Raw genomic sequence first — 57671 nt, 5'->3', positions numbered from 1 at the left:
AAGCAAAAGATGAGGCGATAAACTCATCAAATCGCCCTTGAGATTCTAAGGTAAAAAAATCATCAAAAAGCCCAAGTTGTGTATTTTTATGCCTCTGCTTATAGACTCTTGCACTCTGCTTTGGCTGAAACATTCCTTTGATACAATCCCCCTCTCCTAACACAGAGAGTGCCTCATAAATATCCTTTGCAATCGCTTCGCCTATGCCTTTTCCATAGCTTAGAGTGTGGATATATGCCATCATATCACGCGGATTATGCACAATAGAGCAAATATCGAGCAAGAGACTTACTTCCTTAGTATCAAAAAAACTCATACTTCCTTTGCGCTTTGAAGGGATATTGAGCTCTCTCAAGCTTGCCTCGAGCCCATCTGCACTTGAATTATTACGAAAAATAATCGCTGTATCCTCATAGGGGCGATTGCTTAGTGCGATATATTTTGCGATGCCCTGATACTGCAAAAAAAGCTCATCATACACCAAAAGCTTTGGCGGGGCGAAATCCCCCTGTTTAATCACTTCTAAATGCTTTGGATAAATGCGCTCATTCTTTTCAATCACCCGATTTGCAAGATCAAGTATATGCTTACTTGAGCGATAATTTTTACTCAATGTTAAAACCCGTGCATCTGCATACTTTTGTCTAAATCCGCTAATAATACTAATATCCGCACCATTAAAGGCATAAATACTTTGGTCATAGTCCCCCACGCAAAAAAGGCTGGGAGGGGAGAGCGCATCAAGTATGCAATCCTGCAGGGGGTTTGTATCTTGGTATTCATCACAGAGCACCTCTTGGAAAAGTGGCTCTTTAAGTTGGAGCAAAGATTTTCTATAAAGTATAAGCAAATCGTTATAATCCGCATAGTGATGAGTTTTTTTGAGTTCGCTAAATTCCGCAAAAATATCCTCATAAATCTCCACATAAGATTCTTGCTGGGGATTCTTTTCAGTAAGCCACACGCTGAAAGTTTGTTTTGGGGCGGAGTTTATAAAAAGCGAGTAGCACTCATACAAATAACGCGCGGCATAGGGTTTAGAATCCTCTTGCATAAAAACGCGCTTATCATAAATACTTTTAAAAAGCGTAAGAAGTTCTTTTGGTTGCTTAAGGTGGATATGATAATTCTCTCGCAAATAGCGATATGCCACAGCGTGAAATGTGCCAGATTCTATATTTTTTGCTATTTTCTCGCCAAAAATTTTCGCCACACGCGCAATCATCTCGCTACTCGCCTTGTTTGTAAAAGTGAGAAGCAAAATATCGCTAGGATCATAGCCGCTTTGTAAAAGATAAGCTATGCGCCCGACAATCGTAGCCGTCTTACCTGTCCCTGCCGAAGCGATGATGAGATTATGTCCACTGGGTGCTTTTGCTGCCTCTGCTTGTTCTGCATTGAGTGAGGAGAGTGGCATAAGGCAGGCAAAAACTATTTGCTAAGAGTTTGCAGAATCTCTGTTGATAAAAACTCTTTTAAAGGTTGCACCTTGCTAAATTGAGGATATTCCGCCACCGGCAAAGTCGTAACTTGCAAACAAGAGGCATTTGCTGGATTAAACACAAAAGGTGCCATAAGATTCACAATAGAATTTTCGATAGGATTTTGCACGACAACAACGCAATACACCTCTACTTTATCGCCCCTCTTTTCGTCCAAATCAAGTAGCTTTTCATCAGCAGTGGGGATAGTGAAACTATAATCACACAAAGAAAAAGGATTCACAAGTGTGATTTCAAAGGGCTTATCTCCGTCTAATGCGCGGATTTTGCTAAAAGTATCATCAATCTTTTCAAGCTCCACTTTCTTAGTGCCCTCAAAGCCCAAAATATCCATCTTTAGCTCATAAGTCATAATTAACCTCCATTTTGTTTTTAGCATTGTGGTATTATAACAAAAGCAAATTAAATACCAAAAGGCGTTTTATGAATCCTGCAGGACAAAACACACAAGAAACAAAAAAAGGTTATCAGCCAAAAGAGATAGAATCTCATTTTTATAAACTATGCGAGGAGCGAGGATACTTCGAGGTTGAGGGGAATAAATCTCTTTGGCAAGATGCACAGCAGCATTTTTGTATTATGATGCCTCCGCCAAATGTTACAGGCACACTGCACATAGGGCACGCGCTCACTTTCACATTGCAAGATATTATCACGCGCTTTAAACGAATGGACGGCTTTAAGACGCTCTATCAGCCCGGACTCGACCACGCAGGAATTGCTACGCAAAATGTCGTGCAAAGGCAACTTGCAACACAAGGTTTGACAAAGGAGAGTCTAGGCAGGGAAGCATTTATTGCTAAAGTGTGGGAATGGAAAGAACAAAGCGGGGGAATGATTTTAAACCAAATGCGCCATTTAGGCATTACCCCTGCGTGGTCGCGTCTGCGCTTTACTATGGATAAAGGCTTACAAAATGCGGTAAAAAAGGCATTTGTGCAGTGGTATAATCAAGGACTCATCGTGCAGGACTACTATATGGTAAATTGGTGTGTGCAAGACGGCGCACTCTCTGATATTGAAGTAGAGTATGAGGAAAATCAAGGCAAGCTCTACTACCTGCGCTACCCTATCTTAGAAGATTCTACAAATGTGGATTCTATAAACGCACAGAGAGCTTTAGAATCTAGGCAATACATCATTGTCGCTACCACGCGACCAGAGACTTTCTTTGGCGATAGCGCGGTTATGGTAAATCCAAACGATGAGCGATACAAGCACTTTATCGGCAAAAGTGTGATTTTACCACTTCTTAATCGCCCTATTACTATTATTGCGGATTCACACGTGGATATGGAGTTTGGAACTGGCTGTGTAAAAGTAACTCCCGCGCACGATGTGAATGACTACGAGGTAGGCAAGAGGCACAATCTCCAATCAATCGTGATTTTCAACCAAAAAGGCATTTTAAACGCAGAGGCTGGGGAATTTGAAGGGCAAGATAGGCTGGTAGCGCGTCCTCTGATCGTGCAAAAGCTAGAGGAACTTGGCTTTATCGAAAAAATCGAGGATTATACAAATCAAGTCGGCAAATGCTACCGCTGCGGTAATGTCGTAGAACCCTATGTTTCAAAGCAATGGTTTGTCAAAAAAGAAGTTGCAACAAATGCTATAAAAAAAGTAAATGATAAAGAGCTACATTTTTTTCCACCGCAATGGCTGAATAACTACAACGCGTGGATGAGGGAGCTTAAGGATTGGTGTATTTCTCGGCAGCTGTGGTGGGGACATAGAATCCCCATGTGGTATTGCGAATGTGGGCAAAAAGTTGCCTCAATAAATGACAATCCTACCTGCCCCAAATGCCATAAAAATATCACAAAGCAAGATGATGATGTGCTAGATACTTGGTTTAGCGCTGGCTTATGGGCGTTTAGCACATTGGGTTGGGGAAATGAAAAGCAGCAAGATACAAATACTCCTCAATCTTTTAAAGATTCTATAAGCAACGCGCAAGATTCACAAAAAGCCCTCTATGCGGATTCTGATTTGAGCGAGTTTTATCCAAATACTTTGCTTATCACAGGCTTTGATATTTTGTTTTTCTGGGTGGCGCGTATGCTTTTAAGCGGGGAATCGCTGCTGGGCAAACTCCCCTTTAAAAATGTCTATCTCCACGCGCTAGTGCGTGATGAGTTTGGGCAAAAAATGAGTAAATCTAAGGGAAATGTGATTGACCCACTAGAGATGATAGAAACCTATGGTGCTGATGTTTTACGCTTTAGCCTCGCTATACTTTGCGCACAGGGGCGCGATGTGAAGCTCTCCACCCAAACACTAGATAACACAAAAAACTTCACAAACAAGCTTTATAACGCCACGCAGTTTTTAAATATGTATTTGGAGCAACTCGGTGGCGAGGAGGCAAAACAAAAGGGCTTTGCAAATTTGAGCGAGATTCAGATTCAAAGTGCGCTCGGTGCTTATATGCTAATGCGCTTTAATGTCGCAACAAACGAGGTAAGAAACGCCCTAGAAGAGTATCGATTTGAGCAGGGGGCGAGTATTTTATATCGCTTTTTGTGGGGAGAATTTTGCGATTGGGGGATTGAACTTGCAAAGGCAAGTAAGGATTCTATTTATGAGCTAGGAGCAATATTTAAGAGCGCACTTCTACTTTTACACCCCTATATGCCTTTTATTACAGACTTTCTATGGCATAGTCTTAGTAAGAGCGAAATTGATTCTGCAGATTCTATTATGATTGCGCCCTATCCCAAGGCACAAGCACAAAATGCGAAAGATGAGGCATTGCAGAGGCAGTTTTACATCATACAAGATGTAATTGTCTCCATTCGCCGCCTTAGGGCTATGCTTGAGCTTGGCTTAGCACCCATTGAACAGGTGTTTATCAAAATAAAAGATTCTATTGATAATGCACTTTTAGAACAATTTGTATGCAAACTCGCAAAAGTCGGCACACTCACACTTATAGATAGCAAACCTGAATCAAGCGTGGGCGATGTAGGGGAATTTTGCGAGTGCTTTATCCAGTTACGAGGTATTGATTTGAGCGGCATTATCTCGCGTCTTACAAACCAAAAGGGCAAGTGCGAGAAAGAATTACAAAAACTACAATCTATGCTTAGTAATGAAAAATTTGTCCAAAACGCCCCAAAAGCCGTGCTAGAACAAAATCGCGCGAACTTACAGAACACACAAGAAAAATATGATAAAATTTGCGCCGAACTTGATGCGCTTTTACACCCATAAAATTAAGGAGAAAAAATGAAAAAAATGCTTATGTTTGCACTATGCCTAATGTTTTGGGGCTGTGCAGATTCAAAAGATGAAAAGAATACTAGTGCTAAGTTTGTCGATATTTATCCGCAGGTAGTGGCACTCACAGAGAAAAGGGCGGCTGGTGATGAGGCGGGCGCAAAAATGATACAGGATTCACTCCTGCAAAGTGGCATAGCGCACAATCTCATCGAGGATACCGCTTCGCTCATTTCTCGTGCCGCAACGAGTGGCTATACACTCATCACACCAAATGAGCTAAACGCGCATAATGGTGAATTTGTGATTATCTCTACCCTGCCTCGCGGTATTTATAATCTAGGGCTAATCCCTAATGCAAAGCATTTTGAATTTGCCATTAGCCCAACGCTTAATGACAATGGGAGCGAGTGGAATTGGGAAGCTGATGCGCTTTCGCGCCCACAAGAAGAATTTATCCATCTACTTGGAGAAAATAAAGACGCAAAAATCGTCTTTTATGACAGCGGGGAGCATATCTATGCGCCTATGGGAAGTGCGCACATAGGCATTATGTGGGCTAAACATCTTGGCTACACGCAGCTTTATCGTCTCGTGGGAGGATTTAATGCGTGGAAAGATTTAGGATTGCCTATCACCACAGAAAAACCTCACTGCTGCGAGATGTAGGATAAAAGGGTTTATTCAATCCATAATGCTTAAAAATGAGGGTGCAAAGGTTGTGAAGTGAATCTTGCCTTTGAGTTTAAAGAGGTTGTTTTTCTAAATTTTTACACACTTGATACGAGAGGGAGATATGCTGAAGCATTCGCGCAGATTCGAAAATGACCCTATCGTATATCCTACTCAAACGCTTAAGCCTGTTGGTGCTAAGGAGCAGCACATTATAGAATCTTACAGCCATTATGAAGATTCTATAATGCGATTTTTATTTAAATCTTTTCTCCCCCATAAGCATATTACCATACCGAGCATAAAAAGCAATCTTTACAATATGCCCGCACAGGATAGTTTTGTGTGGTTTGGGCATTCCTCTTATATGCTGTGGCTTGATAGTAAAAGCATACTTTTTGACCCATTAATCGGGGATAATGCCTCACCCCTGCCATATATGTTTCGCGCATTTAATGGAGCTGATATTTTTAGTGCAAGTGATTTTAGCAGTATTGATTATCTTATTATCACACATAATCACTATGACCATTTGAGCAAGGCAAGTATTCTTGCCCTCAAGGATAAAATAAAATGTGCTATTGTTCCGCTTGGCATAGGGAAAATATTGCACAAATGGGGGATAAAATCCATTATTGAGTTAGAATGGGGGCAAAATATTGAAATTGAGAATCTCACAATTCACGCCCTGCCTACAAGGCATTATTCTACACGTTCGTTGTTTGATAAAAATATGAGTTTATGGGCGTGTTTTGTGCTACAAAGCAGGGGTAAAAATATCTTTTGCAGTGGCGATAGTGGCTATGGCGAACATTTTAGGGTATTTGGTGAGCGTTTTGGAGGCTTTGATTTTGCCTTTATCGAAAATGGGCAATACAATATGCGCTGGGCGCAAAATCATCTCTTCCCACACGAAACCTTACAGGCGGCTATTGACATCAAATGCAAAAGGCTTATGCCTATTCATAATAGCAAGTTTGCCCTTGCTCCTCATCATTTTACACAACCTTTAGAATCTCTTTGCGCACTCTATGATTTAGGAAACAAAGATTACCCATTCTTGCTTTTGACGCCTCGTATTGGTGAAATTTTGCCGCTTTGGGAAAATATAAACACTATGCGTTGGTGGGGACAACTTACTTAGATTCTATGGTTATGAATCTTAAGTGAAATCGCGTGAAATACTTGCGCCAACGACACAAGGAGCGAGAATATCGGGCTTTTTGATACAAAGTGTGAGATGTGTGATACACACAAAATGCTTTTTAAGCTCATTTGCTATGTCTGTAAGGGCGGATTCTAAAAGTTCGTATGCGCCATTTTGTAGGCATTGGGTAATAGATTCACAAATATGCACATAATTGAGATATTCACCGCTATATTCATAGGTAATATGCGCCTCTATAAGAAGCCTTTGAGCTGCGATGCGCTCCTTAGGCAACACGCCAATAATCGTCTCAAGGGAGAGATTCTCAATATGAAGCGTGATAGATTCCGTATTCATAGAATCTCACACCTTTATTGCGATATGCTTTCACTAGAACGCAAACTCACAGCACCTTACCTTCTTGTCCGCTAAAAAGTCGCTTGATGTTAGGAATATGCGTATAAAGGATAAATAGCCCGATAAGCACCACAGGCGTGTGCGTGTGAATCTGTGCGACAATAGAAATACTATCTGGCAGGGGCAAAATATAAGGGATAACAAAAGTAAGCACGATACCGCTTAGAACGCCAATGAGCGAGGAGAGCGAGGAGATTTTAAACACTTTGCCCACAATCCCCCACACAATCAACCCACAAATCCCCTCCACAGGAATAAGCAACAGCACCGAACCAATAGCGGTAGCCACGCCCTTGCCTCCTTTAAATCCAAGATAAGGGCTATAACAATGTCCTATAATAGCTAAGAGCGCGATTGCCCATTGTGTTTCATAGCTTAGTCCTACTGCCTTTGCGAGTGCGACCATTATCAAACCCTTGCTCGCATCAAGCACAATAGTGAGGATAGAGAGGGGCTTTGCCTTTTTTTCATCTCGTTCTTTGAGGGTGCGATAGACATTTGTCGCGCCGATACTGCCCGAGCCAATTTGGCGAATATCAGTCTTATAAAGCACCTTAAGCAATAGCCACCCGAATGGAATCCCACCCACAATAAAGGCAAGGACATAAAAAATCACATTGATATTTGAAAAGACATAGAGCAGACTTGATAAGACACTCATTTATAATCCTTTGTTAATGTAATGTGCGATTATAGCATTATTTGCTGATGAGTTGAATATGCGCGTTTGCAAGTGTGCTAAACTCATCATCATAATAATAAATATTCTCTAAGCCCTCCTCCACAAGCTCACTGCCTAAAATACTCGCGGTATGTCCCGAGTAGCACACAAGGGCGTATTTTTGGTTTGGATTTTTTTTGATATGTGCATACACATCATAAGGATTATTCAGCTGCAGAGAATCTTTAATATGGCAAAGCGCGTAATCCTCGGGGTAGCGAATATCAATAATACAAAAGCTCTCGTCCAAATCCTCGGCATAAAGTGGATTGGCAAGGCTTGGGTTATTCTTTCCTTTAAATTCCATAAGATTCCTTAAAAAACATTTGTGTGTATTGTAACATAAGAATCTTTATTAAAAATATACAAAAGATTGCAGAGTGCTTATATCGTAATATGAAAGAATGAAACAAAATAAAGTTTTTATTTGTTTTTTTGTTATAGCGGAGGCTTAAATTTTGCTTTTATCATAAGGAGAAAAAATGAAAAAGAGTGTAGTTGGAGTAATTGCATTGAGTGTTTTACTTACAGGAGTAAGTGCTTTTGACTTAGGAGGTGTTACAAAAGGACTAGGAAAGACTTTAGAAGCAGGAAAAAAGGTAGGAGTAGTAAAGTCTCCAGATGATATTGTTAAAGATAATGTCAATGATAAGAAAAACATAGAAGCGTGTAAGCAATATTATCATAAAAATAAGATTGCTTATTATGGTAGTAATGATATACTCGACCCAAGTAGCACAAGAGACGAATCTAACAAAATCAATTACGATAGAAAAGAGATTGGTGCTTTGGTAGAATTATATAAAAAGGCTGTTAAAAAGCTTGAAAAGCAAGATTTTGATATATCTAAACATTCAAAAAAAGTGTTGATAATCACGCACTATGTAAATTTATTTTTAGCAAATCAAAAACATTTACAACAAATGATTCTTCTAAGTTTGCAGAAGAAACAAAAAATACGATAAGAAATAACTTTTTAACTCACGCTTAGGCATTACATCTCTATAATGTAATGCCTAAGCTGATTTACTTCCTTTACTTAACTTCTTAAATCTTTTACGCTATAATCATAAGCGACATTAAAAGAGATAACTCATCTTTACTCTTATATTCTAAGGAGAAAAGATGAAAGCACCACGACTAAGACTACTTAAGATTGTTTTTTGCTTAAGCATAGGCTTTAGCTGCACTCAAGCAAACTTTCCTGTGATTGATGTAAGATCAATCGCTCAAAGCATAATGCAATATACGCAATGAACCCTATCAATTCCAAATTCCCTATAAAGTTGCTTAAAATTTTCAAAGGTATTGTTATTTATTTTCTCTCTAAAATTGCTTCAAAAGCTTGATATTACAGAATATCCTGTTTCATTTCGAAAATGGATAAAGGAGGTTTTAGAGGGCTTTGGGTTAAGCCCTCTTTTGGTTTAAGGAGGATTAAAAGAGAAATTTATGATTTTGTGGGCGTAGTATCAGCTTTAGCAGATTCTGCTTTGGTAGCACTTTTAGCTTTGGGCTCATTTTTGGGTTTGCTTTCAGCCTTAACTTCCTTTTCCTTGTTGGCTTCTTGCTTAGTCTTTTGCTTCTCCTCTTTTGTCCTTTCTTTCTCGGCTTTTTCCACCTTTTCTGCTAGTGCTTTTTGTGCTTTTCTTTCCTTTTTTTCCGCCTCTTTTATTTCTTTAAGCTCTTTGAGCTGCTTTTGAACCTCTTTTGTCGGATCAAGATGTGCGGTTTGATATTGAGAATACACCCACACAATGCTAGGATCAGGTAGTAAGCACACGGCAGTTTGATCTTTGCCCTCATAGTCAATTTTACTCAAAATATCACGTGCAATATTGAGTCTCGCGCGCTTTTTATCATTGGTATTAACAATCGTCCAAGGGCATATGTGCGTATGTGTGCGTGCAAACATTTTTTCAAACGCTTCGGTGTATTCATTCCACAAATCAAGTGACTTGCCATCAATGGGGCTTAGTTTCCACATTCTAAGTGGATCAGTTTTGCGGCGTAAGATTCTACGCTTTTGCTCCTCTCTGCCCACATCAAGAAAATATTTGAAAATCATTGTGCCGCTTGAAATCAGCATTTGCTCAAGATTTGAAACTTGAGTAATAAACTCTCTATATTGATCTTGAGAGCAAAACTCCATTACTTTTTCTACTCCTGCTCTGTTATACCAGCTGCGATCATAAAAGACAATCTCCCCTCCGCTTGGCAATGTGCTAATGTAGCGTTTGAAATACCATTCTGTTTTTTCTGTTTCAGTAGGTTTATTTAGTGCCACTACACGGCAACCTCGTGGATTCATATGGCTTGTAAGAGCTTTAATTGTGCCACCCTTACCTGCTGCATCGCGTCCCTCCATAATGATGACGATTTTTTGATTGGTTTTTTTCACCCAATTTTGCAGTTTTAAAAGTTCAATTTGCAGTTTTGTAAGCTCCTCAAGGTAAAAATCCTCTTTCATACGCCCGTTTTTAGACTTATAAATCTCCCGAATATTGCCCTCATTCTCTGGTCTAATGACAATTTGTCTTTCTTGCTTTCCCATCTTTTCCTCCTTTTTAGGCAAAATTTATGCTCTAAATTGTATTATTTTTGAACAAAAAGCAAGCTTAAACTATAGTAAAGGGGTTGCAAAATGAAGCCGAATAACGATTTTGTCATATTACATAGTGATTTGGCACAGAGAGTAAGCGAGATTTTAGCTCAAAGGGGAATGAAAGTCGGCATAGCTGAAAGCTGCACTGGTGGGCTTTTAAGCTATCATTTTACAATGCTTAGTGGTGCGAGTGAGATTCTTGATGGGGCGATGATAAGTTATGCCAATGCGATTAAAGCTTCTTGGCTCAATGTAAGCGAGGAGAATCTTACTCGTTTTGGTGCAGTGAGTGAACCTGTGGTTAGGGCAATGTGTGAGGGGATTCTCAAGCAAAGTGGCGCAGATGTGGCACTAGCCACAAGTGGAATCGCTGGTCCCACTGGAGGAAGTGAGAGTAAGCCCGTGGGGAGCGTATATATTGGTGTGCAGCACAAAGGAGAGCGTGCGCATATAGAACTTTGTCATTTTGACGGAGGGCGCATAGAGGTGCAGTCCCAAACTTGCGCTAAAGCACTTGAAATGCTCCTTGCGCTTTTAGATTCATAAAATTTAGATCCACATAAAGCTTGAGATAAGGCAGCGAGCTAAAATCTGTGGTATCAGCTTACAAGTTTAAGCAGCGCAAAGTGTTTATATGCTTTGAGATTCTATGGTTTTATTTCTTAAGTTGCTTATGGACGCACTCTTGACAAATTAGGCTAAACTCACTATAATTCCGCTCTTTTGTGTCCTAGGGTTCATTATGAGATAGGCTGTTTTGAGGCAGTTTGGTTATGGGCAGCGGGACAAAAGATACTAAAGATGTAAGGGCAATGATGACCCGTTAGCTCAGTTGGTAGAGCAATTCCCTTTTAAGGAATGGGCCGTTGGTTCGAATCCAACACGGGTCACCACCAAAGTTAAAGTGGCCCCTTCATCTAACGGTTAGGATACCACCCTTTCACGGTGGCTACAGGGGTTCGAATCCCCTAGGGGTCACCACTTTACTTGGTTCTTTCATTATTTTGGTCGCTTAGCTCAGTTGGTAGAGCGCCACCCTTACAAGGTGGATGTCACAAGTTCGAGCCTTGTAGCGACCACCATTTTTGCATTTTTGTGGATTGTATGAGACTTTTATACAAGTTCTTTCTTTGGAGCGGTAGTTCAGCTGGTTAGAATACCTGCCTGTCACGCAGGGGGTCGCGGGTTCGAGCCCCGTCCGCTCCGCCACCTAATTTTTTAAGCTCAATATAAAATCTTTAAGAATTGGCTCATACATTGTTTGGTATCTTTTGTGTATCTAATGAAGATTCTTCAAGCTTAACACCCCTCTAAATATTGTCTTTACTTATATTTTTTCAATAATATGATTGAGTTCTAATGTCTTTTGTTTATGGCTAAGAAGTGTTTTTTCAAGTGTTTCAAGGGATTTTGGGGAGATATATTCTAGCAGTTCTACAATGTGGCTATATTTAGCAAGATTTGGGTCTTGTAAACAGAATCTTTGAAGCACTTTGTGCGGTGAGCTTTGGGAGAAAAGCTCCTGCTCATACACGCTCAAAGCATCAGCAATAAATGGAATCATATCGGCTTTGAGTTCAATATTGCCATTAAGATAGGCATAAATGCTAGAGATTGTGGGTGTCTCACCCGTTTTATTTGCACGCAAGCCTAAGTCTATAAGGCGATTAGCAAGCTCTTTTTTGCTTAGATTTTTTGCTTTTAGAATCTCATTTATTTTGTCAATAACTTTCATTCCGCTTTCTTTTGTAAGGGTTTATTAAAGATGTAAATTTTAGTCAGTAAATTATAGAAAAAGTATAATTTAAGTATTGTTTAATGATAATATACCTATAATCACCGCCAAACAATAAAGTAAAGGAGTGCAAAATGGCTTATATTGTTAAAGTAGAGAATAATAAGGCAAAATTGTATGAAAATGCTTCTTTCAAGCGCAGTGTAGGAAGTAAAGTTTCTAATGCGATTTGTGATGATGAATGGACGATTTGTATAGAAGATGGTAAGGCGAAGCAATATGCGACAAAGACAGGAAGCTTCAAACGCTCAATAGGAGAATCAAATGCGGTGTCAGCACAAATTAATGGAGATTCTATAGTTATTTCCTATGCTAATGGCAAAGCTAAAGAATATAAGGCTTCTAGTGGCAGCTTTGTTAGGAGTTGTTAGGAATTTTGCGTAATGAGACTTAGAGGTTTTGCAGAATCTTCATTATTTCAAAACTTTGTTTTAGGAATCGTTTGTTTAAATGCTTTTGTGCTTGGTTTGCTTAGTCTGCCATATTTTTTTGACAATACATTCCTTAAACAAGTTGATGAAATTTGTCTCTATTTTTTCATTTTTGAGGTGTGTGTGAAAATTATCATACTTCGCAAAGAGTTCTTTAAAGAAAATTGGAATATTTTTGATTTAATCATAATTACTCTATCGGCATTACCTTTATTGGGTAATATTTCAGTCTTAAGATTGTTTAGAATCCTAAAGATGTTTCGTCTTTTTTCTATCTTTCCACAGCTGCGATTTGTTATTGCTGTTATCTCAAAAAGTATTCCTAGTGTAGTATGTATTGGATTTTTGCTTTTGCTTGTGTATTACATTTATGCTGTGCTTGGCACACAGCTTTTTGCAGAAGTAATACCTGATTATTTTGGCGATTTGGGTAAAAGTTTTTTTACTCTTTTTCAAATAATGACAGGAGATAGCTGGAGTGAGGGGGTTGCTCGTCCTACAATGGCAGTATATCCATATTCGTGGATATATTTTGTGAGCTTTATTGTTATTGTAACCTTTATTGTGCTTAATCTAGTTATTGGTATTATTGTTGATAGTATCAATGAGATAAAGCAAAGTAATGACAAAGCTACATCAAAGGGGTAAAATGAAATACACTTATGACATTGACAAACGATTTAATGGCAAGAAGCTTTATGATTATTGGCTTGAGGATTCGTGCTATAAAAGTGATAGGCTGATGAAAGAGGGTGGCAGGACATTTAAGAGATTCTATAATACCCTTGCACAGCATATTTTTGACATTAACCTTGAGATTAGAAAAAAAGCAAATGAGTTTTACCCTATTGTGAGAAACGAGCGTAGCAATTCAGCGGCTATCGCTATGGCACTCTCTTTACAGACACCTTATGTCATTAGTGAGTATGGAATTGGCTGTAAAGATGAGAATTGGCACGATGATACCGATGACACACGAGAACAGCAGAGACGCTTTATTGACTTTTGGTGTGCGACAGAGGATTTCAAGCTTGAAATGTGGATAGAATCCAAGCATTGTTGGTTTAATGTCGGCAAAGGGGCTAAATGGGAATTTGATACAGGGAGCAAAAAGCGCATACAAGGTGCGTTAAAGCAGATTCGCGACATTGAGGGTTTAATAAAAAATGGCAAGGCTACTTATGGCGTGAAAGTCGCACTTATGAGTATCAATGTCTTTTGCAAAAGGGAGCAGACTGTAGATGATTTGAGCGAGTTAGATTTTATCCCACGAGATGTGACTAAAATGCTAGAATATGAGGCGAGAGAATATCTCAAACAAGATGTGGGCGTGCTTGTAGGCGCACTTGATTTACGCCCAAGCATTAAGACAGATAAGCAAGACACTTATCATATTTATGGTGCGGAATATCTCCCCTATGTGCTGCTTGGCGCAATCGTGCTACCCTAAGATTCTATACGTAGAATTTCATACGAAAAGGAGAGATAATGAAAATAGCATATAAGAGCAAAACAATAAACGCGTGGCTTATCATACTATGAGCGTTATGTGCGTTTGTAGCTGTGGTGGGGGCGGAAAGCAACTATGACTTTAGCAGCAAAGCACCTTATGATGACAACAGCATAATGTGTAAGAATGGGGATAATAAATATCCATTTAAGAGTCTTAATACTGAAATCAGCTGTGAAGCAGATGTGTCTTTTTATAATAATGAATGGAGCATTCACGCACCTTATGGTATTCTTGGTGAGGGTGGAATCAAGGTTACTTCTCAAGAGGAAGTAGATGCTTGGGTTGCTACTATTCGTGAAGCCTGTGCGCTCAAAGTAGCACAAAGAGACAAAATGCTTGAAGCCTTTTTTAAACATAAATTTTGCAAGAAAGTGAGCTTTGACTAAAACGCTTGTTACATTATAGCTTTTTGGTATCTCTTGGAATGCTCTTTAATGCCCTTTGTCGCTATTGTTTCGCACGAGGGGCTTAGATTCTTAGAATCTAAGCTATTTTTCTATAAACACTTTCAATCCCTATTTTTAATCGCTTTTTTGTTGCAAAGATTCTTGCTTAAACAGAGTATAAAAAGCGACACAAAACTTGCTTGTAGCCTTGTAGCTTTAGAATCCCCTCCTTGCAAAGTATTCAAAACCTTTGTAGTCTCTACCTCGCCCTACTCTCTTTTGTTATCTTGCAAGTAGGGCATACCCCGATAAGCACCGCTGAAATATCATACACATCATAGCCGGTTTTTGTGCCGCAGTCATTTTCTAAATAGCCTGTTTCTAACTTAATATCCTCGAGTTTTCCGCAGGATTCACAATACACGTGCAGATGCTTATCGCTACTTAGCTCATATCTCTGCTTGTCCTTAGGGGCTTTAATCTCACGCAGGATATTTGCCTCACAAAGTGCATTGACATTCTTATAAATTGTTGCAAGTGAGATTGAAGGATAAATAGATTTGATTTGTTCATAAATTTCCTCTACATTCATATGCCCATTATCGTGGATTTTATTCAGCATAGCTATGCGTTGAGGCGTGATTTTTAAATGTTTCTCTCTCAAATGTTGTTCAAAACTCATCATAGGTCAATCCTTGTTTTGCCAAAGATAAAAATTGTCAATAAAAAAAGAATCTTATAGGCTTGAAGCAAATAAAAGCATAATGAAAGTGATTTTTGCATACAATGCAACTTTAAATCATTCAAAGTTTTTCAATAATGGAGCGTGTATTATGTTTGATACCTTGACAAGTTCATTTAAAGGGATTATGAATAAAATTCGCTTTAGCGATGATGAAAAAGCGTTACAAAGGGCGTGTGATGAGCTAAAAAAGACATTGCTTAAAAATGATGTGTATCACAAAGCGACAAAACACATCGTGCAAATCGTGCAGGAGCGCACAAAACAAGAGGGTATAGGCAAACAAAGCTTCAGTTCTTCCCTACAATACGCCTTAGCAGAGATTCTTCACTCATCAAAGGGCTATGGCATTAGCTTTTCGCCAACACCACCTAGTGTTATTTTAATGATGGGCTTGCAAGGAAGCGGAAAGACAACTTCTAGTGCTAAACTCGCGCTATATCTCAAACAAAAGGGCAAAAAAATACTCCTTGTTGCGTGTGATTTGCACCGCCTAGCAGCCATAGATCAGCTACGCACACTCGCCCAAAGCATTGAGGTGGATATTTTCACACCAGAGCTTGCGAGTAAGCCAGAGGACGCCATAATCGTTGCCAAAGAAGCAAAGCAAAAGGCGAGTGCGGAGCATTATGATGTGATGATTATCGATAGTGCAGGACGACTAAGTATAGATGAATCTCTGATGAATGAACTTAAACAGATTAAAAAAACCATAAATACCACGGAATGTATCTATGTGGCAGATTCTCTTAGTGGGCAAGATGGTATCCGTTCCGCTGAAAGTTTCAATGAAAAAATTGGCATTGATGGCGTGATACTCTCTAAGTTTGATAGCGATAGTAAAGGCGGCATAGCCTTATCAATTGCCTACCAAATTGGTATTCCGCTCAAATTCATAGGGAGTGGGGAAAAGGTAGCTGATTTTGATATTTTTCTCCCTGATAGAATCATCTCGCGTCTTATGGGAGCAGGAGACATCGCCACTCTAGCGGAAAAAAGCGCAAATGTGATAAGCCAAGATGAAGCAAAAAATATCGCAAAAAAAATTAAGAAGGGGCAGTTTGGATTTGAGGATTTTATCAATCAAATCGAAAATGTGAAAAAACTCGGCTCTCTAGGGCAAATCGCCTCTATGATACCCGGACTTGGCAATATGGCAAGTGCGCTTAAAGATGTGGATTTAGATAAATCAAGCGAGGTAAAAAATATCCGCGCAATGGTAAATTCTATGACAAAAAAGGAGCGTGAAGACCCATCGCTTCTTAATGGCTCAAGGCGCAAACGCATAGCACAGGGAAGTGGGCTGGAAGTGAGCGATATAAATCGCATTATCAAGCAATTTGACCAAGCGGCAAAATTAGCCAAAAAAATGTCGCAAAAAGGCGGTATGCAGGAGCTTCTAAGCCTTATGGGTAATATGCGAATGCCAAAATAATAAGGATTTAAGCAAAAAACACTATAATGTAGCACTTAAAAAAATGTTAAACTTCAAGGAGAAGCAATGGCAACAGTAATTAGACTAACAAAAATGGGACGCAAGAAAAAACCTTTTTATCGTATTGTAGTAACAGACTCTCGAAAGAAGCGCGATGGTGGCTGGATAGAATCTTTAGGATATTATAATCCTTTGGTAGAACCAGCACTTATAAAATACGATGCACAAAGACTAGAATACTGGAAAAGCGTAGGCGCAAAAATGAGCGAAAGAGTAAGTAAGCTTACCTCAAAATAGTCCAAAATCATTTTCAAAGAAGCAATTATGGTTGAAGATTTCATTAAGGAATATGCAAAAAAAATTGTCAATAAACCTGAAGCGATAGATATACAAGTTCAAGATACCGAGGATAATACCCGCGAGATTCTCATACTTGCAGATTCACAAGATGTGGGGCGTCTCATAGGGCGTGATGGCAAAATGGTCGGCTCACTTAAAACTTTTATCTCTGGCACAAAAGCAAAAGACGGCAAAAATTACAGAATCGCCGTGCAAGCGCATTAATCGCCAAAGCCGAGATTATAGAATTTTAAACTAATAGAATCTAAAATGAAGCACAACTCCCCACTTCTTTTAGTCGCTAAAATCGGTCGATGTATCGGTGTGCGTGGGGATTTAAAGCTCCACATCATTAGCGATTTTCCTTCTATATTTATTCCTAAAGCCATTTTTCACACCCGCTCATTTGGTGAACTTTGTATTGAATCTTTTGATTCTAAATATAATCTTGTGCGCTTTAAAGAGCATACCTCACGCGAGAGTGCCGCTAGGCTGGTAAATTGTGAGCTTTACTCTACACTTGACGAGAGCAAGGCAATGTGTGATCTTAAAGAAGGGGAATTTTTGTGGGAGGAGATAATAGGGGCTAAAGTCATAGAAAAATGTGAAAATACAGAATTGGAGCTTGGCTTAGTAACGGATATTGAACGTATTGGCACACTTGATTATCTATTTGTGCGTACAGACACCGCACTTGTCAAGCAAGGATTCAAAAAACAATTTCTTGTTCCAAATATTGAGCAATTCATCTCTTGCCTCTCACCACAGGGCATTTTCACACATAATGCCCTTGCTATATTAGAGCAAAGCTAAGACAATGAAATTCTCCTTTCTTACGCTTTTCCCCGCACTTATTGAATCTTATTTCACAGATTCTATACTCAAACGTGCGATAGATAATCACCTTATTAATGTAGAGACAATCAACATTCGCGATTACGCCCTTGATAAATATAAAAAAGTCGATGAGCCACCTATAAGTGGCGGTGCCGGACAAGTAATAAAAGCCGATGTGCTCTCTCGCGCCCTAGAATCTGTGCAAGATTCACACATTATTTTTCTAAGCCCTTGCGGCAAAAGCTTTGAAAGCAATGATGCTTTAAGACTAAGTAAAAAATCCCATATAAGCTTTGTGTGTGGGCGATATGAGGGTTTTGATGAACGTGTTATTGAGGCATTTGCCGATGAGATTTTTAGCGTGGGAGATTTTATCCTCACTGGCGGTGAGTTACCTGCGCTTATGTTGTGCGATAGCATTTCGCGCTTTATTGATGGCGTGCTTGGCAATGCAGATTCTCTACGCGAAGAGAGTTTTGAATCTCATCTGCTCGAAGCACCGCAATTTGCTAAAATTTCTCATAATGCTTTATATTCTGCTGTGCCTTCAGTATATTTAAAGGGAAATCATAGTAGAATCGCCGACTTAAAAAAACGCTTGGCGATATGTAAGACAAAGTATTTTAGACCGGATTTGTATCAAACATATCATAATACATCAAGGCGCGAGATTAGGCGAGACCAAACAGAAAGGAAAGACTATGAGAAATCGTTATATACAAAGCTTTAATGACGCACAAATTGGCGACAAGAAAGTTCCGCAATTCAAGGCGGGTGATACCCTTAGACTTGGTATTAAGATTCAAGAAGGCGACAAAAGTAGGACGCAATATTTTGAAGGCGTGTGCATCGCAATCCGCGGAAATGGTGTAGATAGGACATTTACAACAAGAAAAATGGGTGCGAACAATGTCGGTGTAGAAAAAACATTCCCTCTTTATAGTGCGAGTTTGGAAAGTATTGAGGTGCTACGCGTTGGACGTGTGAGACGAGCTAAGCTCTACTACCTACGCAACAGAAGAGGTAAAGCAGCTCGTATCAAAGAGCTACGCAAGTAATCCATTTTGTCCTCTAAGTTTAGAGGTTTATGCTTCTTTAGACCTCTATAATTACTCACAAGATTATAAAACTAGGTTCTGCCCCTGCAATCTCTCTAATATCCGTATAATGCGCTTTCACGCGCTGTGGATACAGATTCAGTTATTTACCCTTAAAACACAACTTAGAATCTACATAATGTTTCAAATAATTCATATTTATCATTTCACTATGTCGCCCCCTTTGTTTAAATAGCTCAACTTGTGCTTTTTGCCACATATTTTACACACTCAATTTTTTACAGAATCTCCTCTTAAATTACCAAAAATTATCCGTTTCATCAATATACCTCTTTTGCTCAGATTTTTCTACAAACTCTCGCAAGTTTTAATAAAATCGTTATATCTTAAAAAGCTATATGCTCTTACTTTGGGTGCTTTAACCTATTCTTAAATATTTTCCCCTTACAATTTCATTAGCCTTTTAGCAATCTTAAGTCACAGGAGGAAAAATGAAATTATGTGCAAAAGCGGTTTTGCTTATGTCCTTGACATTTGTATGCACCCAAGCAGGCGAGATACTTTATGCCTCGAAGGTAAAATCACTCTACAAAGAAGGTGATAATAAGGTTGTAGGGAGGCTTTTACCAACAGCTAAGGTTGATGTGCTAGAGCATAAAGGGAATAAAGTGCTTTTGCGTATTCAAGGCTATAAGCAAGTAGGCAATCAAGCGGCTTTGTATTTTGCACCTAATCGGCGGATTTTGAATGTGGGATTTTCTAAAAATGTAGATGTGGCTTTTAAAAGTATAGAAACTTTTAAAGAAAGCGAAAGTAAGCAAGAATGGGAGCTTGCAAGTGTAGATTTATGGAGTGATGATGCACATTTGGTTGAAAGCGTTGAACAACTTTATAACGAGGCAAAAGATCTTTTTGCAAACTGCTCAATCTGCCACGCTTTGCATCCACCTAAAGAATTTAATGCTAATGCGTGGCCAAGTGTGATTAAGTCAATGAAAACGCGTGTAGGCTTTGATAATGACCAAGAATACTTGGTGTCTCAATACCTGCAAAAAAATGCTAAAGATATGCCAAAGGAGAAATAATGAATGTATTAAGTAGACGACAAGTGCTTCAAGCAATGGGGAAAGGTTTAGCCGTATTTGCTCTTGTGCCTTTTGTGGGCTGTGATACGGAGAGTAAAAAGGCAGTTATAGAATCTGGAGTGAAAAGCTTTAGTGAGAATCTTGTGCTTGATGGTGAGGTTATTACGGGGGCTCATTGGGGGGTTCTTAAGGCAAAAATAAAAGATGGTAAGGTTATTTCAAGCACTAATGCGCTTAAAAATAATGTATCTAACCCGCTCCATAGCACAATACCTGATTTAATTTATTCACCTACGCGTATTCAATATCCTATGGTAAGGAAATCTTATTTAGAAAACCCTGCAAATCCAAAACCTGAATTACGCGGGGCTGATGAATGGGTGAGAGTGAGCTATGATGAGGCTATTGCACTTATTGCCAAAGAGCTTAAAGCTACTTATAAGCAAAAGGGTAAAGAGGGCGTTTTCGCTGGAAGCTATGGCTGGAAAAGCAGTGGGAATTTACATAATGCGAGAATCTTGTTACAGCGATTTATGGGTATGGCAGGTGGCTACGTAGGCGTGAGTGGAGATTATTCCACAGGTGCTTCACAGGTGATTATGCCTTATGTGGTGGGAAGTATTGAAGTATATGAACAACAAACCTCTTTTTCTAGCGTGTTAGATAATAGCCAAGTGGTAGTGATTTGGGGTGCTGACCCTATGGCTACTTTACGCAATGCTTGGACACTCAATGAAGGCACAGGGCTTGATTTTTTTGAGCAGCTTAAAAAGTCTGGCAAGCATATTATTAGCATTGATCCAGTGCGAAATATGACTTGTGATTATTTGGGCGCGGAGTGGTTAGCTCCTTTACCAAATACAGATGTAGCCTTAATGCTTGGCATAATGCACACAATGTTTAAGAGTAATCAATACGATAAAGAGTTTTTAGAAAACTATACAACAGGATTTGAGCAGTTTAAATCTTATCTTTTAGGTGAAGCTGATGGTATTGCCAAAGATGCTTTATGGGCATCTAAAATCTGTGGCATTTCTGCTCAAAAAATTGAATCTCTTGCGCAACTTTTCTTTAATAACCGCACTATGCTTATGTCTGGCTGGGGTATGCAACGCGCTCACCACGGAGAGCAGCCACATTGGAGCCTAGTAACTCTAGCGTGTATGATAGGGCAAATTGGATTACCAGGCGGCGGATTTGGCTTGTCTTATCATTACAGTAATGGTGGTTCTCCTACAGCGACTGCACCTGTGGTTGGCGGGATTAATCTTGGTAATGTAGGAAGTGGCGGTGCAGAATGGCTTATGCAAGGGAGTGATAATAATTTCCCTCTTGCGCGCATTTCTGATGCACTACTTAATCCGGGCAAGAGCATTGAGCATAATGGCAAGAAAATCACTTATACCGATATTGATTTTATTTATTGGGCTGGAGGCAATCCGCTTGTGCATCATCAAGACACAAATACTCTTATCAAAGCTTGGCAAAAGCCGCGCACGATTGTTGTCAATGAGATTTATTGGACGCCAACCGCACGATTTGCTGATATCGTAATGCCTATTACTACGAGTTATGAGCGCAATGATATTTCAATGAGTGGAGATTACTCAAATTTGCATATTGTGCCAATGAAGCAGCTTGTAGAGAAGCAATTTGAAGCACGCGATGATTATCAAGTGTTTTGTGATTTGGCTAAAGCTTTTGGCGTGTATGACACATTTAACGAGGGTAAAAATGAAATGCAATGGATTGAGGAATTCTACAATCAAGCCCTAAAACAAGCCGAGGGGCTTATGCTCACTATGCCTAGCTTTAAAGAATTTTGGGAGGCAAATGAGCCATTGAGGTTTGAAATTCCAGCCGAATCTGAAAGTTTCGTGCGCTATGCAGAATTTCGCGAAGATCCTATTCTTAACCCGCTTGGAACAGAATCTGGTTTGATTGAAATTTATTCTAAAAGCATAGAAAAATTTGGTTATACACAATGCCCTCCACACCCCACTTGGCTTGAGCCTATTGAGTGGCTAGGAATGGATAACAAACCTGCAGAATTTGCACTCATCACCTCTCACCCCGAGTTACGATTGCATTCTCAATGCGCAAATACTTCTTTGCGAAAAGATTATGCGATTGCCGATAAAGAGCCAATTTGGATTAATACTAAAGATGCGGCGGATAAAGGTATTAAAACAGGCGATATTGTGAGTGTGAGTAATCAAAGGGGCGAAGTTTTAGCTGGTGCTTTTGTAACAGATGCGATTAAGCAAGGCGTTGTGCGATTATGTGAGGGAGCGTGGTATGACCCACAAGAGCCGGGCAAAATTGGCAGTGTGTGCAAAAATGGCTCATCTAATGTCCTTACACTTGATATGCCCACATCTCCTCTTGCTAATGGCAACATTGCTCACACGGCACTTGTAAATATTAAAAAATATGAGGGAGAGGTAAAACCTCTAAGTGTTTTTGAATCTCCACAAGGTGTGTAAATATCGCTTATAAATTCTTTATTTTTGCATTCCTATTCTTTATAAAGAATAGGAATATATTTATAGAATCTGCTTAAGTTTTTTATTTATTTTTATATTTTCTTGTGATGATTAAGTGTGTCTAGCATAAAAAGATTTACAATCTCCTATAAACCCTCAAAAAAATTTTGTATATTTACTTCTAAAACTTGAGCGATTTTAAGCAAATGCTCTATATTAAAATGCTGCTTCTTGTGGTAGATTTCAGCACAGGACACAACGCTTACTGATTTGTGCCCTATAGCTAAGGAAAGTTCAAGCTGGGTTAAACCTTTTAATTCCCTTGCTTTTTTGACATTTAAACCTATGATTCTATACGCATTGTCTATAAATTCATCTTGTATCTTTTGCATTTTTTAACTTGTTATAGTAAGGTAGATTTTATTTTAATTTGATAGAATGCGTTTTTCAACTTGATATTACAAGGTGAAAATATTTAGGAGGACAAATAAATTTTGATGATAAATAGTTTTCCTTGCACAAATTGTGGTGTGTGTTGTAAAAATATTGGCGGTATTAAAGAACTAAAATCTTTTGATTTAGGTAATGGAATCTGTAAATATTTAGACACTCAAAGCAATTTATGTAGGATTTATCAAAATCGTCCAGATATTTGCAGAGTTGATGTGATGTTTGAGAGAGTATATTTTAAGCATTACACCAAAGAGGCATTCTATAAGCTCAATATGCAATCTTGTAAAATATTGCAAGAAAAAGAGTGCATAGATTAAGGAGCTTAGAATCTCATTTGGATTCTAAATACAAAGATAAACAAAAGGAGACAAGATGCCATTACCATTAATAATACCTATACTATTAGGAGGGGCTGCCCTTGCAACAGCTGGATACGGAGTAAAAAAAGCAATTGATGCTTATGATGATTCTCAAACAGCCGAAGCATACCACGAAAGGGCAAAAGATAAGTTTGATGAAGCACAAGCTGAATTAGATTCTAAAAGTGCGAAAGCACAAAAGCGTTTCGAGTCACTTGGACAATTTCAAGAGCAGATTGTAAGAGATGAATTGCAAAGATATACAGATATTGTTGATAAGCTACATCTTAAAGATAATGCAGATTTACAAGATATAGTAGGGCAAGAGATGCTTGATGGATTGGTTAATACACAACAATGTATTGTTTCACTAGAAACAATGCTTGGCGGACTTACTGGCGGAGCAGTAGCTGGAGCTCTTACTGGATTTGGTATGTATGGTGGAGTTGGATTATTAGCAAGTGCTTCTACTGGGACAGCTATTGCTTCTTTAAGCGGTGTAGCTGCTACAAATGCGACATTGGCTTGGCTTGGAGGAGGAAGTTTAGCAGCTGGTGGGCTTGGTATGGCTGGGGGCACTATGGTGCTAGGCGGTATTGTAGCTGCGCCTGTGATTGCTGTAATGGGTTCTGTTTTTGCAACAAAAGCAGAGGAGAAAAAATATGATGCTTATTCATATTATGATAGTGTATCAGCTATTTGTGAAACTATGGAAGCACAGGGTCTTGTGTGGAAACAACTCTCAAAAAAAGCTAAGGAAAAACGAAGTGCTCTTAGGGAAAGTAGAGTCGTGTTTGACACATCACTTGAAAAGATTGAGGACATTATGGAAAACAAAGGAGTAACTGATATTAAAAACGCTTGGAATGAGGAAGAACATAGAGAGCTTAAAACTTTAATGCAGCTTGCAGAAACTCTAGTTGTTGTCATCAATGCTCCAATTATGAATGATGATGATAGGCTTACTCAAAAACTAATGGAACATCAAAAAGAGTGCGAAAAACTTATGAAAGAGATTCAAAGAAAATGGGGGTAAGATACCCTTGTTATAGGGACAATGTTTTATAGATGATAATGCGCAGGATTTGTAATCTTACGTAACTTACAAAATAAAAAGGGATATATTTTATGGCAACAAAAGCACTCTATGAAGAAGTGATTGATGAAATTGGCACACAGACTTTAGCAAGGTTTGGGCTGAATATTTTTAATTTGCCTGTGAATTTTAGCTTTGGCTCTTATGAAGCTTATGGTGCCGCAGTAAGAGCTACGCAAGATACATTTAGGGCATATGATAAACACAAAAACAATGATAAATATTATGGGCAAACTTTTGAAGAGCTTGATATAGGGCAGCAAAATATCAAAGATTCTCTATTTAATACAGGTAATAAAACCTATACAACAGATACACTTGCAGATATTAAAAAAGTGCGAGACATACGAGCAAGTGGTAAAGATATTACGAAGCTTAATACAGAAGATAGAGAAAAGTATGAGCATATTATGGCAAATTATCCTGATGAAGTGGAAAATATGGATTTTGGAAAACTAGGCAATCTAGTAAGAAAAAATCATAATACCACAGATACTGTTAAACTTAATAAAAACGGCAATATTGTAAAAACCGCACAACTTAAAGTGATTAAAGACACAGAGGGCTTGCTTGAAGACCGCTATTTAGAGGGAGAAAATGCACCCGATGAACTCAAAATGCCTTTTGATGATTATAAAAGGCATAGAGAAAAGTTAGAGGAAATGATTACAAAAGGCAAAAATAATCCCAATGATAAAAAAGCAGTAGATAAGGCAAGAAAGGCAGAGAAAGCCCTAGAAAAACTCAACGCAAACAATCTCTGCAATCGCCTAATGTGTGAGAATCCAAGAATAACCGCAGTGGCAACACAAAGTATCGTAGCAAGTGGGCATATTGCTCAAGCAGGTTTTAGTGATGCAATCATAGCAGCTCTAGCTACCCTTGCAAATGGTGTAATTTGGGAGATTAAAGATATGTTTGGGGGAAGCATAGATACTCAAACCTCTATATTAAAACGCATTAAAAGACTTTTGAAAAGAACAATTGAGGCTTTTCAAGCAACATTTGGAAGAGGTGCTGGGTTTGGTGCAATAGATGTGGCTGTGGGCGTTGTAGGGCAGATTTTTAGAAGTATAGCGGGAAGCTTAAGGTTTATATGGGATAAGATTCGCACGGCGCTAAAGTCTATTTATAATGGTATTGTTTCTTATATTAAAGGAGAAGTATCAAACCTAAGGGAATTGCTAGGGATAATTTTAAAGTCTCTTTTTTCTGCTGCTTGGGTTGTTAGCACCTTGGCATTAGAGAAAAAACTAGGATTAATCTTAGAAGCAACTCCACTTTCATCATTTACACCTATTTTTGCTATTGTTGCGGGAGCTTTTGCGGTTGTGGTTACCCATAGAAGCATAGATTTAGCCCTTGATACAATCTTTTTGGTTTTTGCTGCAAGAGATAAAGCAAAGCTAAGAGCAGAGGAAATAGCGGATATTGTTGCAACAAATCTCCCTATGCTTGTTGAAAAAAGAGAGGAGCTAGAGCAGCTTATAGAATCCACACATAAGGAGCGATTAATGAATTTAGAATCTTCTTTTGCAGATTATCAAAAAGCTTATCAAAATGCTGATGATAATGGTATATATGAGGGATTAAATCGCATTTGTAATCTTTATGATAGTAGTCTTAGTATTAAAGATATGGGTGATGTAGAAAATATTTTAAAAAAACCAAATAGAACAGGCAAATTGCAGTGGTAGCCTAAAATACGAAGTTTATCCCATTATTTCACAAATTTCGCTATAATGTGCGCTTTAAAAGAATCTAAGTAGATTCTATAACTTAAGGAGCATAAATGAAGTTTCTTATCATTCAAGGACCAAATCTCAATATTTTAGGGCATCGTGAGCCGCATATTTATGGAAATTTTACACTAGATCAGATTCATAACAATCTCCAAGCTCAAGCCAAGCAAAATAATGCAGAATTAGAGTTTTTTCAAAGCAATTTTGAAGGCGAGATTATTGATAAACTCCAAGAGTGTATTGGTGGAGAATATGCGGGTGTTTTGATTAATCCTGCTGCTTTTTCGCATACTTCTATCGCCATTGCTGATGCGATTGCAAGTTGCGGTGTGCCTGTGATTGAAGTGCATATTAGCAATATCCACGCAAGAGAGGAATACCGCTCCAAAAGCTACACAGGAGCAGTAAGTGCGGGTGTAATTACAGGTTTTGGTGCATTTGGCTATCATTTAGCTCTTATGGGAATCTTACAAATTGCAAATGAAATTGCCGCCCTCAAAGCACAGCAAAATAACCAAAACGCCTAAACTATGAGAAACTCTCACTCCCTGCCTTATCTTAGCCTTGATGAGAATGCGCAGTATTACGAATGTGGCTTTAGCTGCGATAATGCAGTTGTCGTGCGCGTGGAGGAGAGCAGATTTTTTATTACAGATTCTCGTTATACCCTTGAAGCCAAAGAATTATGCAAACCACGCACCGAAGTGATAGAATCTGCAAATTTTATACAAAGCGTGCAAGAAGTGCTACAAAAGCTCCATATACATAAAATAGTGTTTAACCCCCAAGAATTAAGTGTGCAAATGTATGAAAAGCTTAAAAATGCGCTTGAGAAGCACAAATGTGAGATTATTCCACAAGAGAATTTTCATCAAAAGCTTAGAATCTGCAAAAGCGAGCAAGAGATTGCCCTTATTAAAACATCACAAAAGCTTAACAAAAAGGCATTTAAACGATTTGGTATATATTTAAATAAGATTGTTAAAAAATCTCCAAGTGAAAAAGCACTACATTATCAGGCTATGCAGTTTTTGAGCCATTTTGGAGAGTATGAGTTAAGCTTTGAACCAATTGTTGGCATTAATGCTAATGGGGCAAAACCCCACGCTTTGCCCAATGCAAAGTGTTATTTGGCAAAAAATGATATTTTGCTTTTTGATGCTGGAATAAAATATAAAAGATATTGTTCAGATATGACGCGCACAGCTGCTATTAAAGGTGAAATACATTTTGGCAAGAAGCAAAAATTTAAAAATCCAAAGTATCAAAAAATCTATGATATTGTTTTAAAAGCCCAAGAAGAAGCCATTTCAAAGGCAAGGAGCGGTATGAAAGCTAAACAAATAGACGCTTTAGCGCGTAATGTCATTGAAAAAAGTGGCTATGGCAAATATTTCGTGCATAGCACAGGACACGGTGTAGGGCTTGATATACACGAGTTACCACGCATTTCGCGCTTAAGTGAGGAATGCGTAGAGGATGGTATGGTATTTTCTGTTGAGCCCGGTATTTATCTCCCACAGGAATTTGGTGTGCGAATTGAGGATTTAGTGGTGATGAAAAATGGACGTGCAGAGGTGCTATAATATATATGGATAACGCACATCAAACACAAATGCAGCCTACAAGTCTTCGTGCTATTTGTCAAAGTGGCGCATTACATCTTTTAGAATCTTATACTGCAAAACGATATGCACTCAATATGAATTTTTTTGCTTCAATCAACCCTAAGCTTTTTGAAGAGCTTAAATCTCCTCCTGCGCAGTATAATGTGTATTGCAATGGGAAGGATTTAAACATCATTGATGTGCATACTAAAAATTTTGTCTATCCTACGCGCAAAAAGGGCAAGAAGCTTAAACATACAATGATAGAGCAAAATTTCGCTCTATCCTCAAATCCATTGAATAATTCAGCCTATACTCTGCATACAAATCGTCTAGCCCTCCATAAACTTGACGAAGAGAAATTACCTCTCACCGCAGGGATTTGCAATCCTATGATTGATATGATGTTAAATGAGTTTGGGGGAGCAAATCGCTTTCATCTCCCCTCACATTTTTTGCCGAATATGACGCTTTTTGGGTTACTTGGTGGTATGTTTTTGCAGTTTTTGATTGAGCAGGGCTACTATTTTCATTCCTTATTGCTTTTTGAAGAGCATATAGATTTTTTTAGAATCTCACTTTATTTTGTAGATTACCCTTTGTTATTTGAGCGTGTGAGTGAGCGCTCGTGTTATGTATTTGTCAAGGATTTATTGCATAAAGAATTTGTCCAAAATTATTTTGCACAAAGAAGAATTACAAATAACTTTTTGCGCCTTGAATTATGCCTGTATGATAGTCCTAAATTACAAGCTGTGCAAGAGAGTGTCGCAGAAGCTTATGCAATAAATTCTAGGGGTTGGGGGAGCTTTGATGATGAGATGATAGGCGTAAAAAATACATTTATCAATTTGGGCATAAATAAATCGCATCTAGCTTATCCTATTTTGCACCTACCACAGCGTGTTAATGCGCCTATATGTGTTGTGGGAAATGGACCAAGTCTTGATATGTTACTGCCTTTTATCAAAGCTAATGCGCATAATATGATTATTTTTAGCTGTGGCACCGCGCTCAAGCCGCTTAAGAATGCAGGTATTGAGCCTGATTTTCAAATCGAAATCGAACGCATTGCCTATCTCAAAGATGTTTTAGAATCTGCCCCACTAGGAGAAACCACACTTTTATGCGGCAATATGGTGCAACCTGATGCACTCGCTCTTGCTGAAGAGGCATATATATTTATGCGCGGAGGAAGTGCGAGTGCGTATTTTGGTGGGGCAAAAAGTGTAGTTGAATTCGCCGCACCCTATGTAGGTAATGCAGGATTTGCCCTCGCGTGCCTCTTGAGTGAGGAAGTGATAATGTGTGGGCTTGATTGTGGCTACATCAAAGGTAAGGCAAAACACGCGCAGGACTCATATTATGGCGATGAGGAGAATACGATACCTAAAAATGCCTATCTCGTGCAAGGAAATAGCGACTATGAAGTGTATGCAGACGCGCTATTTAGCCTCTCTAGTGCTATGATGAGCAAAGCGATTAGGGTTTTTGCCCCAAAACTTGTAATGAATATTGGCGATGGTGCATACATTCAGGGGAGTCGCTCCACTCATCCCGATGAATTTACCTTGCGCGAAATCGATAAAAACACGCATATACAGACAATAAAAAGCTTTATGTGTGCAGATAAAAGCGCAGTTTTCTCGCACGAGCAATCTTACACAGCAGAGCTAGACGCCTATAAAAATGAAATTCTCAAAGCACTCAAAAGCGAAGTAAATGGGCAAAATCGCCCGATAGCAAACAAAAAAGAGCTTTTTTTACGCATTGATTCTATTCACGCCCTAACCCTCAAATACTCCGCAAAAATCCCATTTGTGGGCGTGATGTTTGAAGGGAGCGTAGCACATATGCTCCATACGATGATGCTCTGTGCGCTGCATATCCCTAGCGATGATATTATGCCCTTTTATGCACGATGTGTAGAGATGATAGAAACCGCCCTTAACAAAATGATAATGAGTTATAAAATCCTTTATCTTGCAAATATGCGCTCATAAGATTCTAAAAGAGTTGTTTAAGGCTTACGATTATCATTTCTCTATGCAATCAATAAAAAATGTGATATAGATTTAACTTACCAAGCAAAGTCAAAAAAGCTTTTTGCGCGACAAAGATTCTAAACTACAAAAGCCTAGCGCACCGCACATTTATCAATCAAAGCCTTATGCTCTTTGAGCTCGGGCTCTTTTAAAACCTCCTCTTTTGGGATAAGCCCAAAGGTTTTCTGGGCATTGACACAATCCTTGAGCTTATAATACCCCCACGCTAGAGAATCTAAATATGCCGGATTGAGCGGGGAAATCTCTAATGCCTTTTTAATATGTCCCACGCCCTCAACCACATTAATTTCATAATCAATCATTAAATATCCCAAAAAATTGAGAAAAAATCCCATTTGTGCGCTATTTAGCTGCAAAGACGCATTAATCATTTCATCTTTTGAAGCGGGTTTGTCGGTAGTTTGCATAAGTTTTATAGCACTTTTCAGCTTTGTAGCAATAATGCGCACTTGTGCAATGTTTTTCTTGTCTTTTAAAGATTCAAAGCTATACACCTGCTCAAGTGCCAAAAAATAGGGATTTTTATTTTTCTCATAGAGATATTTTGCCTGCAAAGAAGCGTTGTAATAATCCCCCTGTGCTGCGTATAGCTCGAGTAATATCTCACCCTTAAATGGAAATTGCGCGGCAATCTCGGAGGCTTCTTTAAACTTCTTGCGGTGCGTGTAAGCCAAAATTAAATTACGCGCATTTTCAATCGTAGGATTCTCATCAAAAGCGCGTTTAAAGAGATATTCTATCTTGTCAAACTCCGGGAATTTCGCATAAATAGCTATGCCAAATTGACAGAAGTTCCCCTCGCAGCCATAATTTTGTATATGATTATCAAGCAATTCTAAGGCTTTTTTTTGGTGCGAAAGGGATAATTCTATGGTGATAATTTTTTGCGCTATATCCGCGCTCTTACTCGTATTATACGCATCATACAAATACTCTAAAGCCTCTTTATACGCGCCCTTTGTAGCATAAAGTGAGCCTAAAATATCGCTTAACATCACACTAGGCTCACTTTTATAAATGATGAGTGCCTCTTTTATCGCTTCATCTGTCTTTTCAAGCTTGAGATAGGAATCCAAAAATACTTTATGTAGCATTATGTCCTTTGTGCCACCTAGTGCGAGATACTCATTTGCAAAGCCAAGTGTAGCGTTAGGATTATTAAGCGCGGAGGAGAGCACAACGGCTTCTTTGAGATATTCAAGCTTATGTGTCTCCTCATAGAGCACGAGATATAAATCCCGCGCCTTATCAAATCGTGATTGTGTCTCATAATCGAGTGCTTCAAAGAGATAGCTCTCCTCGTCAAATGCACCATAGCACAAACACGCACAGCAAAGCAAACTCACTAGCCATTTCATTTTTGTTCCTTTTTTGCTCTTATACCAGCACACATATGCGTAAGGGACACAAAATCGTCCCCGCTCAAACTTTTATGAGATTCCCAAAATGGAAAATTGCGACATTGCGCCGGGCGAAGCGCGTAAATACCACATTTTCCATCATCAAAAAATACACACGCCAAGCCATTTTGATATGGCTTTTCAAGGAATGAAAATCTATACCCGACTTTGCGCACATACTGCATACAAAAAGATTCAAAGCTTAGGGCTAAAAACGCGGCAATTTCTTGCATTTCCTTGATACTTGCAAATACATATCCGCTCTCTCCTATGCAGCACTTGCCCCCACAGCCCTCACATTTACTCGCATCAAAGCTAAATGGATAATCACTCATAGAATCTTTTTGTATCGGTTTTGTAGATTCTATTGACATACTCAACTTGCGAATCTTTCACGCGTTCATTAAAAACTCTCCGCCCATTCAGCTGTGTCAAAATAAGCTGCTCCACGCCAATAGCAGTAGAATAATTCACCCAATCATAGCGCAAATCCCCGCCCAAAAGCGAAGCATACTCAACAAGGTACTGATTTGGTCTATTAATCACATTTGCTATAAAAAGATTCCTTCTATCATTTCTTTGTATCATTAGTAAAAGCGCGGGATTGAAGTTGATTTGTGTAGAAAGCATTTTATCGGGCTTTCTGGCAGAGAGAGCAAGTTGCGAGGCGATAAGCCCCGTTTTCACCCAAGGCGTGTTAAAAAACACAACATTTCCGGCAATATGCCGCTCATAGGTTCTAAGCTTTTGTGAAAAAGTCGTAGCAGATTTTGAATCTATTACTTCTTGAAACACTACGCGGTTGCTTTTTTCCTGTAACATCGCACCAAGATTGCGTCCAATAACGCCATTATCATTATAGGCGACAATGGACTTACTCCCCACCATTGATAAGAGTAGCTCAATCTGCGCCTCATAGTCAATCCCGCCAAAGATAAGATTCTTTGGTGTAGAGTCTGTTTTGATTTGTTTTTTATTGATTGTGGGAAGATAGGTAGGGAGACTGATATTAAGATTCACAAACTCCTGTGCGCCCTTTGTAGTAAGGATAGCAATCACAGAATCATAATCATTTTGCACGATTTTTGCATAGGTATTACGCAAATTTGCCGTGCTTTCATCGCCAGTGTCAAAAATCTCAAACACAAAGTCATTTCCCCGCATCATTAAATAAGCCAAAATCGTATCAATACTGCTCGCAGAATAGCGTCCAATCACCTTTTTAGGCATTAAAAGGGCAAGCTTTACTTTCGCACCACCTTGAAAATTTGTAGGCGCTAGATAATCCATAATACCCAAATCCGCAAGTGCGCTTGAGAGCTTAGAACGCAACTCAACATCATCTATACTCGGGTCAAAAAACGCAATAAATGAAAAAAACTGCCCCTTGAGAAAATAATCAACCAAACACGAGTTAGAACATTTAGCAGTGCTGACATTGAGTACCTCTTGCTGTGGGAGTGGGAGTGGCGAGATAATATAGCTTTTTGCAGCCACATTTGACGCACATAGCACACAGATGAATGCAAAGATTCTAAATAGTCTCATATTTGTCCTTTTGCAAGTAAAAAATGCGTGTGCGCCTCTTTTTTCAAGGAGGGATTACGCACAAGCTCATTAAGTGAATAAGTCATCAAAAAAATTCTGTTATTGTGCCATAAAATTCTACCAGCTTCTAAATGCACCCCCAAAATATGCTCAACGACCTGATTCCCAAGCAATATACATACTTTTGGTGTGATTTTTTGGAGTTGAGAGAGGCAAAAGCCCATACAGGATAGAATTTCGCTCTTTTCTATGTATGGATTCCCGCTACATTTTATGAGTGATAAAATCGATACCTGATGTTTTGAAAGTCCAAAAACGCGTGTGATGATATTTTCTAGCATTATGGCACTTTTATTTTGCACGAATATGCCATTTTCATCAACAAGTGGGGTTTCACTAATAAAACAAAGTTGTGATTGTGGGTTACAAAGCCCCACAATCGGTTCTTTGCAATGCTTAATGCGATTACACAAGGAGCAGTTTTTGATAACGGATTCTAAATCATTATGCAAGGGCTGATAAGGGGTGGGGTGGTGCAAGGGCATCACATATCGTTCCCCACAAGCATACTGCCCATACAGCAGTTTAAGTTGAAGCATTTTAAGAATCTGTGCCTTCATCATTAAGCCCTAAACTAAATCAAGCTCTAAGCCCACTGGGCAGTGGTCGCTCCCAAAAATATGAGGATAAATACTTGCTTCTTTAATATGTGATTGCAGATTTTGAGAACATAAGAAATAATCAATGCGCCAACCCGTGTTATTCTCTCGCGCCTTTCCCATATAGCTCCACCAGCTGTATGCGCCCTCGCGCTCGGGGTATAAATACCTAAAAGTATCCACAAAGCCAGATTCTAAAAGCTCACTCATCTTGCCTCGCTCCTCATCTGTGAATCCCGCATTTCTGCGATTAGTCTTTGGGTTTTTCAAATCAATCTCTTTGTGGGCGACATTCAAATCCCCGCAAATCACCACAGGCTTACTTTTGGAGAGATTCACAACAAAAGCGCGAAAGTCATCTTCCCACTCCATTCTATACTCCAGCCGCTCTAGCTCTCGCTTGGCATTTGGCGTATAGACATTGACAAGATGAAAATGCGGATATTCTGCACGAATAATACGCCCCTCCTTGTCGTGATGAGCAATACCCATATCATATTCTACCTTTAAAGGCTCATTTTTGCTTAGCACCACTACGCCAGAATAGCCCTTTTTTTCCGCACTATTCCAAAAGTTATGATAGCCCTCAAAGCTAAAATCTGCTTGTTCCTTATACATTTTAGATTCTTGAATACAAAACACATCGGCATCAATTTCTCTAAAAAAATCCATAAATCCCTTATTTATACACGCACGCAACCCATTGACATTCCACGAGATAAGTTTCATTAAGCCCCTTCAATGCTGAATCTAAAAAAGAATAAGTGTGGCGACCCTTGGAAGATTTGAACTTCCGTTCCCGCCGAGAAAGGGCGGTATCCTTGGCCTCTAGATGAAAGGGTCGGCGAAAGTATAGCAAACTTTATTTAAGATTTGCTACAATGCGATTTTTGCAATAATGAACCTTACCACAAAACAGCACAAAGGATAAATATGCGTAACTCTATAAAACTTTTGGGAATCTATGGTTCACTGCTTTTGTTGTTAGCGGGGTGTAGTATAACGCCTACCGCGCAAACTTCACAAGATTCTACTGCAAAAAGCGATATTATCACGCTTAGCTTTATTGGCGATAATGTGCTTGGCGACTACTATGGGAGCAATGGCGAGACGCTTAATTGGTATTTTAATCACAAAATAGGCAAGGATTATAGCTATTTCTTTGCAAAAGTTAAGCCCATTTTGCAAAGCGATGATATGACTTTGGGGAATCTCGAAGGACCGCTCACTACACATAATGGGGATAGAATGATTAAGCCCTTTGCCTTTAAAGGCGATCCAAGCTATGTAGAGATTCTTAAAAGTGGTAGTGTGGAGGCGGTAAATATCGCTAATAATCACACGCGCGATTATGGAATGCAAGGATTCAAAGATACCCAAACGCACCTCAAAAACGCAAAGATTCATTACAGCGGCGAGGGCGTATTAAGCATTTATGAGGTGAAAGGCAAAAAAATTGGTATGGCGGGACATCGCGGGGGGAATCCAGCGATAAAAACACAAGTAAAAAAAGAAATAGAATCTTTGCGTAATATGGGCGCGGATATTGTTATTTTCACTTTCCATTGGGGAGAGGAGAGGGAGAATTACCCAAACAAGATTCAAAAAGACATCGGGCGGTTTGCTATTGATAATGGAGCGGATTTAGTCATCGGGCATCACCCGCACGTGTTGCAGGGCATAGAGGAGTATAAGGGCAAAAAAATTGTATATAGCCTTGGAAACTTCGTCTATGGTGGGGCGAAAAATCCAGCCGATAAAGATAGCGTGATTTATCAAGTGCGTTTTGCCTTTGGCGCGAAGCAAAATCAACTTGAAAAAATGAGTGATGAGCTGATTTATATCAATAACAAAAAAGTGCAAAAAATCGCTAAAATGCAACAATGGAGCGAACTGCATAGCTTTGTGCCTGTAATGATTAGCGGGGCAAAGACATATAATAACTATCAACCTATAATTGCGCAAGAAGCAGACAAAGAGCGTATTATTAAAAGAATGAATACTTATAGCGCACCATTAAACTAGCGCGATTTTTAAGAATCTTAAATAAACTAGGATACCTATGCAGGATTTTATACAAGGATTCTTAGTGGCATTTGGGCTCATTTCTGCCATTGGCGCACAAAATGCCTTTGTCATCAAAAGTGCTATCAAAAAGGAGCATACATTCTTTGTATGCTTCGTGTGTGTGCTATGTGATGTCATTTTTATGAGTCTTGGTGTGTTGGGCGTTGGCACAATGCTTGCAGATTCTGTCATATGGAGCAAGATTCTAGCCTATGGTGGCATTTTATTTTTATGCGTGTATGGATTGCGCTCACTTAAAGCCGCTTTTCAATCAAACCAAAGTATTCGCTTAGAGCAAGACAACACGCATTTATCGATGAAAAGCACACTTTTAGCCACATTAAGCATTACACTTTTAAATCCACATATGTATTTGGATACCTTTATCTTGCTAGGGAGTATCAGCATAAGCACAGATTCTAAAATTGCCTTTCTTTTAGGCTGTATTAGTGCTTCTGGTACGTGGTTTTCTCTGCTTGGATTTGGCGCAAATGCACTATCGCCCTACTTTGCCTCACCCACCGCGTGGAGAATCTTAGATGGATTTATAGCGTGTGTGATGTTTGCGATTGCCTTTAGCCTTGCGATGTATGTGGCGGGGATTTAGCCCCATTTCCCAATAAAATATGATTTTTTTAGAATCTTAAGCACAAAAGCCCCACCTTATCCTTTATCTCCACAAATCCTTTGAATATGCTTCAAAATCTCCTGTGCGCCATAGGGCTTAATCTTGCTCATTACCTGCTGTGATTTTTGCGTGAGTTTCTCACCCTGCAAAGATTCTATAAATTTCAGCACTGCTTGAGCACTTAGCTCGGATTCCCTTATCACCTCTCCTAAGTCCTCTTTGGCAAAATACAGCGCATTAAAATATTGATGGTCTTTTGCCGCATAAGGATAAGGCACAAAAATACCAATTAGCCCATTCGCACTCATCTCCCATAAGCTTGAAGCACCAGAGCGTCCAATACACAAATCCGCCGCCCACAGCCGCTCAACAAGCTTTGTATCAAAGGCGAATACATCAATATCATTTACAATCCCAAGTTTCTCATATGCCTCCTTCATACGCTCAAAGTCCCGCTCCCCACATTGATGAGCCACCTTTATGCCCCTTTGTAAAAGCTCGGGCACAAGCGTTAGCGCAAAGTCATTAATACCCTTTGCCCCTTGTGAGCCACCCAAAAATAATATCTCGCGCACACTCTCGCGCACACGCGCCTTTGTGAAAAACTCATCACGTACCGGATAAGAAGTGCGGATAAAATTTTTAGAATCTGATTCAAAGCTCCCAAAAACCGCCTTTGCAAAAGGGGTTAGAATCTCATTAAGCTTACCCTTAATCGCATTTTGCTCGTGGATAAAAAGCGGAATAGCACATAAAAGACTAGCGATACTCGCGCCACCTGCGCTAAACCCACCTACACTTATCACACATTCGATTTTATGAGATTTAAGAATCTTGCGTGAGCGTGCCACGCATTGGGCTTGTTTAAAAAGTGCCTTGAGCTTACCCAAACCCCGCTTATTAACTACACCTACTGAATCTAAAAAATAGCATTGCGTAAAAAGTGAGGAAGATTCAAACCAAGCCCTATCCTGCCCTAAAGTCGAGCCGATATAAATAGCTTCCTCCCCGCTCTTTTGTATAGCTTCTGCCAAAGCTTTAGCAATGGCCAAATGCCCTCCTGTGCCTCCACCTGTAATCGCAAACTTCATTTAAATCCTTTATGTAAAAATACGAAATAATGCCTGTATTGTAATGTGCGAAAATGATATTTTAGTAATGTGTAAAAGGGTATTAAGTTAAGATTCTATATACTCACGCAAATTTTCTTTAAAGGCACACAATGGCTCAAATTATCACGCGCTTTGCGCCCTCGCCCACAGGATATTTGCATATCGGGGGATTGCGCACGGCATTATTTAACTATCTCTATGCAAGAGCAAATGGTGGTAAATTTTTGCTTCGTATCGAGGATACGGATTTGGCGCGAAACTCACTTGATGCGACAAAGGCGATTATAGAAGCTTTTAATTGGGTGGGATTAGAATATGATGGCGAGGTCATCTATCAAAGCCAAAGGTTTCCCCTCTACAAGCAATATATTCAGCAGTTACTCGATTCTAAAAAAGCATATTACTGCTATATGAGTAAAGAGGAACTAGACGAGCTAAGGGCGCAACAAGAAGCAAACAAGCAAACACCGCGTTATGATAATCGCTACCGCGATTTTACTGGCACGCCACCGAGCGATAGAGAGCCTGTGGTAAGGATTAAAGCCCCGCTTGAAGGCGAAATATGCTTTAAGGACGGCGTGAAAGGCGAGATGAGAATCCAAGCTAAAGAACTTGATGATTTTATTATCGCACGAAGCGATGGCACACCCACTTATAACTTTGTCGTTGCTATTGATGATGCGCTTATGGGCGTTACAAATGTGATACGAGGTGATGACCACTTGAGCAATACACCAAAACAGATTATCGTGTATAATGCATTGGGCTTTGCAATACCGCGATTTTTTCACGTGCCGATGATTCTTAACCCTCAAGGGCGCAAACTTAGCAAACGCGATGGTGCAATGGGAGTGATGGACTACAAAAAAATGGGCTATCTGCCCGAAGCGATTCTCAACTTCCTCGTGCGTTTGGGCTGGAGTTATGGCGATAAGGAGATTTTCTCTCTCAAAGAAATGTGCGAACTCTTTAACCCATTCGAACTAAATAGCTCCCCTAGCGCATACAATGAGGATAAATTTTTATGGCTCAACGCACATTATATTAAAAATACCGATAATGCCACACTTGAAACGCTTTTAAGCGCATTTAATGTGCCTTGCATAGAAGCGGGAAAGCGTGAGATTCTCTATCCTGCACTTAAAGACAGATGTAATACTCTTGCAAACTTCGCACAAGGCTTTTTTGAAGTGATGAATGCACCTCAAAGCTATGATGAAAAAATGCGCTCAAAGCTTGATGAAGTAGCAGTGGCAAATTTAGAATCTCTTTTTAATGGAGCAGATTCACAAATATGGGAAAGCGCGCGCAATATGGAATCCTACCTGCACGACCTCGCTACACAGCGCAATATCAAAATAGGCAAACTTATGCCAACTCTGCGCTGTGCCTTGCTCGGCAAGAGCGGAGGCATTGGCGTGTGCGAGGCGCTTATTATACTCGGGCAAAAAGAAAGTTTGGAACGCATTAACGCATTTTTGCGTAGCTAAAATACAAAAGAGGCGATATGAAATCAAATACAAATGAAGAGAGTGAGTGTAGCCACATATCAGCTAGAGATTCACTCGCGCAAAAACGCGCTTGGCAAATGATAACGCGCATAGATGTATGCAAAAACACCCTAAAATACGCACTTATAAGTATGTGTATGTGTTCCTTTGCCTTTGGGAATTGGTTTATGAATGGCTGGGACACACAAAATCCGCCAAGCCTTGAACAAAGTCTCAAATCCCTACTTGCTCTAAACTGCTCACAAGTAGATATGATAAAAGGCACTACAAAGCCACACAAGGGCAAAAAGGCAATAGAGCAGTGCAAAAAGGAGCAAAAATTTTTACGCGCTATTGCCAATGACGATACACAAACCTATCAATCTATAATGAAAGAGGGCGAGGGAAATGCGTATTTCTCGTTTTATACCACGCATTCCCCGAGACTTGAAATCACGCCCCTTATGGCTGCTATTGCTCTCAACTCCACAAGAGTGTTTAATCTCATTCTAGCAGATTCTGCAAAATCAAAACGATTCTCCACCAAAAAGCCGCTTTATGATATTAATCGCGTGATGAGTGATGAGCAAAGGCATATAGGTGCCTTTAGACTAGGAAATGGAATCTACGATGCCTATGGCGTGAATGCACTTGATTTAGCGGCAATGTATCGCAGGTATGATATGTTTTGGGCGTTACTCAATAAAGGCGCGGAATACAATAATCCAAAATACCCCCTAACAAATGGTATTATTGCCTTTGGTGATAGATATATTTTAGAGCTTATGTTGCAATTTGACAAGGAGTTTTTAGAACATTTTGGCGGGGGACATATCTTGCATTTTCTTGCGCGTGATGGCAATGTGGAGCTTTTAGAATACCTCATCGTAGATAAAAATATGCCTATTGATACGCTAAGAGCCGGTGAAACACCGCTTGATGCGGCACTTAATGCTAAAAATTTTCAGCATAAGCCACAACTAGAAGCAGCGCAAAAACTTATAGAATTAGGTGCAAAAGTAAGTGAGGCAAATGCACATCGCATTCATAAGCTTACCCACCAAAAAGATAAGCAATAAAGATACAGAATGTGTTTTAAAAGTTTTTAAATCTTATCATTTGCCTTAGCCAAACCCTAACCTTAAAGGCATTTAGAATCTTGCTTAAACTTGCAAGAATCCACAATGCTAAGCTTCCTATTGCGCCTGCGTAATTACTCCCCCGCCTAGCACACAATCGCCCTGATACACGACAAGTGCCTGTCCTTGTGCTACGCCATAGGCAGATTCTAAAAGTTTCGCGTGGATATACTCGCCCTCTATATCAATACGCGCCTTAAGCGGAGTAGAGCGATAACGCACTTTCACATCATACACGCCGCCATTAAAGGTTTGTGGTAAGCTTTTGTTTAATGCTCGTATAGAATCTACCGCCAATTCCTCCTTTAATCCCACGACAATTTCATTGTCTCGCGGATTTATCGCCTTGACATAGTGTGGCTCGTGTGAGCCAAATATACTAAACCCCTTGCGTTTGCCAATCGTATAGTGCATATAACCTTTGTGTGAGCCCACTACCTTGCCGCTACTATCGCGCACAATACCTACTTTATCCACATCTTCATAAAGACGCAAAATATCAATATAGCTCTCCTCCACAAAACAAATTTCTTGTGATTCTTTATAGGTCTGTAATGTCCCCAAAAATGGCAAGAGTGCAAGAGCGGTTTGCTTCACTTCGCTTTTATGTATCGCGCCCAATGGAAAGAGGATTCTATCAATGGCATTTTGAGGCAGAGCATAGAGGAAGTAGCTTTGGTCTTTGCTTTCATCTACTGCTTTTGCTATGCGCTTTATACCCTCAATCTCTTGAATCTGAGCATAATGCCCCGTGGCGATATAATCGCAGCCTAATTCATCGGCTTTTTGCAAGCCTAAGCCAAATTTCATTAGAGGATTGCAAATCGCGCAAGGATTGGGCGTTAGCCCCTCTTTGTATGAACGCACAAACTCATCATACACATTATGCTTAAATGCCTCTTGCAAATCAAGCACCATAAACTCAATACCCAAATGTTCTGCTACTTTATGGCAGTTTTGTATATATATTTGATGTTTTTGCTCTTTATTATGTAATTTGAGATAAAACCCTATTACCTCATAGCCCTGCTCTAACAACAAATGCGCACAATACGAACTATCCACGCCACCACTCATAAGAAGTGCTACTTTCACTATAATCCTTTGTAAAAAATAAAGCCTAGAGTGTAGCATTTTGAAGTAAGTTGCGCGTAAATGTCTATAAAAGCGATTTTGTGGTATAATTTGGCTTTGTGCTAAAACCTAAGCATTATATTTTATTTTGGAGAACATTGTGATTTTAGAGCACGAACTACCCCAAGGGAGCAAATTATATTTTGATACATCAGCCAAACTCAAGCGAGATATAGAATCTTGCGCAATTAATGCGTTTTATGAGAATGACTACAAAGAAATTGTAACGCCCACTTTTACATTTTTGGAACATCAAGATGATATTTTAAATCGTGGGCTTGTGCGTTTAAATAGTGAAAGCAATCACCAGATTGGTTTGCGCTATGATACGACCTTTGAAGCGATGCGTATTGTTACAAAACATATTGCGCATACCAGTGAGCATAAAAAATGGTTTTATATTCAACCTGTGTTTAGCTACCCCACGACAGAAATTCATCAAATTGGTGCGGAGCATTTGGGGGGTGAAAGCCTCGCACCCGTGATGTGCCTAGGCGTGCATATTTTGCAAGAGCTAGGGCTAAAGCCGTATTTGCAAATCTCTAATATGAAGATTCCATTGCTCTGTGCCAAGCATAGTGGCGTAGATATAGAAGTCTTTGCCTCACAAGATGTGGGCAAACTACTGCAAATGGAAGGCTATGTGGCGGATTTAGTGCATATTAAAACAAAAGAAGATGTGCAAAATGCAATCAATAATGCACCTGTATTTTTACGCGGTGAGCTGGAGAGGTTACTTGAATGTGCAAGTTACTGCGAGTATGAAAAGAGTATTTTCTCACCCCTTGCTTCCTCGCCCACCTCGTATTATAAAGACTTGTTTTTTAGAATGTTTCTTGGAAATGCAACTTTATTGCAAGGTGGCAAATACATCGTGGGCGACCAAAGCTCGTGTGGGTTTGCAATCTACACTGATGAAGTGGTAGAATGCCTTATTTAGCACAAATGTATAGAAACTAATTAGGAGAGGTTATGGCTGATTTGATCGTGGGGATTCAATGGGGTGATGAGGGCAAAGGCAAGATAGTTGATAAAATGGCAGGAGACTACGACTACATCGTGCGCTATCAGGGCGGACATAATGCTGGGCATACGATTGTGGTAAATGGACGCAAAGTAGCTCTGCACCTGCTACCCTCTGGCATTTTGTATGAATCTTGCAAAAACATTATCGGCAATGGTGTGGTAATTAGCCTTGAGGCACTCATACAAGAAATGGCGGCTTTTCCTAATCTGCAAGGGAGACTTTTTATAAGCGATAAGGCGCATATTATCCTGCCATACCACGAGATTCTAGACAAAGCCAAAGAAAAGAATAAGAACAAAGCCATTGGCACGACAGGCAAGGGTATAGGACCCTGCTATACGGATAAAATCTCACGCAATGGCGTGCGCATTATGGATTTAACAAATTCAGCACGATTAAAAGAAAAAATTGCCTCCATTTATGAGCAAGCACAATATGTGGCGAAAGCCTATGATGTGGAGCTCCCAAACATAGAAAATGTGGTAGCAAAAATAGAATCTATGAAAGAGCAGATTTTGCCTTTTGTAACCAACACAACGCAGATTCTATGGGAAGCACAAGATAGTGGCAAACGCATTCTGCTTGAGGGCGCACAGGGCAGTATGCTTGATGTAGATCACGGCACTTATCCTTTTGTAACAAGCTCGACAACAATCGCTGCAGGTGCGTGTAGCGGGAGCGGATTAGCCCCAAGGGATATTAAACAAATTATAGGAATTGCCAAGGCTTACTGCACGAGGGTGGGAAATGGTGTATTCCCCACTGAAGAAAATGGCACAATAGGCGAAAAGTTGCGCGAAGCTGGGGGAGAGTTTGGCACGACAACAGGACGTGCAAGGCGATGTGGCTGGTTTGACGCGGTGGCGGTGCGATACGCGGCGCGACTAAATGGCTGTGATTCTCTCAATATTATGAAACTTGATGTGCTTGATGGATTCTCGTCTATTAAAGTATGCGTAGGTTATGAATATGAGGGCAAGGTAATTGATTATATTCCTACTGATTATGAATGTGTGCGCCCTGTTTATAGAGAGTTTGAGGGCTGGAATAAAAGTGCGAAAATCCGCCACTTTAACGACTTGCCAAAAGCAGCACAAACCTATATTAACGAGCTCGAAAAGCTCACTGGCACAAAAATTGCTATGATTTCTACAAGCCCAGAACGTGATGATACTATTAGGCGCTAAGCAATGAAAACAAAATTTAGCTCAATCGTGAGTTTGCGCAAAAAAGATATGCAAGAGTGCGAACGCGTGATTATGCAAAACGAAAACAGAATTGCAAATAAGCAAATGCAAATTGATGCTATTGCAGACGAAGTTGTAAAGCTTGAAATGCCTCGTAGTGGGACATTTTATGCTTTTAAAGCGTATGATGAGGTCAAAAAAATGCTTTTTTATCGTATGAGTGTAGCACAAAGTGAGCTAGATGAATTGCAAGCCAACAAGGCGATTTTACAAGCACAATACAAAAAGTGCCACATCGAATATGAAAAAATGGCGTTTTTAGACAAAAGAGAGCAAGAAAATATGCTCCAAGCCATCAAAATGCAGGAGAAAAAAGAGGTTGATGAGATTGCTATGATGCTTTATAATAATGTTGATGGTAAAGTTATATGAAAGCTAAGTTAGGGATTCTATGCGCCTTATGCGCGAGTAGCTTCGCACAATCTCAACTGCTTGATTGCAGTATCATTTTTGAAGCGCGCAAAGATGAAATCAAAGCGCAACTTGATGAGATAGATGAGCGACAACAAGCCTTACAGGTGCTACAAAACGCCACGCAGGTGCTACTTGATGAAAAGGAACGGCAGCTCAACGCAAAAGAGCAAGAAATTAATCAAAAAATTGTCGTTTTTGCACAAGAGCAAGAAAAATCCAAAGAACAAGAAGAACAAACACACAAAAATAATCTTGCAGAAATAGAGCAAAAAACCCAAGAGCTAGAGCAGCTCATCGCCTATAATGAGGAGATTCTATCAAAGATTAAGGCGCAAAAAGATGATAAGATTATCCAAGCCTATAAGGGGCTAAAAGAAGCTAAAGCCGCTGCGATACTTGCGGACTTGCCAGAATCAGAGGCGGTAGAAATCCTCTCGCAGATGGAAGTAAGGGATATAGTAAAAATCCTCGGCAAAATGGATAATCAAAAAGCCGCACGCATTACCTCATCAATACGCGCGGTAGAGCCAAACCGCCTACCACAAAATCTACCAAATGTAGAATCTAGCAAGGATTCTAAAAATACAAATCCCGATATAGACACAAGTTCTAATCAAGACATACCAAATCCCACACAAGAAGATGAGACGGCAGATTCTAATGATGCTTTAGAATCTATAGAATCCACTCAAGAGGGCATAGATAGCCCTACGCAATGATATTTGATTGATTTTGCATAAAGCATAGATAAATACTTTGTCCCTATTTAACCTACGGGCATTTTATGAATACCCTTAAGCCCACAAGCAATTAAATCTTAGAGGCAAACAAAACAAAAAGCAATCAAAAAATTACTTTTGGCTTATTTTGCGCAAGTATTATATTTTATGGGATAGGTGGTTCTATAAGCAAGATTTTAATGCCCAAACTTTTTTTCATATTGGTGGATTAATTTTCTTTATTTTTAATTATAAAAGCATATCTTTGGTAGATTTAAAACATATAAAACTCCCTCTTATTTGTTTTGCTATCGTGCTACTTTTTGGTTTTTGCACTTTATTTGATACGATTACCATATCTCAAAAAATAAATAGCCATATTTTGGGTTGGTTTGTTATCTTTTTTGTTGTCTTTTTTTATGCAATGCAAATATCGCGAAAAACTTTATTTCTTGTTTTTATTATTTGCATTAATGTGTGTTGATGTTATAGCTACGATTTATGTATGGGTGAGTAATAATTTCCAAAGCCATATTTTCTTTCATATTATAGCCCTCAATGTATGGCTTCTTGGAGCAAGTGCAATTTGATGTAATGCACCCCGTTATGCTCAAAACCTTTTTCTTATTTTTTGCCCTTATTCATAGGTATATATACGAAGAGAATCCTAATCACAAGTAGCACAAAATTTTGGCAAAGAAGCCCTAATACCCTAGGAATGGTGGATAAATCTTATCCTAGTCTCTGCTGCACAAAAACCTATCGGCAGAAAATCAAAACAATGCTTCATAGGTTATGGAATACTTCTTGCTTTTAGCTCTTTGAAATTTAATTCAAAGGACTGAATATGAAAAGTAATGTGCTTAAAAGTTCAATTGTTACAGGTTTTGCTGCATTCGCACTCTGCGGTTGTGGAGGTTTGTTTGATACAGGCGAGGGTGCTGGTGGGACAGCAAATGGATTAGTGCCTCCAAGTGCAAATAATCAACCTATGTATGCGCCTATCCAAGCTCCTACTTATCCGCCAATGCCCGGGTACAACACAAATCCAAACATTCTACCTAAGCAAAATGCGGGTATTCCTAATAAAATTGGCACGCTCGTAGTGGATAAAGTGGAGCTTCCCGGCGTGAATAAAGATAATCTAGAGCCAAAATTTGATAGAGACAATGACTATATCAACAAAGGCTCAAGCGCGAATATCCCTAATTCTCCAATGCTTACGCCTGAAAATGAAATCACTCTTAGTGCGGTAGGCATAGGTGTATCGCCCGAGAATTCACTCTCGCCATCACAAGCTTTTGCTATGGCAAAGCGAGCGGCAATTGTCGATGCGTATCGCCAAATCGGTGAAAAAATGTATGGTATCAGAGTAAATGCCCAAGATACCGTGCGTGATATGATGCTACAAAGCTCGACAGTTAAAACAAAGGTTCAAGCACTCATCCGTAATGCAGAAGTGCTTGAAACCGTTTATAAAGACGGCTTGTGTCAAGTCAATATGGAACTCAAGCTTGATGGTAGAATCTGGCATAGGATTCTATCCAATGCACGCGCTTAGTAGGATAAAAGCGTAATGTTTGGTATTTTTAAGCAATTATTTTTGAGGAGCAGCGCTCTGCTGCTTCCATTTTTGTTTGTCTCGTGTGCGTGGCTAGAAGATAATTTTCAGCACCCAGATACCAATCCCAACGAAGCCGCTGTGCTAGAGCCTACAAAATTTAAGATTCTACTCATAGACACACCGCGTGTAAAATTCTATGATTTTGCTTCACTCAAATACAGCAAGTCAAAAGTCCTTACTATCGATTTATACAAGCTTGGCAAACCTATGAGCCAGATTGTCATAAATAAAAAAGACATTTGCATAAAAAAAGACTGCACTTCAAAGTGGATTGCTGCAAGAGCATTTTTTGGCGAAGTAAGCTATCCTAACTTGTTTAATGATATTTTAGCAGGGCATGATATATTTGATGGCGAGGGTAAGCGCGTAACTAATGAAGGTGCATTCGTGCAATGGTTTGTGCGCGGAGGACAGGAATTTTATTATGAGCGCAGTAAAAACAAGGTGCTTTTTAAGAATCTTACTATGAATATCACCATAGGTGTCGAGGACTATATTCTGCCAAAAAATTAAGGCATTAAAGTTTTCTTAGCGTTTTTTAGATACAATCGCGCTTTTTATCTCCTTTGCGTATGGGACAGACAATGAGACATTTTCTTACTTTAAACGATTTTTCCAAAGATGAGATTCTAAAAATGCTTGATGTGATTTTAGAACTCAAGTCTAGGGATGATAATCCGCCTTATTTCAAGGGCAAAGTATTAGCTATGATTTTTGAGAAAAGCTCCACACGCACGAGGGTAAGTTTTGAAAGTGGTATGTATCAACTAGGGGGACAAGGCATATTCCTCTCTCACAAAGATATACAACTTGGGCGCGGCGAGCCCATAAAAGACACTGCACGCGTAATTAGCTCAATGGTAGATATGGTAATGATGAGGACAGGCGAACACAAGAGGCTTGAAGAATTTGCCAGATACTCCTCTGTGCCACTCATCAATGGACTAAGCGATGATTTTCACCCAGTCCAACTCATCGCGGATTATCTTACAATGATAGAAAATGGCATATACATCGCCGAGCATAGTGCGAGTAGATTCTATCCACAAAATAGACAAGAACCTATCGTGGCATATGTGGGCGATGGCAACAATATGTCGCATTCTTGGATTAACCTTGCGAGTATTCTAGGCTTTGAACTTCGTATCGCAACCCCCCCAAATTACGCCCCAAAAGCCGATGTAGTCGCAAATGCACAAAACCTTTGTGCCAAAAGCGGTGGCAAGATTTTGCTTAGCACAAATCCACAAAAGGCAGTGCGCGGTGCAAATGTTATAGTAACAGATACTTGGGCGTCTATGGGACAAGAGGAGCAAAAAAAGGAACGCGAGATAGCCTTTCAAGGATTCTGTGTGGATAGCGCACTTATGAATCTTGCGCAGGACAATGCGATTTTCTTGCATTGTCTCCCTGCCTATCGCGGACAGGAAGTAAGTGAGGAAGTGCTAGAAGGTGCACAATCGCGTGTATTTGAAGAAGCTCAAAACCGCCTTCACGCGCAAAAAGGCATAATGCTCTATCTTGCTCAAATCAACAACATAAGCTTGGGTGCGTAAAATGAAATCTTTGCCACAAGACAAATGGCTAGATAATTCGAGTGAGAATCTCGGTGTGCTACATAAGACTTCGGATAGCACAATGCTCCTAGCGATGCAAAGCGGTGAATTTTCAAAAGAAGATTTATGGTTTTTGAAAGATGATGAGGGCGAGGAATATGTCGTTTTTCCACAAAAGCTTTTTTTGCAGCTCATTAGGCGCATTAAGCACATACAAGAGGAAAAACTGATGATGAATCTCGAAAAAGATGTCATTTCACAAATGCCTATTGACTTTGACGATGCTATGGCAGTAGCAAAAAATGCTTTAGAATCTTTACGCCGTAGTGATGGCAACTTGCCAGAGATAAATACCGCAAATCTTGCCAAGAATATTAAAAAAGAATACCCTAATTTATTTTTTGATATTGATTTCTTGCGTAAGTCAAAATGAGGAGTGGGGATTATGAGCGAAAAAATTGATTTTAGTGCATTTGTGAAGTATTCAAAATCAGCTCCACGATACACGAGTTACCCTACTGCGGTGGAATTTAAGCCCTCTTGGAATGAATCCTCCTATACACAAGCACTCAAAAATGCAGATTCTACCTCGCTGCCACTTTCACTTTATGTGCATTTGCCATTTTGCCGCTCTGCGTGCTATTTCTGTGGCTGCAATGTTGTCTATACAAGCAAAGAAGAAAGAAAACAACACTACATCACCTACCTCAAAAAAGAGCTTGAGATTCTAAAAAATACTATGAATACCCAACGCGAGGTCGTGCAGTTTCATTTTGGCGGGGGCACACCGACTTTTTTTAACGCACAGGAGTTGCAAGAGGTAATTAGCCTTGTGCGCGATACCTTTAGTAATTTTGTCCCTCACGCAGAGGTGAGTTGCGAGATAGACCCACGTTTTTTCTCACGTGAGCAAATGGCGGTGCTTAAAGAGAATGGATTTAATCGCCTAAGTTTTGGTGTGCAAGACTTCGACCCCAAGGTGCAAGAAGCCATACACAGAAAGCAAGAAGTTGCAATCGTGCAAAATGCCATAGCCCTAGCGCGTGAGTTTGGCATTAAATCCGTGAATTTTGATTTGATTTATGGGCTACCTTTTCAAAACGAGCAGAGCTTCGCGCATACGCTCGCACAGGTGGTGAATCTTAAGCCGGATAGGTTAGCGATTTTTAACTACGCGCATTTACCTTGGATGAAAAAAACAATGCGTAAGATTGATGAAACTACTTTGCCTAATCCCGCACAAAAGCTTGAGATTCTAAAAAATACCATTACATTTTTGCAGCAGCACGATTATGCGATGATTGGAATGGATCATTTTGCTAAAAAGAGTGATGAACTTTATAGGGCAAAGCAAAACAAGGAATTACGCCGTAATTTTCAGGGCTACACTACGCGCGGATTCTCACAGACTATTGGCATAGGACTTACAAGCATTAGCGAGGGACTGGATTATTATTCACAAAATTTTAAGGATATGAACGAATATGAGGCAGCACTTGATAGTGGTAAATTACCAGTAGAACGCGGTGTCGCGCTCACGCCGGAAGATGTTTTACGTAAAGAAGTGATTATGGGACTTATGAATAATCTCTGTCTTGATTTTGCACATATAGAATCTAAGTTTAATATCGATTTTAAAGTGCATTTTGCGACAGAACTTGAATCTTTGAAGGAATATGAGGAAGTGGGGCTTATTAATGTTACAAACGAGGGCATTTACACTTCGCCAACAGGCGGTATGATTATACGCAATATCGCTATGTGTTTTGATACGCATTCTTTTACTGATAAGAATGCCAAAAGATTCAGTAAGACGATCTAGGAGTGTGTATGTTTGATTTACAAAGCGTATCGAGTGCGTGTGTAAAATGCGGCAAATGTATCCCTCACTGCACGATTTATATGGTAAATCGCGATGAAGCTACCTCTCCGCGCGGATTCTTAGATTTACTCGGTGCATATAAGCGCGGGGATTTAGCACTTGATAGCACAAGTCGCAATATTTTTGAATCCTGCTTTTTATGCACAACTTGCGTTACACATTGCCCCTCAAGTTTGCCTGTTGATGTGGCAATAGAATCCGTGCGCGTGGATATAGCGCAAAAATATGGTATAGCTTGGTATAAGAGGGCGTATTTTTTCCTCCTGCGACATCGCAAAATTGCGGATATTGTCTTTAGTTTCGTGCATTTTATAATACCCTGCGCATTTAAGCAAGAAAATGGGCGACTTATCTCGCGTCTTAAACTTTTTAAAAATGCGGATTCTAAACAAGCAAGACGCTCAATCTTCCCCGTATGGCGCAAATCGTTTTTACAAACTTATCAAGGCGATATTACCCCGCATAATCCAACACCTCCGCAAAATACGCTTACACACAAACGTGTAGCAATATTCATTGGGTGCTTGAGTAATTATAATTATGTCAATGTCGGCAAAAGTCTGCTTGAGATTCTAAGCCATTTAGGCATTACCGCGTTTGTGCCACATTTGCAAGAATGCTGTGGCGCACCGGCATTCTTTACCGGTGATGTGAAAAGTGTAGCCTATCTCGCAAAGAAAAACATTGAGTATTTTGAGAGCTTTTGGGAAAGCATTGATGCAATGATTATCCCGGAGGCAACTTGCGCGGCGATGATTAAAAAGGATTGGATTCACGCGCTAAGTGATGAGCCAGAGTGGATAGAAAGACTTAATAAGTTGCTACCAAAAATTGATATGGCGAGTGCGTGGCTCTTTCACCACACATCTTTGCAGGAAATTTTGCCACGCAACCTTAGCTCACAAACCATTACCTATCACGACCCTTGCCACGCGAGAAAGGTGCTAGGGATTCACAAAGAGCCTCGTGCGCTTTTATCACGTAGTTTTGCACTCAAAGAAATGAGCGATCCTTCGCGATGCTGTGGCTTTGGTGGCATCAGTATGCAAAGTTCTAAGTATAACTTAACGCTTAAAGCCGGAAAGCCAAAAGCAGAAATGATAGAATCTAGCGGCGCAAATATTGTCAGTGCGGAGTGTGGCGCGTGTCGTATGCAAATTGATAATTCATTGGTGCAAATTAACTCCCCTGTGGAGTTTGCGCACCCATTGGAGCTTATAGCCAAAGCCTTGAGGGGGTCTCGGGCTTAAAATTTGCGTTTTTGCCACATTTGGATAAAAAAAGTTGAATAAAGCACATCTTTTACAAAGGATTTTGCTATAATTAGCCGCTTGGTAATTTTTAGCGCAAGGATTCTACTCTCAAAGGATAGAAAATGAATGAGCTTTTACTTAAGACGATTGATAATCTCCCCCCATTGCCAGAAACGATAATGAAACTGCAGCAGTATATCGACTCGTCTGGCTCTAGCGTGCAGGTGCAAGGCGTGGTAGATATCATTTCAAAAGACCCGCTTTTAACGGGAGATTTGCTTCGTTTAGCAAACTCGCCATATTATGGATTTTCGCGCGAGATTTCTACGCTCAATCAAGTGGTATCTTTACTCGGTATAAATAATGTAAAAAATATTGCCATTGCAAACTCATTGCGCGATGGTTTTAAGATTGATGTATCACCCTATGGCTTGGATACAAAGGAATTTTTGGGGAATTGCAGTAGGGAAGTTGATTTCATATCAGAATGGTTTGCTGAAAATGACAAGAAACTTTCGCAGATTCTAGCTCCTTGTGCTATGCTCCTACGCCTAGGTATGATGCTCTATGCAGATACACTTATCAAAAATGGCAAAGATAAAGATTTTTTAGCAGCACTCAAGGAAACTAACTTTAGCGATATAAGCGCAGTAGAGACAGAGTTTTACGGCTTGGATCATTTGACCTTTTTAGGATATTTGTTTAACCACTGGTGTTTTGATGAAGTCTTGATACAAACCACTGCCTATATCACTATGCCACACGCTGCTTCGGATGAGGTGAAGAAAAACTCCTATGCTTTGGCGATTGTGACGAGGGTTTTTGACCCATATAATGGTGGTAGTGAGTACAATATGGAAGATGCCATCGCACTCATTAAAGAAGCAAAATCACAAGGCATTGACTTTGATATAGATAGATTTTTGGAAATTTTACCACCTAATGCAAAGGCGAATGTAAAGCGCTAAAAGCGTTTGGGCTTTACTAAAGAATGTTGAATATACTCTTATCAATTCACAATACTTTGTCGCTATGCCAAGAAGAGCTTTCTTGCTTAAAATAATCCCTCTACTACACCTAGTAATACAAGTTTTATGACCCAGAATCTAGCAACATAGACCAAGAAAACTGCTTAAAAAATACGATAGCAAGATAATAAAATAAGAAGCCTTATTGCGCGGGGAAGAACCCCCCAAACGCAAGAGAAAACATTTTAGGCAAATATAGGAGCTACGGCAAAGCCAAGTATCACCGCAAAGATGATTGCGAGTGTGCCCGGCACAATGAAGCTGTGATTAAAGACATATTTGCCAATGCGTGTTGAGCCAGTATCGTCCATTTGCACTGCGCCAAGCAAGGTTGGGTATGTTGGCAACACAAAGAGTGCTGAAACCGCTGCAAAACTTGCCACCAAAATATAAGAAGATTCTGGAGCAACCGCAGTGATACCAAGCGCACCAATGACCACAGGCATAATAGCCTTTGCTGTTGCTGCCTGAGAGTAAAGCAACATACTTGCAAAGAAAAGTGCCACTGCTAAAAGTGCAGGATAATCACCTACAAGGTTGCTTGCTAAATCTCCAATTTCTTTTTTGTATCCGGCAACAAAGGTATTGCCAAGCCAAGCAACGCCTAGCACACAAATACAAGCTGTCATACCTGCCTTAAAAGTGCTGGCTTCAAGAAGTTTGCCTGTATCTATCTTGCAAAAAATCGTAATACAAGTAGCAATAGCTAACATAAATGCCATAATCGCTCCATCGCGTGGTAATCTCACTGGGTCAATGTAGCCTCTCATAAATTCAGCAATACCTGCCATAAGCCCTTGTCCATTATTGCTTACAATCACACCATTTAGGATATCCAAGAAAGGCTTACGCACAACATCAGAAATTGAAGTCGCATAAATCACCACACACAAAACACCGATGAGGAAAATCGCCACACTCAATTTTGCACCCTTTTTGAGTTCGATGTGCTGCGCACCCATAGAAGGTTTGACAAGCCCAGCCTTAAGACGCTCTTGATACACAGGGTCTTTACTCAAATCAAGCGGAAAAAACTTGCTTACAACAAGTGCTGTCAGCATACACGCACTAAAAGTCGTAATCAACCACACAAGAAGCAATGTAGGGTAGCTCCACCCAAATGGCTCAAGTGCTCCACTCATATACACCACCGCCGCGCTCACAGGACTTGCCGTAATGGCAATTTGTGAAGCGACAACGGCGATTGAAAGAGGTGCGGAAGGTTTAATGTTTTGCTCTTTTGCCACTTCTACAATCACAGGTATCATTGAAAATGCTGTATGCCCAGTGCCAGCTAAGAATGTAAGGAAATATGTAACCGTTGGAGCAAGGTAGTTAATGTATTTTGGATTCTTGCGCAAGATTTTTTCTGCCACTTGCACCATATAGTCTAGCCCACCAGCAAGTTGCATTGCCGCAATCGCTGCAATCACAGACATAATGATTAAAATCACGTCCCAAGGAATATCTCCGGGTTTCATACCGAGCACGAGACAAAGCACTACAACACCGAATCCTCCAGCATAACCTATCGCCATACCTCCTAGTCGGATACCTAAGAAAATCGCACCAAGTAGCACTGCTACTTGTAAAACCAGTAATATTATTTCCATAAAAAATCCTTAAAAAATGAAATTGTAAGTTTTAAAGAAGTGCCTTTGGCTACTCCTCTAAAAACACTTTACAAAGAGATTATGCAAAAGGCGAATTTTTTTGGAATTTCGCCTTATCTTCAGCACTCATATGAGGATTAAGCATATTTTGTGGTTGGAAAATCTCATTGAGTTGTGCCTCACTTAAAAGTCCTCGTTCAAGTGCAATTGCTTTCACAGGCTTACCTGTTTGTAAAGATTCTTTAGCGATTGACGCGGAGTTCTCATAGCCGATGTAAGGATTAAGTGCGGTAACAATACCAATGCTGTTATACACGAAATCACTACATACTTTTTCATTTGCAGTAATGCCATCGACACACTTACTAGCAAGAGTGAGCATAGCATTTCTCATCATAGAGATAGAATTAAACAATCCATATGCAATAACAGGCTCAAACACATTGAGTTGAAGTTGTCCTCCCTCGCTCGCAAAACTTACGGTTACATCGTTTCCAATCACCGCATAACACACTTGATTTGCAACTTCGGGGATTACAGGATTCACTTTTCCGGGCATAATCGAGCTTCCGGGCTGCATTTTGGGGAGGTTGATTTCGTTAAGTCCAGCGCGAGGACCAGAACTCAAAAGGCGCAGGTCATTACACATTTTTGAAAGCTTAACTGCCACTCTTTTAAGCACACCACTCACTTGCACATACGCACCTGTATCTTGTGTAGCCTCAATCAAATCATCAGCGGTTTTGAATGGATTCCCCGTAACTTCGCATAGCTTGTCTTTAACGATTTTTGGGTAATCAGGGTGTGAGTTTATGCCTGTCCCAATTGCGGTCCCGCCCATATTGATTTCAGTTACAAGGTTTCTTGCTTCAAGCACACGCGCAATATCTTCTCCCATCATCACTGCAAAAGTGTGAAACTCTTGTCCTAAAGTCATAGGCACAGCATCTTGAAGTTGAGTGCGCCCCATTTTAAGCACATCCTTAAACTCTTTTGCCTTTTTCTCAAAAGAATCTTTAAGCACGCCCATATCTTTTGCAAGAGCTGAAAGTTCCGCATATAGTGCCACGTGGATAGCAGTAGGATACGAGTCGTTTGTAGATTGTGAAAGATTCACGTGGTCATTTGGATGGCAGTATTGATATTCGCCTTTTTTGTGCCCCATAATCTCCAAGGCAAGATTTGCTATCACTTCATTTGCATTCATATTTGTGCTTGTTCCAGCTCCACCTTGAAGCATATCTACTACAAATTGCTCCCTTAGCTCGCCTGCAATAAGCCTATCACAAGCTTTACAAATAGCATCTTTTTTTTGCTCATCAAGCAATTTAAGTTCATAATTTGCCAAACAAGCAGCTTTTTTTACTTGCGCGAACGCCTTAATAAAGCTAGGATAGCTACTTAGCTTGTCCCCTGTGATGTTGAAATTTTGCAATGCCCTAAAAGTCTGCACCCCATAATATACATCATCAGTTATTTCTAGCTCACCGATGAAATCGTGTTCTACTCGTTTGCCCATTTTAAACTCCTGTAAGTATTATTAGGTAAATTATCACGAATCATTAGATAATTTACAAGAATTATATATTCTCAAAGATTAAACTAAACTTGAATAGTTTAAAAATCAAGTGTGATATTTGCCCAATATCTGCGCCCCTCTTGAATATACGCTCCGTGCATATTGACATTGCCATTTTGATTATTACCATATGTATAATTTCTAAAATCAATAAAATTTGTATCAAAGAGATTATACACACCACCATTTAAGCGGATAGATTCTGTAATTTTATAACCTAAACCAAGGTTGACAATCGTGTATGGTTTATAATATGTGCCTCCAAGCGTATTTCTAATCGCTATTGCGGCGGCAGTATCGCCTAATGCGCTTGTATTAAGCAAACCTGCTTTGTGTTGTCCTTGCAGGTAGATATTAAATTTATTATGCGTGTAAGAAAGCTTAGAAACGATATTGTGCTTTGCCACGCTTGAAAGCGGTCTGCCCTTATTGTTTCCTGAAGTAATTTCGGAATCTACGAAGGTATAAGCCACATCAAATCCTACACCATAAATGGGTTTTATGCCAAAGCTAGATTCTATACCTTGAGAAAATGCACTATCTGCATTAATAGCGAGACTACATTGTTGACTGTTCCCTCCGTAATTTTGGCAAGTAATTTCATAAAAAGCACCATTTGCATTTTTACTCACCCTTGTGCTTTCAATTTTGTCTTTAAAATTTGAGCGGAAAAACATTAAAGAAAAATCAAAATATTGTCCATCAAAGATTGTGCCTATTTCATAACTCACTGAAGTTTCTGGCTTAAGGTTTGGATTACCTAAAAAAGCAAGTGTGCCTTGACTCCCATATCCATATACAGCATCAATGAGCTGATTTGCATAAGGAGCTTTGTATCCTGTGGCTACCCCACCTTTCAAAGCAAAGCCATCAAGAATCTCATATACAAGATAGGCACGAGGACTCACATTTGAACCAAATTTGTCATTATAGTTGTATCTTGCTCCGAGTGTGAATGTAAGTGGCTCAAAGATATTATATTCATCTTCAGCAAAAAGTGCGAAAGTATGGCGATTATGACTTGCAGGAGTAGCAGCTAAATCGTAATAATTCTCAAAGCGATATTCTGCGCCGACATTTAAAATATTGCTTTCTCCTAAAGGAAGCAAAAGTCGCGTATCGGCGATCACATCATTAGAGGCAATATCTCTGTTTTTACCAAGATTTGGAGAGCTAGTATTTCCTGCTACAAGTCGCCCTGTATTATTTGTCCGCATAAATTGCAAGGTATTTTTCCAAGTCCCAAAATCATAAGAACCCTTATGCCCAATAGCCCCAAGAATCTTATCCACACCTACATCTTTTTCATAGCCTCCTCTCCCATTACTAGAATTTACACCAAGTGTTCCTATCTCGCCCTTACGATTATCATAAGTTGAGGTTGTATAATCCACATCGGCATAGAGCATATTTTTACTATCAGGTAGCCAAGTGAGCCTTGTGCCGACATTGAGTAATGAAAATTTTGTGCCAAAAAAAGTATTGACATCTTGCCCTAAGTCATTTTTAGGTCTATCACTTGGATTTCTATGAATCTGACGCATTCTTAAAGTCAATCCTAAATGTTCTGTAAGTTTGCCTTGCGTCCAAAGTGAGTTTTGATAAGTGTTGCCAAAAGTAGAAGATTCAGGCACAATGATTTGAGATTGAAAAGAAGTGTGCCATTTATCTGTAATAGGTCTAGTAACGATATTGACAACACCCCCTATCGCATCACTTCCATAGAGTGTGCTCATAGGTCCCTTGATAACTTCAATACGCTCAATCGCACCCATTGGAGGGATAAAAGTATTATACACACCAGCACCTAAATTTGCAGTGGCGACATCGCCACTAGGATTCTGCCTTAAATCATCAACCAAAAAAAGTGTATAACCTGATGGCATACCGCGAATAGAAATAGCAGAAGCACCGAGTTTGTTGGAGGTTTCATCAAGGCTCACGCCGGGCACTTCTTTGAGTGCCTCGCCCAAATCCCTAAAAGGTTTTTGCTCTAATTCTTCCTTGGTAACAATATTAACAGAAGCAGGAGCATCAACTACATTTTTTTCACTCCCTGAAGCGGCAGTAACGATAGATTCTTGTAATTTGACATTGCGCGTTGCACTTGAAGATGACTTTTCTTTTGTAGATTCTGTCGTATCCGAAAAAGTTTCATTGCCTATCTCATCGGCATATCCAAAAAGACATAGACAGCAGGTTAAACCTCCACATATTAATATTCTACTTATCGTTATCATTTTATCTCCTTTTATGCAAATTATTTTTTATGAGGTGAGATTTTAGCATACAAAACTTAAAATAAAATTTATTATAGGAATAATTACTAAAATGTAAAGAGTGATTTTTGTTTAGAAATTTTGATTATTTTTTGCTAGATTCTATAAATATCAAAATGCTTTAATATTTATTGCATTTTTTCTTGTATAAGTATTGTGTCTAGCGCATAGGAGGATATTTGAAAATAATATTGCTTTTGTTTATTCCTCTTTTATTTTGTAGTTGTGGGCTAACACCTGCTCGTGAGCCATCGGCAGATTGTAGGAAGACACACGCACTTGATTTTTGTAGTTGGTGGGACGCACCATATAAAAATGCCTTTGGTTCAGAGAGTGAGGCAGGATATAGAAGAGATTAGCTCCAAGCAAAGAATGCGCCCTTTGGTTTTAGCCGCTTATTAAATTATTTTATAGTAAAACTTGCGCTGCTTTGGTATAATCTATCTGTAACCCCTTGCGTAAAATCAAAGTCATTTCGCGTTTGAAATCAAAGTGAGAGATTTGACTTTGATTTCAAACAATTAAATTTAAGTAAATAATCCCCAGCAGTAAAACTAGCC

The 57671-nt window shown here is 39.6% G+C and carries 59 protein-coding genes and 5 tRNA genes (1 of these 64 running past the window's edge); 44 read left to right on the top strand and 20 right to left on the bottom strand.

Going from position 1 to position 57671, the window contains the following annotated elements; all coding sequences use genetic code 11:
* Positions 1-1417, bottom strand: partial view of an ATP-dependent helicase gene (locus LS67_RS07155; RefSeq protein WP_034325912.1) — the 5' portion only. 614 nt of this gene lie to the left of the window's left edge; only the first 1417 of its 2031 coding nucleotides appear in the window; the start codon lies at positions 1415-1417; its stop codon lies off the left edge, out of view.
* Between the two features lie 14 nt (positions 1418-1431).
* On the bottom strand, positions 1432-1854 hold the full coding sequence (gene fliW / locus LS67_RS07150; RefSeq protein ID WP_034325913.1) for a flagellar assembly protein FliW: 423 nt from the start codon (positions 1852-1854) through the stop codon (positions 1432-1434).
* 71 nt (positions 1855-1925) lie between these two features.
* Between fliW and LS67_RS07145 the strand changes: the two genes are divergently transcribed.
* From LS67_RS07145 to LS67_RS07135, 3 genes are all read left to right on the top strand, one after another.
* Complete coding sequence (locus LS67_RS07145; protein ID WP_034325914.1) at positions 1926-4715, top strand: valine--tRNA ligase; 2790 nt, start codon at positions 1926-1928, stop codon at positions 4713-4715.
* Between the two features lie 15 nt (positions 4716-4730).
* The gene (locus LS67_RS07140) at positions 4731-5390 is read left to right on the top strand and encodes a rhodanese-like domain-containing protein (protein ID WP_034325915.1); all 660 of its coding nucleotides are present in this window, start codon (positions 4731-4733) and stop codon (positions 5388-5390) included.
* 127 nt (positions 5391-5517) lie between these two features.
* Positions 5518-6537, top strand: a complete 1020-nt coding sequence (locus LS67_RS07135) for an MBL fold metallo-hydrolase (RefSeq protein WP_052082221.1) — start codon at positions 5518-5520, stop codon at positions 6535-6537.
* A gap of 18 nt (positions 6538-6555) precedes the next feature.
* Here the strand turns inward: LS67_RS07135 and LS67_RS07130 are convergent, their stop codons facing one another.
* From LS67_RS07130 to LS67_RS07120, 3 genes are read right to left on the bottom strand one after another with little or no spacing between them, the layout of a single operon-like run.
* Positions 6556-6897 carry a dihydroneopterin aldolase gene (locus LS67_RS07130; protein WP_034325916.1) on the bottom strand — a complete coding sequence of 114 codons (342 nt, stop codon included), beginning with the start codon at positions 6895-6897 and terminating at the stop codon, positions 6556-6558.
* 46 nt (positions 6898-6943) lie between these two features.
* Positions 6944-7618, bottom strand: coding sequence for a glycerol-3-phosphate 1-O-acyltransferase PlsY (plsY, locus tag LS67_RS07125; RefSeq protein WP_034325917.1), 675 nt, complete (start codon positions 7616-7618; stop codon positions 6944-6946).
* A 37-nt stretch (positions 7619-7655) separates the two neighbouring features.
* A complete protein-coding gene (locus LS67_RS07120; protein ID WP_034325918.1) occupies positions 7656-7985 on the bottom strand; it encodes a rhodanese-like domain-containing protein in 330 nt (109 codons plus the stop codon).
* Positions 7986-8160: 175 nt separating this feature from the next.
* Between LS67_RS07120 and LS67_RS07115 the strand changes: the two genes are divergently transcribed.
* Entirely contained in the window at positions 8161-8643 is a 483-nt protein-coding gene (locus LS67_RS07115; RefSeq protein WP_034325919.1) for a hypothetical protein, read from the top strand.
* A gap of 160 nt (positions 8644-8803) precedes the next feature.
* Positions 8804-8935, top strand: coding sequence for a hypothetical protein (locus tag LS67_RS10140; protein WP_268902964.1), 132 nt, complete (start codon positions 8804-8806; stop codon positions 8933-8935).
* Between the two features lie 193 nt (positions 8936-9128).
* On the opposite strand, the gene ppk2 is transcribed toward LS67_RS10140, so the two are convergent.
* The gene (gene ppk2 / locus LS67_RS07110) at positions 9129-10232 is read right to left on the bottom strand and encodes a polyphosphate kinase 2 (RefSeq protein WP_034325921.1); all 1104 of its coding nucleotides are present in this window, start codon (positions 10230-10232) and stop codon (positions 9129-9131) included.
* Between the two features lie 90 nt (positions 10233-10322).
* On the opposite strand from ppk2, the gene LS67_RS07105 reads away from it, so the two are divergent.
* From LS67_RS07105 to LS67_RS07085, 5 genes are all read left to right on the top strand, one after another.
* Complete coding sequence (locus LS67_RS07105; RefSeq protein ID WP_034325922.1) at positions 10323-10829, top strand: CinA family protein; 507 nt, start codon at positions 10323-10325, stop codon at positions 10827-10829.
* Positions 10830-11100: 271 nt separating this feature from the next.
* Positions 11101-11176 (top strand) — tRNA-Lys (locus tag LS67_RS07100).
* A 13-nt stretch (positions 11177-11189) separates the two neighbouring features.
* A tRNA-Glu gene (locus tag LS67_RS07095) sits at positions 11190-11264 on the top strand.
* Between the two features lie 25 nt (positions 11265-11289).
* Positions 11290-11365: transfer RNA gene (locus LS67_RS07090), tRNA-Val, on the top strand.
* Between the two features lie 50 nt (positions 11366-11415).
* A tRNA-Asp gene (locus LS67_RS07085) sits at positions 11416-11492 on the top strand.
* Between the two features lie 118 nt (positions 11493-11610).
* Here the strand turns inward: LS67_RS07085 and LS67_RS07080 are convergent.
* Entirely contained in the window at positions 11611-12018 is a 408-nt protein-coding gene (locus LS67_RS07080) for a helix-turn-helix domain-containing protein (RefSeq protein ID WP_034325923.1), read from the bottom strand.
* 134 nt (positions 12019-12152) lie between these two features.
* Between LS67_RS07080 and LS67_RS07075 the strand changes: the two genes are divergently transcribed.
* From LS67_RS07075 to LS67_RS07060, 4 genes are all read left to right on the top strand, one after another.
* Positions 12153-12449, top strand: a complete 297-nt coding sequence (locus LS67_RS07075; protein WP_034325924.1) for a hypothetical protein — start codon at positions 12153-12155, stop codon at positions 12447-12449.
* A 12-nt stretch (positions 12450-12461) separates the two neighbouring features.
* Positions 12462-13157: an ion transporter gene (locus tag LS67_RS07070; RefSeq protein WP_052082222.1), complete on the top strand. Its 696-nt coding sequence runs from the start codon at positions 12462-12464 to the stop codon at positions 13155-13157.
* A gap of 1 nt (position 13158) precedes the next feature.
* The gene (locus LS67_RS07065; protein ID WP_034325925.1) at positions 13159-13959 is read left to right on the top strand and encodes a hypothetical protein; all 801 of its coding nucleotides are present in this window, start codon (positions 13159-13161) and stop codon (positions 13957-13959) included.
* Between the two features lie 116 nt (positions 13960-14075).
* Complete coding sequence (locus LS67_RS07060) at positions 14076-14408, top strand: hypothetical protein (RefSeq protein ID WP_138109660.1); 333 nt, start codon at positions 14076-14078, stop codon at positions 14406-14408.
* Positions 14409-14667: 259 nt separating this feature from the next.
* Here LS67_RS07060 and LS67_RS07055 read toward each other — a convergent pair whose 3' ends face one another.
* Positions 14668-15093, bottom strand: coding sequence for a Fur family transcriptional regulator (locus LS67_RS07055; RefSeq protein WP_034325927.1), 426 nt, complete (start codon positions 15091-15093; stop codon positions 14668-14670).
* A 148-nt stretch (positions 15094-15241) separates the two neighbouring features.
* Here LS67_RS07055 and ffh point away from each other — a divergent pair, with 148 nt between their 5' ends.
* From ffh to LS67_RS07015, 8 genes are all read left to right on the top strand, one after another.
* The gene (ffh, locus tag LS67_RS07050) at positions 15242-16585 is read left to right on the top strand and encodes a signal recognition particle protein (protein ID WP_034325968.1); all 1344 of its coding nucleotides are present in this window, start codon (positions 15242-15244) and stop codon (positions 16583-16585) included.
* A 66-nt stretch (positions 16586-16651) separates the two neighbouring features.
* The gene (gene rpsP / locus LS67_RS07045; RefSeq protein WP_034325928.1) at positions 16652-16882 is read left to right on the top strand and encodes a 30S ribosomal protein S16; all 231 of its coding nucleotides are present in this window, start codon (positions 16652-16654) and stop codon (positions 16880-16882) included.
* A gap of 27 nt (positions 16883-16909) precedes the next feature.
* Positions 16910-17149 (top strand): KH domain-containing protein, encoded by a 240-nt coding sequence (locus LS67_RS07040; RefSeq protein WP_034325929.1) that lies wholly within the window; start codon positions 16910-16912, stop codon positions 17147-17149.
* A gap of 45 nt (positions 17150-17194) precedes the next feature.
* Complete coding sequence (rimM, locus tag LS67_RS07035; protein WP_034325930.1) at positions 17195-17737, top strand: ribosome maturation factor RimM; 543 nt, start codon at positions 17195-17197, stop codon at positions 17735-17737.
* Positions 17738-17741: 4 nt separating this feature from the next.
* A complete protein-coding gene (gene trmD / locus LS67_RS07030; protein ID WP_034325932.1) occupies positions 17742-18491 on the top strand; it encodes a tRNA (guanosine(37)-N1)-methyltransferase TrmD in 750 nt (249 codons plus the stop codon).
* Positions 18463-18819 (top strand): 50S ribosomal protein L19, encoded by a 357-nt coding sequence (gene rplS, locus LS67_RS07025; RefSeq protein ID WP_034325933.1) that lies wholly within the window; start codon positions 18463-18465, stop codon positions 18817-18819. The genes trmD and rplS overlap by 29 nt, the downstream gene beginning before the upstream one ends.
* 491 nt (positions 18820-19310) lie before the next feature.
* Positions 19311-19904 carry a heme-binding protein gene (locus LS67_RS07020; protein ID WP_034325934.1) on the top strand — a complete coding sequence of 198 codons (594 nt, stop codon included), beginning with the start codon at positions 19311-19313 and terminating at the stop codon, positions 19902-19904.
* Positions 19904-22390 (top strand): molybdopterin guanine dinucleotide-containing S/N-oxide reductase, encoded by a 2487-nt coding sequence (locus LS67_RS07015; RefSeq protein WP_034325935.1) that lies wholly within the window; start codon positions 19904-19906, stop codon positions 22388-22390. The genes LS67_RS07020 and LS67_RS07015 overlap by 1 nt, the downstream gene beginning before the upstream one ends.
* A 146-nt stretch (positions 22391-22536) precedes the next feature.
* On the opposite strand, the gene LS67_RS07010 is transcribed toward LS67_RS07015, so the two are convergent.
* Positions 22537-22782 (bottom strand): helix-turn-helix domain-containing protein, encoded by a 246-nt coding sequence (locus LS67_RS07010; protein ID WP_034325936.1) that lies wholly within the window; start codon positions 22780-22782, stop codon positions 22537-22539.
* Positions 22783-22887: 105 nt separating this feature from the next.
* Between LS67_RS07010 and LS67_RS07005 the strand changes: the two genes are divergently transcribed.
* From LS67_RS07005 to LS67_RS06980, 6 genes are all read left to right on the top strand, one after another.
* The gene (locus LS67_RS07005; RefSeq protein ID WP_034325937.1) at positions 22888-23160 is read left to right on the top strand and encodes a YkgJ family cysteine cluster protein; all 273 of its coding nucleotides are present in this window, start codon (positions 22888-22890) and stop codon (positions 23158-23160) included.
* Between the two features lie 55 nt (positions 23161-23215).
* Entirely contained in the window at positions 23216-24238 is a 1023-nt protein-coding gene (locus tag LS67_RS07000; RefSeq protein WP_034325938.1) for a hypothetical protein, read from the top strand.
* Between the two features lie 92 nt (positions 24239-24330).
* Positions 24331-25995 (top strand): hypothetical protein, encoded by a 1665-nt coding sequence (locus LS67_RS06995; protein ID WP_034325939.1) that lies wholly within the window; start codon positions 24331-24333, stop codon positions 25993-25995.
* A gap of 95 nt (positions 25996-26090) precedes the next feature.
* Positions 26091-26567: a type II 3-dehydroquinate dehydratase gene (gene aroQ, locus LS67_RS06990; RefSeq protein ID WP_034325940.1), complete on the top strand. Its 477-nt coding sequence runs from the start codon at positions 26091-26093 to the stop codon at positions 26565-26567.
* A 3-nt stretch (positions 26568-26570) separates the two neighbouring features.
* Complete coding sequence (locus tag LS67_RS06985) at positions 26571-27626, top strand: M24 family metallopeptidase (RefSeq protein WP_034325941.1); 1056 nt, start codon at positions 26571-26573, stop codon at positions 27624-27626.
* Positions 27627-27631: 5 nt separating this feature from the next.
* Complete coding sequence (locus tag LS67_RS06980) at positions 27632-29650, top strand: 6-hydroxymethylpterin diphosphokinase MptE-like protein (RefSeq protein WP_138109658.1); 2019 nt, start codon at positions 27632-27634, stop codon at positions 29648-29650.
* A 134-nt stretch (positions 29651-29784) separates the two neighbouring features.
* Here the strand turns inward: LS67_RS06980 and LS67_RS06975 are convergent, their stop codons facing one another.
* The 6 genes from LS67_RS06975 to LS67_RS09515 form a co-directional block, all read right to left on the bottom strand.
* On the bottom strand, positions 29785-31071 hold the full coding sequence (locus tag LS67_RS06975; protein ID WP_034325942.1) for a hypothetical protein: 1287 nt from the start codon (positions 31069-31071) through the stop codon (positions 29785-29787).
* A complete protein-coding gene (locus LS67_RS06970; RefSeq protein WP_034325943.1) occupies positions 31068-31448 on the bottom strand; it encodes a YkgJ family cysteine cluster protein in 381 nt (126 codons plus the stop codon). Before LS67_RS06970 ends, LS67_RS06975 begins: the two co-directional genes overlap by 4 nt.
* Positions 31441-32661, bottom strand: coding sequence for a hypothetical protein (locus LS67_RS06965; protein ID WP_034325944.1), 1221 nt, complete (start codon positions 32659-32661; stop codon positions 31441-31443). Before LS67_RS06965 ends, LS67_RS06970 begins: the two co-directional genes overlap by 8 nt.
* On the bottom strand, positions 32658-33281 hold the full coding sequence (locus LS67_RS06960) for a uracil-DNA glycosylase family protein (RefSeq protein ID WP_034325945.1): 624 nt from the start codon (positions 33279-33281) through the stop codon (positions 32658-32660). Before LS67_RS06960 ends, LS67_RS06965 begins: the two co-directional genes overlap by 4 nt.
* 9 nt (positions 33282-33290) lie before the next feature.
* A complete protein-coding gene (locus tag LS67_RS06955; RefSeq protein ID WP_034325946.1) occupies positions 33291-34049 on the bottom strand; it encodes an exodeoxyribonuclease III in 759 nt (252 codons plus the stop codon).
* A gap of 38 nt (positions 34050-34087) precedes the next feature.
* Positions 34088-34163 (bottom strand) — tRNA-Glu (locus tag LS67_RS09515).
* 90 nt (positions 34164-34253) lie between these two features.
* Here LS67_RS09515 and LS67_RS06950 point away from each other — a divergent pair.
* The gene (locus LS67_RS06950; protein WP_138109656.1) at positions 34254-35345 is read left to right on the top strand and encodes a CapA family protein; all 1092 of its coding nucleotides are present in this window, start codon (positions 34254-34256) and stop codon (positions 35343-35345) included.
* 37 nt (positions 35346-35382) lie between these two features.
* Entirely contained in the window at positions 35383-35994 is a 612-nt protein-coding gene (locus tag LS67_RS06945) for a LysE/ArgO family amino acid transporter (protein WP_034325948.1), read from the top strand.
* A gap of 56 nt (positions 35995-36050) precedes the next feature.
* On the opposite strand, the gene murG is transcribed toward LS67_RS06945, so the two are convergent.
* On the bottom strand, positions 36051-37106 hold the full coding sequence (gene murG, locus LS67_RS06940) for an undecaprenyldiphospho-muramoylpentapeptide beta-N-acetylglucosaminyltransferase (protein ID WP_034325949.1): 1056 nt from the start codon (positions 37104-37106) through the stop codon (positions 36051-36053).
* A gap of 131 nt (positions 37107-37237) precedes the next feature.
* Here murG and gltX point away from each other — a divergent pair, with 131 nt between their 5' ends.
* Both gltX and LS67_RS06930 read left to right on the top strand, forming a co-directional pair.
* Positions 37238-38617 carry a glutamate--tRNA ligase gene (gltX, locus tag LS67_RS06935; RefSeq protein ID WP_034325950.1) on the top strand — a complete coding sequence of 460 codons (1380 nt, stop codon included), beginning with the start codon at positions 37238-37240 and terminating at the stop codon, positions 38615-38617.
* A 17-nt stretch (positions 38618-38634) separates the two neighbouring features.
* Positions 38635-39696 (top strand): ankyrin repeat domain-containing protein, encoded by a 1062-nt coding sequence (locus LS67_RS06930; RefSeq protein WP_236096368.1) that lies wholly within the window; start codon positions 38635-38637, stop codon positions 39694-39696.
* A gap of 117 nt (positions 39697-39813) precedes the next feature.
* Here LS67_RS06930 and mnmA read toward each other — a convergent pair whose 3' ends face one another.
* Positions 39814-40851, bottom strand: a complete 1038-nt coding sequence (gene mnmA / locus LS67_RS06925; protein ID WP_236096367.1) for a tRNA 2-thiouridine(34) synthase MnmA — start codon at positions 40849-40851, stop codon at positions 39814-39816.
* Between the two features lie 139 nt (positions 40852-40990).
* On the opposite strand from mnmA, the gene LS67_RS06920 reads away from it, so the two are divergent.
* The 11 genes from LS67_RS06920 (at position 40991) to LS67_RS06870 (ending at position 51580) form a co-directional block, all read left to right on the top strand.
* Positions 40991-41830 (top strand): ATP phosphoribosyltransferase regulatory subunit, encoded by an 840-nt coding sequence (locus LS67_RS06920; RefSeq protein WP_034325951.1) that lies wholly within the window; start codon positions 40991-40993, stop codon positions 41828-41830.
* Between the two features lie 32 nt (positions 41831-41862).
* Positions 41863-43104 carry an adenylosuccinate synthase gene (locus tag LS67_RS06915; protein WP_034325952.1) on the top strand — a complete coding sequence of 414 codons (1242 nt, stop codon included), beginning with the start codon at positions 41863-41865 and terminating at the stop codon, positions 43102-43104.
* Positions 43105-43107: 3 nt separating this feature from the next.
* A complete protein-coding gene (locus LS67_RS06910; RefSeq protein ID WP_034325953.1) occupies positions 43108-43536 on the top strand; it encodes a flagellar export protein FliJ in 429 nt (142 codons plus the stop codon).
* Positions 43533-44297, top strand: a complete 765-nt coding sequence (locus LS67_RS06905; protein WP_034325954.1) for a MotE family protein — start codon at positions 43533-43535, stop codon at positions 44295-44297. The genes LS67_RS06910 and LS67_RS06905 overlap by 4 nt, the downstream gene beginning before the upstream one ends.
* A gap of 991 nt (positions 44298-45288) precedes the next feature.
* Positions 45289-45858, top strand: a complete 570-nt coding sequence (locus tag LS67_RS06900; protein ID WP_320409765.1) for an LPP20 family lipoprotein — start codon at positions 45289-45291, stop codon at positions 45856-45858.
* A 15-nt stretch (positions 45859-45873) separates the two neighbouring features.
* Positions 45874-46434, top strand: a complete 561-nt coding sequence (locus tag LS67_RS06895) for a hypothetical protein (protein WP_034325957.1) — start codon at positions 45874-45876, stop codon at positions 46432-46434.
* 71 nt (positions 46435-46505) lie between these two features.
* Positions 46506-47477 carry an ornithine carbamoyltransferase gene (gene argF / locus LS67_RS06890; RefSeq protein WP_034325958.1) on the top strand — a complete coding sequence of 324 codons (972 nt, stop codon included), beginning with the start codon at positions 46506-46508 and terminating at the stop codon, positions 47475-47477.
* A 1-nt stretch (position 47478) separates the two neighbouring features.
* Positions 47479-47910, top strand: a complete 432-nt coding sequence (locus LS67_RS06885) for a DUF2603 domain-containing protein (protein ID WP_034325959.1) — start codon at positions 47479-47481, stop codon at positions 47908-47910.
* Between the two features lie 12 nt (positions 47911-47922).
* Positions 47923-49299 carry an oxygen-independent coproporphyrinogen III oxidase gene (gene hemN, locus LS67_RS06880; RefSeq protein WP_034325960.1) on the top strand — a complete coding sequence of 459 codons (1377 nt, stop codon included), beginning with the start codon at positions 47923-47925 and terminating at the stop codon, positions 49297-49299.
* An 8-nt stretch (positions 49300-49307) separates the two neighbouring features.
* Positions 49308-50609, top strand: a complete 1302-nt coding sequence (locus tag LS67_RS06875; protein ID WP_034325961.1) for a (Fe-S)-binding protein — start codon at positions 49308-49310, stop codon at positions 50607-50609.
* 125 nt (positions 50610-50734) lie between these two features.
* Positions 50735-51580: an HDOD domain-containing protein gene (locus LS67_RS06870; RefSeq protein WP_034325962.1), complete on the top strand. Its 846-nt coding sequence runs from the start codon at positions 50735-50737 to the stop codon at positions 51578-51580.
* Positions 51581-51825: 245 nt separating this feature from the next.
* Here the strand turns inward: LS67_RS06870 and LS67_RS06865 are convergent, their stop codons facing one another.
* The 3 genes from LS67_RS06865 to LS67_RS06855 all read right to left on the bottom strand — a co-directional run bounded on the left by LS67_RS06865 (position 51826) and on the right by LS67_RS06855 (position 57072).
* Positions 51826-53178 (bottom strand): anaerobic C4-dicarboxylate transporter, encoded by a 1353-nt coding sequence (locus LS67_RS06865; RefSeq protein WP_407081053.1) that lies wholly within the window; start codon positions 53176-53178, stop codon positions 51826-51828.
* 154 nt (positions 53179-53332) lie between these two features.
* On the bottom strand, positions 53333-54772 hold the full coding sequence (gene aspA / locus LS67_RS06860) for an aspartate ammonia-lyase (protein ID WP_034325964.1): 1440 nt from the start codon (positions 54770-54772) through the stop codon (positions 53333-53335).
* 98 nt (positions 54773-54870) lie between these two features.
* Positions 54871-57072, bottom strand: coding sequence for a TonB-dependent receptor domain-containing protein (locus LS67_RS06855; RefSeq protein ID WP_138109654.1), 2202 nt, complete (start codon positions 57070-57072; stop codon positions 54871-54873).
* Positions 57073-57290: 218 nt separating this feature from the next.
* On the opposite strand from LS67_RS06855, the gene LS67_RS06850 reads away from it, so the two are divergent.
* Positions 57291-57470, top strand: coding sequence for a hypothetical protein (locus LS67_RS06850; RefSeq protein WP_034328551.1), 180 nt, complete (start codon positions 57291-57293; stop codon positions 57468-57470).
* The last annotated feature ends 201 nt before the right edge of the window (positions 57471-57671 follow it).

The organism is Helicobacter sp. MIT 03-1616 (genome assembly GCF_000765685.2).
Lineage (GTDB): Bacteria > Campylobacterota > Campylobacteria > Campylobacterales > Helicobacteraceae > Helicobacter_C > Helicobacter_C typhlonius.
This window is presented reverse-complemented; position numbering and strand designations above follow the sequence as displayed.

Coding starts and splice junctions, on each gene's coding strand:
- LS67_RS06855 (WP_138109654.1), bottom strand. CDS start 57,072: ATGATAACGATAAGTAGAATATTAATATGTGGAGGTTTAACCTGCTGT.
- trmD (WP_034325932.1), top strand. CDS start 17,742: ATGAAATTCTCCTTTCTTACGCTTTTCCCCGCACTTATTGAATCTTAT.
- argF (WP_034325958.1), top strand. CDS start 46,506: ATGAGACATTTTCTTACTTTAAACGATTTTTCCAAAGATGAGATTCTA.
- aroQ (WP_034325940.1), top strand. CDS start 26,091: ATGAAGTTTCTTATCATTCAAGGACCAAATCTCAATATTTTAGGGCAT.
- LS67_RS07020 (WP_034325934.1), top strand. CDS start 19,311: ATGAAATTATGTGCAAAAGCGGTTTTGCTTATGTCCTTGACATTTGTA.
- LS67_RS07075 (WP_034325924.1), top strand. CDS start 12,153: ATGGCTTATATTGTTAAAGTAGAGAATAATAAGGCAAAATTGTATGAA.
- hemN (WP_034325960.1), top strand. CDS start 47,923: ATGAGCGAAAAAATTGATTTTAGTGCATTTGTGAAGTATTCAAAATCA.
- LS67_RS06905 (WP_034325954.1), top strand. CDS start 43,533: ATGAAAGCTAAGTTAGGGATTCTATGCGCCTTATGCGCGAGTAGCTTC.
- rimM (WP_034325930.1), top strand. CDS start 17,195: ATGAAGCACAACTCCCCACTTCTTTTAGTCGCTAAAATCGGTCGATGT.
- LS67_RS10140 (WP_268902964.1), top strand. CDS start 8,804: ATGAAAGCACCACGACTAAGACTACTTAAGATTGTTTTTTGCTTAAGC.
- LS67_RS06875 (WP_034325961.1), top strand. CDS start 49,308: ATGTTTGATTTACAAAGCGTATCGAGTGCGTGTGTAAAATGCGGCAAA.
- LS67_RS06980 (WP_138109658.1), top strand. CDS start 27,632: ATGGATAACGCACATCAAACACAAATGCAGCCTACAAGTCTTCGTGCT.
- ffh (WP_034325968.1), top strand. CDS start 15,242: ATGTTTGATACCTTGACAAGTTCATTTAAAGGGATTATGAATAAAATT.
- LS67_RS06865 (WP_407081053.1), bottom strand. CDS start 53,178: ATGGCGATAGGTTATGCTGGAGGATTCGGTGTTGTAGTGCTTTGTCTC.
- LS67_RS07115 (WP_034325919.1), top strand. CDS start 8,161: ATGAAAAAGAGTGTAGTTGGAGTAATTGCATTGAGTGTTTTACTTACA.
- LS67_RS06950 (WP_138109656.1), top strand. CDS start 34,254: ATGCGTAACTCTATAAAACTTTTGGGAATCTATGGTTCACTGCTTTTG.
- LS67_RS06930 (WP_236096368.1), top strand. CDS start 38,635: ATGAAATCAAATACAAATGAAGAGAGTGAGTGTAGCCACATATCAGCT.
- LS67_RS06965 (WP_034325944.1), bottom strand. CDS start 32,661: ATGAGACTATTTAGAATCTTTGCATTCATCTGTGTGCTATGTGCGTCA.
- LS67_RS07015 (WP_034325935.1), top strand. CDS start 19,904: ATGAATGTATTAAGTAGACGACAAGTGCTTCAAGCAATGGGGAAAGGT.
- LS67_RS07105 (WP_034325922.1), top strand. CDS start 10,323: ATGAAGCCGAATAACGATTTTGTCATATTACATAGTGATTTGGCACAG.
- rpsP (WP_034325928.1), top strand. CDS start 16,652: ATGGCAACAGTAATTAGACTAACAAAAATGGGACGCAAGAAAAAACCT.
- LS67_RS07010 (WP_034325936.1), bottom strand. CDS start 22,782: ATGCAAAAGATACAAGATGAATTTATAGACAATGCGTATAGAATCATA.
- ppk2 (WP_034325921.1), bottom strand. CDS start 10,232: ATGGGAAAGCAAGAAAGACAAATTGTCATTAGACCAGAGAATGAGGGC.
- plsY (WP_034325917.1), bottom strand. CDS start 7,618: ATGAGTGTCTTATCAAGTCTGCTCTATGTCTTTTCAAATATCAATGTG.
- LS67_RS07070 (WP_052082222.1), top strand. CDS start 12,462: ATGAGACTTAGAGGTTTTGCAGAATCTTCATTATTTCAAAACTTTGTT.
- rplS (WP_034325933.1), top strand. CDS start 18,463: ATGAGAAATCGTTATATACAAAGCTTTAATGACGCACAAATTGGCGAC.
- LS67_RS07120 (WP_034325918.1), bottom strand. CDS start 7,985: ATGGAATTTAAAGGAAAGAATAACCCAAGCCTTGCCAATCCACTTTAT.
- LS67_RS07135 (WP_052082221.1), top strand. CDS start 5,518: ATGCTGAAGCATTCGCGCAGATTCGAAAATGACCCTATCGTATATCCT.
- LS67_RS06960 (WP_034325945.1), bottom strand. CDS start 33,281: ATGAAGGCACAGATTCTTAAAATGCTTCAACTTAAACTGCTGTATGGG.
- LS67_RS07000 (WP_034325938.1), top strand. CDS start 23,216: ATGCCATTACCATTAATAATACCTATACTATTAGGAGGGGCTGCCCTT.
- LS67_RS06870 (WP_034325962.1), top strand. CDS start 50,735: ATGAATGAGCTTTTACTTAAGACGATTGATAATCTCCCCCCATTGCCA.
- murG (WP_034325949.1), bottom strand. CDS start 37,106: ATGAAGTTTGCGATTACAGGTGGAGGCACAGGAGGGCATTTGGCCATT.
- LS67_RS07145 (WP_034325914.1), top strand. CDS start 1,926: ATGAATCCTGCAGGACAAAACACACAAGAAACAAAAAAAGGTTATCAG.
- LS67_RS06895 (WP_034325957.1), top strand. CDS start 45,874: ATGTTTGGTATTTTTAAGCAATTATTTTTGAGGAGCAGCGCTCTGCTG.
- aspA (WP_034325964.1), bottom strand. CDS start 54,772: ATGGGCAAACGAGTAGAACACGATTTCATCGGTGAGCTAGAAATAACT.
- LS67_RS06995 (WP_034325939.1), top strand. CDS start 24,331: ATGGCAACAAAAGCACTCTATGAAGAAGTGATTGATGAAATTGGCACA.
- LS67_RS07055 (WP_034325927.1), bottom strand. CDS start 15,093: ATGATGAGTTTTGAACAACATTTGAGAGAGAAACATTTAAAAATCACG.
- LS67_RS07040 (WP_034325929.1), top strand. CDS start 16,910: ATGGTTGAAGATTTCATTAAGGAATATGCAAAAAAAATTGTCAATAAA.
- LS67_RS06975 (WP_034325942.1), bottom strand. CDS start 31,071: ATGAAATGGCTAGTGAGTTTGCTTTGCTGTGCGTGTTTGTGCTATGGT.
- LS67_RS07130 (WP_034325916.1), bottom strand. CDS start 6,897: ATGAATACGGAATCTATCACGCTTCATATTGAGAATCTCTCCCTTGAG.
- LS67_RS06910 (WP_034325953.1), top strand. CDS start 43,108: ATGAAAACAAAATTTAGCTCAATCGTGAGTTTGCGCAAAAAAGATATG.
- fliW (WP_034325913.1), bottom strand. CDS start 1,854: ATGACTTATGAGCTAAAGATGGATATTTTGGGCTTTGAGGGCACTAAG.
- LS67_RS07080 (WP_034325923.1), bottom strand. CDS start 12,018: ATGAAAGTTATTGACAAAATAAATGAGATTCTAAAAGCAAAAAATCTA.
- LS67_RS06915 (WP_034325952.1), top strand. CDS start 41,863: ATGGCTGATTTGATCGTGGGGATTCAATGGGGTGATGAGGGCAAAGGC.
- LS67_RS06955 (WP_034325946.1), bottom strand. CDS start 34,049: ATGAAACTTATCTCGTGGAATGTCAATGGGTTGCGTGCGTGTATAAAT.
- LS67_RS06945 (WP_034325948.1), top strand. CDS start 35,383: ATGCAGGATTTTATACAAGGATTCTTAGTGGCATTTGGGCTCATTTCT.
- LS67_RS06900 (WP_320409765.1), top strand. CDS start 45,289: ATGTATGCGCCTATCCAAGCTCCTACTTATCCGCCAATGCCCGGGTAC.
- LS67_RS06885 (WP_034325959.1), top strand. CDS start 47,479: ATGAAATCTTTGCCACAAGACAAATGGCTAGATAATTCGAGTGAGAAT.
- LS67_RS07140 (WP_034325915.1), top strand. CDS start 4,731: ATGAAAAAAATGCTTATGTTTGCACTATGCCTAATGTTTTGGGGCTGT.
- LS67_RS06985 (WP_034325941.1), top strand. CDS start 26,571: ATGAGAAACTCTCACTCCCTGCCTTATCTTAGCCTTGATGAGAATGCG.
- LS67_RS07065 (WP_034325925.1), top strand. CDS start 13,159: ATGAAATACACTTATGACATTGACAAACGATTTAATGGCAAGAAGCTT.
- LS67_RS06970 (WP_034325943.1), bottom strand. CDS start 31,448: ATGAGTGATTATCCATTTAGCTTTGATGCGAGTAAATGTGAGGGCTGT.
- LS67_RS07005 (WP_034325937.1), top strand. CDS start 22,888: ATGATAAATAGTTTTCCTTGCACAAATTGTGGTGTGTGTTGTAAAAAT.
- gltX (WP_034325950.1), top strand. CDS start 37,238: ATGGCTCAAATTATCACGCGCTTTGCGCCCTCGCCCACAGGATATTTG.